Genomic DNA, 48,796 nt, shown 5'->3' with positions numbered 1-48,796 from the left:
TGCAGTGCGCCGGACTGCAACAGGCCGCGGGACAGGTTGTCCAGCCAGATGCGTTGGCCCAGGGGTTTGATGGCGGCAAGCTTGCTCATTGCAGGGTCTCCAGGGTGAATGCCTCGGCGCGTCGCACGGGTCGCCGGCGACGAAGCGAATCTAGGGGGTGCCATCAATGGTTTCGCGGCAGCGTTCGGTGCGGTTCGGGATGCCCCCGCAAGGAGTTGGTCGCGCCGAGGTATGAATGCCGCAAGCGGTCAGCGACATCGCGGGGCGCCCGAAATGCACCGAACCCGCTCGCACTCCTTGTCAATAACCGGCTATTGGTTACATCACGCGCCTTGTGGTTGGCGCTTTTTCGGCCCAGCGCTGTCGCGAAACCATTGATGACACACCCTGAACAGCGTAGGCCAGGGCGGATCGACCTTCAAACGTGGGGGTGAAGGACGGAGGCCGGGCCGCTCGCCGGGTTGGCGCGTGGCCCGGCCTGCGGGTATGTTCCTTCATCGCCCACCTACGCCCTCCGGCCCGCCCATGCATCCGATCGCCGCACCCTATTTCGCCCGCCTCGACGCCCTGCTGACCAGTGGCCGCCGCCGCATTCTCGGGCTGGCGGGAGCACCGGGCGCTGGCAAGTCCACCCTGGCCGCCGCCTTGCTGGCCCACCTCGGCACGCGGGCCGTGGTGGTGCCGATGGATGGCTATCACCTGGCCCAGGTCGAACTGGAGCGGCTGGGCCGCGCGGCGCGCAAGGGCGCCGAGGATACCTTCGACGCGGCCGGCTTCGTTGCTTTGCTGGCGCGGCTGCGCCAGCCGCGCGTGGGCGAGACGGTATACGCGCCGGCGTTCCGTCGCGAGATCGAAGAGCCGGTCGCCGGGGCCATCGCCGTACCGGCGGACGTGCCGCTGGTTATCGTCGAGGGCAACTACCTGCTGCTCGAACACGGCCACTGGGCCGGTGTGAAACCCCTGCTCGACGAAAGCTGGTACGTCGAGGTGGACGACGACCTGCGCCGGGAGCGGCTGGTCGAACGCCACATGCGATTCGGCCGGGACGCGGCGGCGGCGGCCGACTGGGTGGCGCACACCGACGAACCGAACGCGCGCCGCATCGCAGCCACACGCGGACGTGCCGACGTGGTGTTCCGCTGGTAGATACGGCAGGTCGCAGCGATTTGGGTCATAACGTGGAAAGGCTTCCCACGATATCTCCCGGATTTCACCCATGCACCTGATCTGCCTTGTCGGCTACGTGTCCACCGATCTGGTCTCGCCCCTGTTCGATCGCGGCTTCGGCTTCACCCGCGTCACGCTGCTGCATGACCCGGCCATCGGCGACGCCATGCGTGCGGTGGCCGACGTGTGCCGCAAGGCCGGGCTGGCGACCACGGTGCTGCCGCTGCGCCCGCGCTACGACCCGGCCACCATCCGCGAACGGCTGGAAGCCACCGTGGCCGCCAGTCGCCAGCCCTGCGTGCTCAATCTGTCCGGCGCCACGCCGGTGCAGGCGGCGATCGGCTTCGAGGTCGGCAGCCGCCATGCCCTGCCGATGTTCGCCGTCGAACCGGAGGCCGACACGCTGGTCTGGCTCAGCGATGCCGCCGCTGCGCCGCTCGCCAACGGCTACAACATCGCCGACCGCATGCGGCTGGAGGAATACTTCCGCCTGTACGGTGCGGAGATCGTCACCGTCGAATGCCGACTGTCGCAGCGCGACGCCGCACTGGAAGGTTGGGCCGCCGGCTTTGCCGAACTGGCGGCGTACCGGCCACGTGCCATCCTGGCGCTGAATGCGCTGGCGGCCGATGTCGATGCCGGCTGGATCAGCCGGGGCGCGCTGCATCATCCGCAACCGGAACTGGCTGAGCTGCTGCACGAATCGCGGCTGGCCCGCCTGCTGCCCGATGGCCGCATCGCCTTTGCCGACCGTCCCAGCCATCGCTTTCTGCATGGCGGCTGGCTGGAACGCTGGATTTTCAGCCAGGCTGGCGCGCTGGTGGGCGAATTACCGATCCAGGACCTGGCCTGCGGCATCCGTATCCGCGTGGATGGCAAGGTGGACAATGAATTCGACGTGGCCATCCTCTGCAACAACCAGCTCTATCTGGTGGAATGCAAGACCATCCTGGCCGAAGGCGTCGATCGTGCCACCCTGTTCAAACTGGACAGCGTGGCGCATGTGGGCGGGCTGGCGGCACAGGCGATGCTGGCCAGCCTGTCATTGCCCACCGACCACGAAGAGCGCCGCGCCGAGGTGCAGGACATCGCGCTGCTGTCGGGTCGGGCGCTGCTGGGCGCAGCGGCGCGGCTGCGGCAATGGCTGGGCGGCACGGCGGTGGCGGCGGTGGCGGCGTGAAAAAACCACGCCGTTTTTGACGCAGCGGCCTGCCGCGCGCTGGCGCTCGCCGCTTACAATCGAAACCCATCTGTCCGGGGCGCGCCCCGTGGAGTGCCGATGTCCGTCTTCGACCCGGTGATCGTCTCGCTGCTCGATACCGATCTGTACAAGTTCACGATGATGCAGGAAATCCTGCACCATCATCCCGAAACGCGCGCCGAATACGCCTTCAAGTGCCGCAACACGCCAGCGCTGCCGCTCTCGGGTCTGCGGGCCGAAATCGAGGCCCAGCTCGATTTCCTGTGCGGCCTGCGCTTTACCGAAGACGAACTGGCATATATCGGCGGCCTGCGCTTCATCAAATCCGATTTCGTGGATTTCCTGCGGCTGTTCCAGTTGCAGCGGCGCTTCATCGAGGTATCGGTGCCCGAAGACCGCCCCGACGATCTGGAAATCCGCGTGCGCGGGCCGATGCTGCACTGCATGCTGTTCGAAGTGTATGTGCTGGCCATCGTCAACGAGGTGTACTTCCGCCAGTTTCCGGCCGCGCCCGCGCTGGCCGAAGGGCGCCGCCGTCTGGCGGACAAGCTGGGCACGCTGCGCGACGTGCCGGCGCGGCGCTTTCCCTTCATCTTTTTCGACTTCGGCTCGCGGCGGCGCTTTTCGCGGGTGTGGCACGACGAAATGGTCGCCACGCTGGCGCGCGATGCCGCGCCGTACATGCGCGGCACCAGCAACCTGTCCCTGGCGCGCAAATACGGCCTGACGCCGATCGGCACCATGGCGCATGAGTACCTGCAGGCATTCCAGTCGTTCGGCTCGCGGCTGCGCGACTTCCAGAAGAATGCGCTGGAGCACTGGGTGCACGAATATCGCGGCGACCTGGGCATTGCGCTGACCGACGTGGTGGGCACCGATGCTTTCCTGCGCGATTTCGATCTCTATTTCTGCAAGCTGTTCGACGGATTGCGCCACGACTCGGGCGATCCGTACGAGTGGGGCGAAAAAGTGATTGCCCATTACGAAAGCCGCCGCATCGACCCCAGCACCAAACAACTGGTGTTCAGCGATGGCCTCACCCTGCCCGCTGCGCTGGCGCTGTATGGTCATTTCGCCGACCGGGCGCGTACCGGCTTCGGCATCGGCACCAATCTTTCCAACGATTGCGGGCACGAGCCGTTGCAGATCGTGATGAAGCTTACCCGCTGCAACGGGCAGGCGGTGGCCAAGGTGAGCGACAGCCCCGGCAAGGGCATGTGCGAAGACCCCAATTTCCTGGCCTACCTGTGCCATGTATTCGGCGTGGTGAGCAAATAGGCGGGCCGAACGCCTGCCGTGCGATGGTCGTGTGTCATTCGTCCTAGATTGAAGTATCCGGGACCAATGGGAGCCGACGATGCAAGTTCAAGCGTACCTGTTCTTCAATGGCCAGTGCGACGAAGCGCTGCGCTTCTATGTCACGCACCTGGGCGCCAGGGTGAATGTGCTGCTGCGCTATCGTGATTCCCCCGAGCCGGCGCAAGTGTCGGAGGGCTGGCTGGACAAGGTGATGCATGCCAGCCTGCACATCGGCGAGAGCGAACTGTTCGCCTCCGACGGTCTGCGCGCGGAGGCGGCGGTGATGCAGGGCGTATCGCTGCATCTCACTGCCGAATCGACCGAACACGGCCGGCAGATGTTCGACGCGCTGGCCGATGGGGGCCAGATCACCACGGCCTACGCGCCCACCTTCTGGGCGGCGGGCTTCGGCATGGTGACCGACCGCTTCGGCGCGCACTGGATGGTGAGCGCGCCGTCGGTCTGACCGGGCGGCGCCTTGGGTTCCCAACGCTACAGGATGCCCGCCTGCTGCAACGCTGCGCGCGCCAGCGGCACGCGCTTGGCCGCCGCCGCTTCGTCGGGCAGGTCGATGTTCAGTGCAAAGGCGTGGATGCGCCCGGCCTTCTCCACCCAGCCCACCCACCAGCCGATGTCGCCTCCCTGTGGCGGCGCATACCAGCCGGTCTTGCCGTACAGCACGTAGCCGTCGCCGTCCTCCTGCTTCAGGATGTCGCGTACCAACTGCTGGTTGCGCTGCGACGCAGGCAGCTCGCCGCGCGCCAGCCGTGCCACGAAACGGGCTTCTTCCACGGCGGAAATCTTCAGCGGCCCTTGCAGCCAGAACCGGTCGACCGGCCTACCGGCGCCGATGCCGATCTCCATGTTGCCGTAGCCCAGGCGCTTGACCCACGCGGCCATGCGCTCAGGGCCCACGCGCCGTGCGATGCCCTGGTAGATCGGCACGCTGGAGACGCGGATCGCATCGCGCAGGTTGAGATCCTGTTCCCACTGCTTCAATCGCTGCGGTTTGCCCCCATACGGCAGCACCTGTTCCAGATCGCGCACCACGCCGGTTTCCAGCGCGATCAGACTATTGGGGATCTTGAAAGTGGATGCCGGCACGATGCGTCGCGCCGCCCGTTCCGGGTTGTAGATGCGTAGCGTGTCGGCCTGCGCGTCGTACAGCACGAACGTGCCTGTCACGCCGAAGCGCTGGAACAGCGATGCCAGAGCCAATGGCTCGGCGGCGCGTGACAGCGGTGACAGCGCCAGCACGGCACAAGCGGCCAGGAACAGCCACAATCGGGGCCATCGCCCCAGGGAATGCGAACTCATGGAAAACCTCCACTGCAAGGGTTGGATGATCCGGCCGGTGCCCGTCATCGTAGGTGGCGTTGCCCGGTGCGCCCAGGTGCACGGCTGTCACAGCCGTCACACGCGATGAGCGTGCGAGTCGAACTGACCACGCCGCAGACGGTGGACGGCGCCCGGGCGCCGTTTCAATCCTTGTGGCTATTGGTGCGACTGGCCCAGGCGCGACAGCTCGGTCACCCTGCCGTGCACTCGCAGGCGCTGCATCGCGGCTTCAGCGACGCCAAGACCCTGCGGATGGCGATCAGCCGTGCCTTCCGCGATTTCGCACGCTGGGGGGTGACGGTGGGATGGGGCGACGACAGCGGGCGTGACGTGCGCTTTCTCAACACAGGCCAGCGCAGTCGGGGCCCTTTCTGGTTGCCGGCCGCCGAGGCCGCGCGCCTGCAATTCACTGTCGCCGGTGTGCCCGCCAGCCCGGACGACCTGATCGCGTTCCTGGGTGAAGACGCCACGCCGATGGAAGACAGCGAGCGCCTGACGCTGGATGAGCTGCCATTCTGGCGACAGATGACGCTGGCGCGGCTGGCGATACGCAGCGGCAGGCTGGTGTCCGCCCAGCGCGACGATGGTGCGCTGGGCGCGCTGCGCCTTGCCGGCGAACTCGCGACCGTCCCGGCCGAGCAGGCACACCTGTGGCTGACCGAAGCCTGGATCTGGCGTCGCCTGGGCGACGCGGCGCAGACCGCTCGCCTGTTGCAGCAACTGCGCCGGCTGCGGCGTCGGCACGTGCTGGTGGACGACGCCTATCTGGCCGCGATGGAGCGGTTGCTAGGGGCCTGGTGCGCCTACGACCGGCGAGACCTCGCGTGCGCCGAACGCTTGCTGGATAACCTGGCCGCCGATGCCGGCGTGCTGCTGCGCCACCATCCACACCTGCGCTTCGAATGGCATAACCTGTCGGCGCTGCTGTTGCGGTCACGCGCGCTGGCGCAACCGCGCCACCCGGATGCCGGTACCTGGGCACGTGTCGCGCTGGAGCGCTTCGGCACCGCGCTGGCGACGGCGTTGCGGTCGCAGACGCTGGATGCCGCGCAACAGGGCGCGGCCAACCTTGGCATGGCGCAATGGCTGTTCCGTCTGGCCGGCCTGGGCGGCGACGCCGACAGCGCGGCGCAGGCGGTGCAGTGGATCGCCTTCAGTGAATGGCTGTGCGTCCGGAATGGCCTGTCGCGGCAGAGCGCGTGGAACCCGCTGTACCTGATGCGTATCGCACGCGGCGAATTGGCCGGTGGCGCGCCCATCCCGCTCGACACCCTGCTGGGCTGGGCCGGCCCCTTCGCCGAAGCGCTGGCCGGCTTGCCATTGAATGAAGGCTGGCATGCCACGGCCATGGGCCTGCTGCACGAACACGACGCTGGCCGTTGTCGTTATCCCGCCACTCAGTTGTGCGCACTGCTGTACGAAGCGGCCTGGTTCGGCCGCCACGAAAAGGTCGCCGGCACCCCCGAATTGTTGGCGCGCCTGCGCACGCAACTGGCGGAGCTTTCCCCCGCCGACCGCGACTACTACCTCGCGCAACTGGCCGAGTGGCCAGTCGAAGCCTGGTGAACCAGAGCCCGCCTCTTCCGCCGAGTGCAAAACAACATCCTCGCCACGGCGCGGAACGCGCGAATGGAACCGGCACAAACCACCCAGGGCACCTGCACGACTTAGCCGGATACCTGATGCCCGTATAAGGGCCACTCAGGCTTGCCGGCCAACCAAGAACTCACATATCCCGAACCGCAAAGCAGCCAACATCCACGTATCGAGCACAGCGAGGCCCCCTCGCGGCGGCGAGGGCGGGGGGAGTGGAATCGATCAGGGAGAGCCGTTGCCAGCGGGAAAATGACGTTATGCGTCCGGCTTCGCCGGGGGCTAGATGTCGGTGGACTTGCCATAGCGCATGTGAGGCCTCAAGGCTCGCGCGGCGAGGGCGGGGGGAGTGGAATGGATTCGGGAGAGCCGTTGCCAGCAGGAAAATGACGTTATGCGCCCGGCTTCGCCGGGGGCTAGATGTCGGTGGGCTTGCCACAGCGCATGTGAAGGCCCAAGGCTCGTGCGGCGAGGGCGGGGGGAGTGGAACGGATCAGGGGAACGCCGTGCCGGCACTTGACCATGAGTCGCGCCCGGCTTTGCCGGGAGCCCGATGCTTGTGGATATTCAACTCACGCATCCATTCGCACTCAGGCGTTCCTGTAGAAATCACGCTAACCCAGCCCGGCCACGCTTCTATAGTGAGCCATCCCCCCCACGGAGTCCCCCGCATGCCCATCGAACTGCAAGCCCTGGCCTGGACCATTGTGCTCGGATTGGTCCAGGTGTTGCTCACCGCCTCGGTGCTGCGGCGGCAGCAGGGTCTCAAATGGGCTGCCGGTCCCCGCGATGTGGCGCCGCCGTCGCCCACGCCGCTGGGCGGCCGCCTGCAACGCGCCCAGGCCAACCTGATGGAGACCTTTCCCTTCTTCGCCGCGGCCGTGTTGGTGGTGATGATCCAGGGCCGGCAGGGTGACCTCAGCCATTGGGGCTGCCTGCTGTATTTCTGGGCGCGCGTGCTCTACGTGCCGCTCTACGCAGCCGGCATTCCCCGCGTGCGCTCGCTGGTCTGGATGGTGTCGCTGATCGGTCTGCTACTGGTGCTGGCCGCCGCGCTGGGCGCCTGAGCGCGACCGTATTCCCCACCCGTTTACCGGCGCCCTCCGGCGCCAAGGAGATTCGACATGGCGGTATTCGAAACCTTGCTCAAGTTCAGCGAAGTGCTGGATGCCACCCCACGCGGTGAGACGCGCACGCTGACCGCCGCCGATTTCGACGTCGAACTGCTGGTGTTCGATGAACTGGTACGCGCGTGGACGGACGAACTGCCACCTGGCTTCGAACTGGTGGGGCGCGAAACCGCCATCGCCGATGGGGCCCCCTATATCAGCGCCATCCAGGTACGCCGCGTGGATTGAACGTGCGGCGCGTTGCCAGATCCGACTGGTGAACGGAAAGGTGCCGTGCCCTGGCGCCGCGTTCCGGCGTGTGTATAAAGAAGCTTCCGGCACACCGCGAAAGGGCGCTCGACAATGCTGGCAATCGGCGTCGTGCCGCGGTTTGAGCCATAACAAGCCCCCCGCCGGCGCATTGGAGTAAAACCTGAACCTTTCGCGGTGGCGCGGTGTTGTCCCCCAGGCAGTGAGTCGGGATAATGCGGCGAGCCGCTTTGGCGCGCAGTCGGCGCCTCCCACCATGTTTATTTCTCTTAGAGGATTTCCTATGGCAACGCGTACAGACATGGCCAATGCCATCCGGGCGCTGGCGATGGACGCCGTGCAGAAAGCCAACTCCGGTCACCCCGGCATGCCGATGGGCATGGCCGAAATCGGCGTGGCACTGTGGGGTGAAGGCAACTACCGCCACAACCCCAAGAACCCGCACTGGTTCAACCGCGATCGCTTCATCCTCTCCAACGGTCACGGCTCCATGCTGCAATACGCGCTGCTGCACCTGACCGGCTACGATCTGTCGATCGACGATATCAAGAACTTCCGCCAACTGCATTCCAAGACCGCCGGCCACCCGGAATACGGCTATGCACCTGGCGTGGAAACCACCACCGGCCCGCTGGGTCAGGGCATCTCCAACGCTGTCGGCTTCGCGCTGGCCGAAAAGCTGCTGGCTCGCGAGTTCAACCAGCCCGGTTACGACATCGTCGATCACCACACCTGGGTGTTCCTGGGCGACGGTTGCCTGATGGAAGGCGTGAGCCATGAAGCCTGCGCACTGGCCGGCACCTGGGGCCTGGGCAAGCTGGTGGCGTTCTGGGACGACAACGGCATCTCCATCGACGGTCACGTCGAAGGCTGGTTCAACGAAGACGTGCCGGGCCGCTTCGAAGCCTATGGCTGGCACGTGGTGCGCGCTGTGGACGGCCACAATGTGGATTCCGTGCTCCAGGCCATCGAAGAAGCCAAGGCCGTTACCGACAAGCCGTCGCTGATCTGCTGCAAGACCATCATCGGCAAGGGCTCGCCCAACAAGGCCGATAGCCACGATTCGCATGGCGCACCGCTGGGCGAGGCCGAAATCGCCGCCACCCGCGAAGCCATCGGCTGGAAGTACCCGCCGTTCGAAATCCCGCAGGATATCTACGACGCCTGGAGCCGTGTGAAGGCCGGTGCCGAGCAGGAAGCCGAATGGCAAGCCCTGTTCGACAAGTACGCGCTGCAACACAAGGATCTGGCCGCCGAGTTCAAGCGCCGCATCGCCGCCGAACTGCCGGGTAACTGGAGCAACATCGTCGACGCCGCGCTGGCTGAAGCCCGTGAAAAGGCCGAAACCATCGCCACCCGCAAGGCCAGCCAGAACGCGCTGAACGCCTTCGTGCCCAAGCTGCCGGAAATGCTCGGCGGCTCGGCCGACCTGACCGGCTCCAACCTGACCAACTGGAAGGGTAGCACCCCGCTCAAGCGCGAAGGCAATACGCTGGTGGGTAACCACATCAGCTACGGTGTGCGCGAGTTCGGCATGAGCGCCATCATGAACGGCATTCAGCTGCACGGCGGCTGGCGTCCGTATGGCGCCACCTTCCTGATGTTCAGCGAATACGCCCGCAACGCGCTGCGCATGGCCGCGCTGATGAAGATCCCGACGCTGTTCGTGTTCACCCACGATTCCATCGGCCTGGGCGAAGATGGTCCGACTCACCAGCCGATCGAGCAAACCCCGACACTGCGTCTGATCCCGAACATGAACGTGTGGCGTCCGTGCGATACGGTGGAATCCATCGTCGCCTGGGCTCACGCCATCGAGCAGAAGACCACCCCGTCCACGCTGATCTTCAGCCGTCAGAACCTGGCGTTCCAGCAGCGCACCGACGAGCAGGTCGCCAACATCCGCAAGGGTGGCTACGTGCTGAAGGATGTGGCGGATGCCAAGGTCGTGCTGATCGGCACCGGCTCCGAGCTGGATGTCGCCGTGAAGGCCGCCGAGCAACTGGCTGCGCAAGGCGTTGCCGCCCGTGTGGTGTCGATGCCGTCGACCAACGTGTTCGACAAGCAGGATCAGGCGTACAAGGACAGCGTGCTGCTGCCGGGCGTGCCGCGCCTGGCGGTCGAGGCCGGCGTGACCGACGGCTGGCGCAAGTACGTGGGCCTGGAAGGCGATGTGGTCGGTATCGACCACTTCGGCGAATCGGCTCCGGCTGGCGTGCTGTTCAAGGAATTCGGCATCACCCCGGAAAACGTCGCGGCCCGCGCCAAGGCGCTGGTGAAGTAAGCGATACGTTCCAGACGAAAAAGGCACCCTGCGGGGTGCCTTTTTCATGGGTGGTGAAACCCAAGGGTTATCTTCTTCTGATCTTCGTCAACTCCGGGAGAGTCACGTCCGGCCAACCCGCGCGCGCTCATTATCATTGATTCCATCGGCAAGGAGTCCAGATGATGAAGCGCATTGCCTCGGCAATTCCAGGACGGATTCGCATCAGGGATGCGTCGTTACGCAACGACGACGCGCAGGAACGGGTCACGCGGGCGCTGGCCGCCATCGCCGGTGTGCTGGATACGCGGATCAACGCGCGCGCCGCCAGCATCGTCGTGCAATACGACCCGCACAACACCAGTGGCCGGGCCATCGAACATGCCGTGCTCGCCGCCATGGGCATGCGCCCCTCGCGTGGCCGACCATTGCGACTGCGGGCCAACCGCTATGCCAAGTACGCCGCGTTGACCAGCCTGGGCGCCTCGATGGCCTTTGCCGCAGCCGGTAAGAAAAGCCTGCATATCGGAACCGGCCTCGTCTTTCTTGCCTGCCTGGGCGTCCACTTGGGCGTTCATCGTCGTTCCCTCTTGCGCTGATTCGCGCCACACCGGCCCCGCCCATGAACGCTACCGAGCTTTTCACCCGTTTCGCTGCCAGCGTACAGATCGCCCACCATATCCCGGGGCGCATCCGCCTCAAGCTTGCCCCGGTGACGCTGGACGACGCGGAGCGCTCCACGTTGGCCCAGGCCAAGGGCTTCCAGCGTGTGCTGGACGATATCCCCGGCATCCGGGGCATCCGGCTCAATCCGCTGGCGCGCTCCTGCACCGTCGATTACGACGCCAGCGTCATCCCGCCCTCGGCCTGGGGAGACCTGCTGGAAGGCGTGAACAGCCCGGCGGCGGGGGTGCTGATGACCATCATCGTCGATCGATATGCGGAGGCCACCCGTGCCCAACCATGACGAAGCCGCGTTGCGTGCCCGGCGCCTTCTGCCTGGTTCACGCATTCCACCGCTGCATCAGGCGCTGCGCCTGGCGCTGTACGATCAGTACGCCACACGGGCCTTTCATGCCCGAGTGATCGAATCGTTTGGCGCCAAGGCGCCGTTCCCCGCTGCCCTGCGCGCCTGCGAACAGCACATCGCGCAATGCGTCAGCCTGTGCAGGGGGCTGGGGATTCCGCTGCCGCTCGATCCGTTCCCCGCCGAAACGCGCGTTGGATTGTCCTGGCGCATCAATTGCGAACGCGCAGCGCGCGGCGAAGCATCCAAGGCCGAATGCCACGCCATGTTGTTGTCCAGCATCGCCCAGCCCGATGCCCGGGCGCTGCTGCGTCGTTTGCAGCGTGACGCGCTGAACAGGCGACTGCCCGAATTTGCCCGTGCCACCGCCACGGCGATGGAGCAGGAGCGCATGCATGCTGCGCAGGGCGTTGCGCCGGCGGATGCCTACGTGCAACACGGCCCGATGGCTAATTTCCTGGAACAAGCGTTTTCGGTTCTCGGCAGCCAGCACTCTGCCTTCGGCGTGGTCGGCCCGCTGCTGCGGGGCGTTCAGCCGGCATTGCTGGCCGGCCTGATCGCCGGTGGCGCCGGTACCTACTTCGTCAAACACCAAGCCCGTCGTCACGGGAAGGAAGGAAGACCATGAGCATGATGCCTTTCGTCGCCGGCCTGCTGGCCGGCGTGGCCGCCGTCAGGCTGGTCAGGAACAAGCAGACCAAGGCCGGTCTGGATCAGGCACAGACCCGGTTGCGGCAGGCCACGGTCACGGGCCTTGGCGCGATTGAAGCCTCTTCTGCGCGCCTGCGCGAAAAGCTCGCCGTCGTCGAGGTGCCGGAAGCGCCCGAGGCAGTCGAGCCGGTTGCGATTCCGGCCGTCGAGGCGGTGCCCCGCAAGCGCGCGCCGCGCAAGAGCGGTACTGCCACGCCGCGCGCCAAGGCCAGGCCGAAACCGGACACGGCATCGTGAAGCGGCCGCAATCCATACGCGGTGCCGGTCCCGGGGACCAGCTCACCAACCAGTTCGTCCGTGGCGCCACCGCTGCCGGCCTGCTGCTGGCGATGCAGCCGCCCCGCGCCTCGGGCAAGGCAGTCCTGCGTCATGCCTTGCGCGGCGGCACCGCGCTGGCGGCCGGCGTGGCCACCGCCAATGCCGTGCAACGGCGCGCCTACGGCGAAGCGCTGCTGTCCGTTGCCCTCGGCGCGGCCGGGCTGGCCGCGATTGATTACGTCCTGAACCAGCAATGTCTCATCAGCGAAAAGGATAGGAAAAATGGGTAAGAAGAAAGAGTTGAAGAAACTGCAAAAGGCCTATCGCAAAGCCATGGAAGACAACCTGGCGCAGCGTGGCTGGCAAGGTGCCGCCGAGCGGGACGATGTCGGTGGCGCGGGCGGCTATGGCAATACGCCGCTCGATGCCGGCCTGTTGCGCGGGCTGGGCCTGCCGAGTGGCTTCGGTTCACCGCAGACCCAGCAGTTCATCATTGGCGCGCTGATCGGCGCCGCCGCGACCTATGTGCTCAGCGACGAGGCCTTGCGGGGCAAGCTGATCAAGCTGGCGATGAACCTGTATGGCGGCGTGGCTGGGGGCTTCGAGGAGTTCAAGGAGCAGATGGCCGACCTGAAGGCGGAAATGGAAGCGGGGCGCGGCGACCAGGCATGAGCCTCACGGCACGCTGGTTCGCATCGCTGGAACCGCTCCATCGCATCCCCGGCCGGGAACGCTGGCGCTACCGTTGTGCTTCCGGCATGCCCCGCAGTGCGCGGGCACTGGAGTTGGCCATCGCCAATCTGCCCGGCGTGATCGATGTGCGCGTCAATTTGAAGGTCCAGTCGCTGGCGATACGCTTCGACACGACGGTTACCGACGGCGACACATTGATCCAGGCCGCGCTGACGTTATCGCCGCCGCGCGCGGTGGCGGCCAGCGGTGGGCGGCAGGCCGAACCGCACGCCGCGCCATCCGGTGTGGTGCTCAGCCTGGTCACGCTGCTTGGTACGCAATACCTGCCGCCCGGGGCGAAGCTGCCGGTGGCGCTGGCGGCGGCCGGTCCGTTGCTGGGCCATGCGTTCAGGGATTTTGCCGACAACGGTTTGTCGTCGCACGTGCTCGAAGCGCTGGCGGTTTCGATCTCCATCGCCCGCAAGGATTTTCTCGCAGCCAATACCACCACCTTCATGCTGTCGTTGGGCGAATACATGGAGGAATCCATCGCGCGGCGTTCCGACGAACTGCTCAAGCGCCTGCTGCAACCGGTCAGCGACGAGGTCTGGGTCGAGCGCGATGGTGAAGAGAGGCTGGTACCGGTTGCCGAGGTCGTCGTCGGAGACATCGTGATCGTCGCGACCGGGACCATCGTGCCAGTCGATGGTACGGTGCTGGGCGGCAGCGGCTCGGTCAACGAGGCGGCCATGACTGGCGAGAGCCTGCCGGTCGCCAAGGTGCGCGGCGACACCATGCTGTCCGGTACGCTGGTCGAGGAGGGTCGCCTGCGCCTCTATGCCGAACAGGTGGGGCCTCGCACCGCCGCAGCGCGCATCGCCGACTATGTCGAACAGTCGCTTACCGCCAAGAGTGCCGCACAACTGGATGCATCGCGCCTGGCGGATCGGCTGGTGCCGGCCGTGCTGGGGCTGGCGGGCGGCGCGTTCCTGCTTACCGGCGATTGGCAACGCGCGGCGGCGGTGTTGCAGGCTGACTACTCTTGCGCGCTCAAGCTGGCCACGCCGGTGGCGTTCAAGTCGGCGATGTTCCGCGCCGGCCGCGATGGCGTTCTGGTCAAGGGCGCGGCGGCGCTGGAAAAGCTGGCGGCGGCCGATACCTTCGTCTTCGACAAGACCGGCACCCTGACGGCGGGCATGCTGGAAGTGACCGATTCGGTGCCCTTCGACGCGGAATTCAGTACCGACGATCTGATCTGGCTGGCGGCGTCGGTCGAGGAACACTACTTCCATCCGCTGGCCATGGCGGTGGTCGAGGCTGCCAAGCACACCAGCGGCGAGCATTTTGCGCACAAGGAAGTCGAGTTCATCGTCGCGCATGGCGTGGCGAGCGTCATCAAGGGCAAGCGCATCGTTGTCGGCTCCCGACATTTCATCGAAGAAGACGAACACATCGACGTCTCGCCGTACGAAGACGCCCTCGCCGCGTTGTACCTGGCCGGCAAGATGCTGCTTTACATCGGTTATGGCGGCAGGCTGATCGGCGTGCTGGCGCTCAAGGACAAGGTGCGCGAAAACGGCGCCGCCACCATTGCCCGCCTGCGCACGCTGGGCGCCCGGCGCATCGTGATGCTGACCGGCGATCATGCCGACCGGGCCACCGAACTGGCTGCCGAGCTGGGCCTGGATGCCTGCCACGCGGAGCTGCTGCCCGAGGACAAGGTGGATATCGTGAAGGCGCTGGCCGCCGACGGTGCGCGTATCGCCTTCATCGGCGACGGCATCAACGACGCCCCGGCACTGGCCGGCGCACACGTGGGCATCGCGATGCAGAAAGGCGCCGACATCGCGCGGTTGTCCGCCGATATCGCCCTGCTGGAAGACGACATTGCCCGTGTCGCCGATATCAAGGCCCTGGCCAACGCCACGATGCGCCGCATCGATGCCAACTACCGGCTGGCGGTGGGGCTGAACTCGACCATTCTCGGCGCCGCCGCTTTCGGCCTGCTGCGGCCCATCGCCACGGCGGCGCTGCACAACGGCAGCACCATCGCCATCCTGCTCAATGCACTGCGCGGTACGCAGCAGGACAGGCCCGGCCGGGACCGGCGCAAATCCACGTCCTCGAGCCCGGCGTCGGATCGCCCTGACTGACGTATCCGCAATGCCGGGGCGCGCGATCAGACGAACAGCCGGTCCAGCGCCACGCCCGATTCCAGCAATCCGCCGCCCCGATTGACCACCGTGGTGCCGCTGTCACCGCCCAGTACCCAGTCCGCCATGGCGCCGAACACGTGCTCGATGCCGGTCAGCCCCTGGATGTCGTCGTTCAGATTGCGGGCGAACAACGCTGTTTCGCGCGCGGGGAACGGGTCGCCGTACAGCCCGCCGCGCACGTCTTCGCCGATCACCAGCACCGCGTTGCCGCGCCCATGGTCGGTACCGCCATCCCCATTGGACGCCAGTTGCCGGCCGAAGTCGCCGTAGATCACCAGCACCAGGTTGCGCCGGCTGGTGGCATCCAGGTTGGGCCATAGCGTATCGAAGCCGCGCCCCTTGGCGAACAGGTCCTCCAGATTGCCTTCGATGCCGCTCTGTTGCTGCTTGTGGGTATCCCAGCCGCCGTATTCCATCGACAGCACCGGCGCATCGACGATGCCGTTCAGTGCCAGCACATCGTGCAGGTTGCGGATCTGCCCGCCCCAGTAGCGGCTGTTGTAGGGGGCGCTGGCCGCGTACAGCGCACGGATCGCATCCGGCACCGGCAATACCGCGCCGGTGGCGGCCGTATCGCCGCTGCCCAGGCGGGCTTTCACCCCGCCGCTCAGGGCGCGCAGCACTTTTTCGTGATTCGCGATGCGGGCCAGTACCGGGTCGGCGGCAAAGTCACGGCCGGCGTAGTACGCCTTCAGGCTGCGCGCCAGCACTTGGTCCGAGGCCACTTTCTTCCAGGTTGGGTCGGTGGGCAGAAAGCTGCGCTCGGCCAGCGCCAGCGCGCGGGAATTGGCGATGCTGATCACGCGATCCGCCGTGGGCAAATGCCCGGCGGCACCCGGCCCCAGGCAGAACGGGCGCGGCGCGCGGGTCAGCGCGCCGACGCGGGCATTGCCACCCAGTGCCGTGACCAGTCGGCCACCCCAGCCGGGTTTGCGTTCCATCGGTGCGCTGGTGCGGTCGCCCTGATCCATGACCTGAAGCGAATGCGAGTGATCGCGCGAGGTGGCGCCGACCACGTTGTGGATCACCGCCACATGGCCGGCGTCCCATTGTTCCTTCAGCCAGCCGCAACGGTTCAGCATGCCGATGCCTGCCGGCTGCGCGGTACCCGGCAGGGTGAGCGCCTGATAGGCGCTGTTGAAGCGCTGGTAGTAGCCATCGCGGTTGCGCTGGTCGGCGGCGATGCCCTGGCTGCTGGCGCGCGCGGTCCACCAGCGCATGGCGTAGCTGTCGGCCGGTTCGTTGGCGGCGATGGTGGGCGGGAACAGGTGGCGGAAATCCGGTCCCCCACCCAGGGTGACCGATACCAGCGTGCGCCGTGCCACGGCCACGGCGCCGAAGGCGGACGGGATCAGGCCGGGAAACGCGGCCAGGCCGCCCGCCAGCAGGCTCAGCTTGAGGAAGTCACGTCGATTCATGGGGCACTCCGTTTCCTTGCCATGGGCTATTCACCGCGCACCACCTGCGCCTGTGGCAACGCGGCCAGGAAGGCGACGGCGTAGGCGATGCGGCGGTTGGCGTCCTTGCGCAACGCAACGTCGGGGTTGGCGAGATCCACCGGCTGCGTGGCCAGCGTGTCCAGGCAGCGCGTGCCGAGCGCGCCGGGGGTGAAGTCGGCGTCGGTGAACACGTGGTCGGGATCGGTTCCGGCCGCGCCGTTGCCGGTGCAGTAGTAGCCGGCGTCGCGCCCGGTGCCGAGTAGTGCATATACGTAGAGCCGCTCGTAGATGCCGAAGCCGGCGTTGCCGCCGATGAAGCGTCGCCACAGCCATTCGGCGACGCGCTGGGTGCGCCAGCTGCCGTCGGCGTCGCGCGGCGCGATGCTGTCCCAGCGTTTTTCCCAGCCAGGCGCCTGCGCGGTGATCTCGGCATTGCCTTCGCCATCCACGCGCGCCAGCCGCCACAAGCCGTCCACGCCGCGGTTGTACACCGTGCGAAACTGGTCGGCGGCGAGTGAGGTTTCCTCGCCGGTGGTGTGGCCGAAAACGTTGTGCGTCGGTGAGAACGGGTTGAAGCCGTCCTCCCAGGTGACGAGGCCGATGCCGGAGTACCAGTTCACCAGTTCGCTTTCCCGGCGATCGAGCGCGAAGCGGTTGAGCAGCACCATATTGCGTTCCAGCGGCGTCAGGTACTTCACCCGCGCGGGATCGTGGAACTGCCGCGAAATGGCGTAGGCGCGCAGAAAGTCAAGCAGGCTCTTGTGCTGCCCCATCCCGCGCCAGTAGGCGCGCAGCTCGGCGATGTCGGCGGCACCCAGGCGATCGTTGGCCAGGCCGGCCACGATCTTCACCGGCAGGTTGGCCTCCGACTCGGGATGGCGGATCGCCACTTCGGCCAGCGCCAGCAGCTTGTCGCGCGCGGTGGCGCCGGCGATCTGCGCGTGCAGGATTTCCAGCGGCGCCTGGTGATGCAGGGCGGTACCGAAAACCAGCTCGGTGGCATGGTCGCTGGGCTCGCTCATGTCAGTGAGCAGGCGCGCGGTATTCTTGACCGTGACTACCTCGTGATAACTGTCCTCGCCCGCCGCGCGGGGCGTGGCGTCCTCCGGCTGGGTGGTGCCGAGGATGCCGAAGAACAACTGGTGGAACTCGCGGGCGAAGTCCTCGTTGCCGCGAAACACGCCGCGCGCATTGTCGTAGGTATTGCGAAAGTGCCCGTACTGGCGGCCGATGGCGGCAGACATCGCGGCGCGTGCCAGCGAGCGCGAGTAGCTGTCACCCACGGCGAACGATTGCAGCAGCGTGTCGTAGTAGGCCGCGATCTGCGCGGCCGAGACATCCACTTCCTGGTTCACCGCCAGGTGGTAGTTGGTTTCCCAGAACAGTACACGGTGCAGGAAGGGATTCAGCCCTGGCGTCATGCCCGCTTGCAGGCCGGTACGGGTCAGGCCGCTCCAGGTACCGGTCAGGTCGAACGCGCCGCGGGTGGCGGGAACGAGGGGGCTGCTGGCGCCGCTCCAGTAGCGCGCCAGCCCGGTGAGCGTGCCGCCGGTGGCGCGCAGCGGGTCGATGCCGCTCACGCCGGTGGCCGGTGACAGGCGCGGGTTGAACGGCGCGAAGTCCAGCATCTGCACGATGGCCGCCTGTGGCGACATCGACGCCCAGGTCTGGATCTGCGCGTCGCTGGCCTGGCTGCCGTAGGCGAAGGTATGCAGGATGTTGCGTACCGCTGTTTCGTTCCATTGCGCCGTCGCCATGGCGGGCAGCGCGCTGGAGGCGGGGAGCGGTGTCGGCTGCGGCGCGACGGCGCCGTCACCGCCGTTGTTGCCGCCATTGCCATTTCCGCCGCTGTCACCGCCGCCGCCACCACCGCAGGCGGCCAGGCCCAGCGCGCACGTCAGCGCGACGAGCGCGAACCGCACCCGTACGCCGCCTTTGCAGGCTTCGCTCATGTCGTGTATCCCCGGAAAACCCCTGTTCCCCATCCGCCCGACGCGGATAGGCGCCAAGCGCTCGCCATCTGCGCGGCAAGGCCTGGCTGATGCTGCGTCAAACCGGCACGGCAGGTATCCGGTCGCGCAAAAAACGGGCAAAGGATCGCACGCCCGAACGGGTGGGAAGGGGGCCGTCGGGCTGCCTGGAACGACTGCCCGTCATGCAAAAATCATGGTGCGACGGCTGTGCCCGACGGGCGGTCGGTGTTGTCAGCAAACGGCCGCCAGGGCGCGCCGCTGCTGGGTTTTCGGACGAGTCGGTTTGTTTTTGGGCATGCCTACTGGCGCAGGAAAGCGGCGAACACCGCGACGGTGCGCGCCACGGCATCGGCATCGACTTGCCAGTGGGTGACCAGCCGCATCAGATCGTCCTCGGGCGGGTTGGCCAGGATGCCCGCCGCGTTCAGGCGTGCCATCAGCGAGGCATTGTCGATGGGCCGGGTGAAGCGGAACCACACCATGTTGATCTGCACGCTGTCCAGATCCACGTCCAGCCCCGGCAGGGCGGCCAGTTGTTCGGCCAGCAGCCGCGCGTGGGCGTGATCCTCGTGCAGCCGCTGCGTCATCCGCTCCAGTGCGATCAGCCCCGGCGCCGCCAGCACGCCGGCCTGGCGCAGCCCGCCGCCCAGCAGCTTGCGGCGACGCCGCGCCATATCGATGAAGGCGGCGCTGCCGGCCAGCAGCGAGCCCACGGGGGCTGCCAGCCCTTTGGAAAGACAGCACATCACCGTGTCCGCGTAGCGTGTGATCTCGCGTACGTCCACGCCCAGCGTGGTGGCGGCATTGAACACCCTGGCGCCGTCCAGGTGCACCGGTACGGCGTGCCGCTGCGCGACGTCCCACATCGCCGCCATGGCGTCCAGCGGGATCACCCGGCCATTGGAATGGGCGTTTTCCAGGCAGATCAGGCCGGTGCGCGGTGCGTGGATATCGTCGCCGACGCGGATGCGGCGGCGGATGGCCTCGGCATCCAGCACGCCGCGGTCGCTGTCCAGCGTGCGCAGTTGCACGCCGGCGATGGCGCCGGCCGCGCCGGCTTCATGCCAGACGATATGGCTGTCGTCGCCGACGATCACCTCGTCGCCGGGACGGCAGTGGGTGAACAATGCCAACTGGTTGCCGAAGGTGCCGCTGGGGACGAACAACGCAGCTTCCTTGCCCAGGCGCTGCGCGGCGTGGGTTTCCAGCCGGTTGACCGTGGGATCGTCGCCATAGCAATCGTCACCGACCTCGGCGTCGAACATTGCCTGGCGCATTGCCGGGGTGGGTTGGGTAACGGTATCGCTGCGCAGGTCGATCATGGCAAGGCTCCGGATAGGGATGGGACGATGCTGCCAGAGGTGCGCGGAGACGGCCATCGGGTGCATCCGCAGCAGTGCGGGCCCGCCGCATGCTCATGGAAAAACTTTCGGGTATTTGCCATGACGCTGACCGGGTCGACGCAAAAAAAGCCGCGCGTCGTGCCGCTTTTTTGCACGTGATAGGAAGGAGTTGCCTGCCGTCATAGCGCACGGTTATTGAAGTGGGCACAATTGATGCCGGTCCTCGATTCCGTCAGCCAACCATGAACAACGCCGATTTGCTCGACCGCAGCCGCAAGGCCGTCTGGCACCCGTGCACGCAGATGAAACGCCACGAGCGCTTGCCGCTGGTGCCGCTGTCGCATGGCGAGGGCGTGTGGCTGGTCGATTGCGACGGCAAGCGGTATCTGGACGCGGTATCGAGCTGGTGGGTCAACCTGTTCGGCCACGGCGAGCCGCGCATCAAGGCCGCGATCAAGGTACAGCTCGATACGCTGGAGCACGCGATGCTGGCCGGCTTCACTCACCGTCCAGTGGTCGAGCTGTCGGAGCGGCTGGCGGCGCGCACCGGTCTGGGCCATGCCTTCTATGGCTCCGATGGTGCCTCGGCGGTGGAGATCGCGCTCAAGATGAGCGCCCACTACTGGCGCAACCACGGCCACCCCGAAAAGAACCGCTTCATCCACCTGTCCGGCAGCTATCACGGCGAGACCCTGGGGGCGCTCGGTGTTACCGACGTGCCGGTGTTCCGCGAGGCCTACGCGCCGCTGCTGCGTGGCGCCATCCAGGTGCCCAGCCCCGACTGGCGTCAGGCCGCACCGGGCGAAACGCCGCAACAGGTGGCAGCACGCAGCGCGCTGGCGCTGGAAGCCGCGCTGGAACGTCATCCGGGCGAAATCGCCGCGCTGATCCTGGAGCCGCTGGTGCAGGGCGCTGCCGGCATGGCAATGTACCACCCCGACTATCTCGTGCGCGCCCGCGCCCTGTGCGACCGCTACCGCGTGCACCTGATCGCCGACGAAATCGCCGTCGGCTTCGGACGCACCGGCACTTTCCTGGCCTGCGAGCACGGGCCGGTGCAGCCGGATTTCGTCTGTCTGTCCAAAGGCATCACCGGCGGCTTCCTGCCACTGGCCGCCGTATTGACCCGCGACGCGATCTACGATGCGTTCTACGACGACGATATGGCGCGCGGCTTTCTGCATTCGCATTCCTACACCGGCAACCCGCTGGCCTGCGCCGCAGCACTGGCGGTGCTGGATATCTTCGACGCCGACGACGTGCTGGCGCGCAACCGCGAGCGTGCCGCAAGCTGGCAGCGCCGTTTCGCCGAACTGGCGCGCCATCCGCGCATAAGGCATTTCCGGCAGCAGGGCATGATCTGGGCTTTCGACGTGGCGGATGCGCCCGGCGGTTTCGCCAGCGCCTTTTTTGCCGCAGCGCTGGCGCGGGGCGTGCTGTTGCGGCCGATTGGCGGCACGGTTTACTTCATGCCGCCCTATACGATGAATGATGACGAGGCCGGTCGACTGGCCGATGCGGCATTGGGGGCGCTGGACGCAGCCCTGGCCGGCTCTGTAGAGGGAAACGATGCCGTTGTCGCTTAAGTTGCCGGAGAAGGACGCCAAGCTGGCCGATTTCGTCGAGCTGCGGCCCAAGGCCGTGCGTGACTGGCTGGCCGCGCTGCCCAACCATCATCCGCTGGATGCGGGACGACAGATCCTGGATGCGCTGGCCAGTTGCAACCGGGTGGAGGTCGATCCGGAGGAACGCATCAAGCTGCTGGACGAATACCAGAGCGCGCTGGCGCTGCTGGCCGGTGGCTTCGAGGAAATCTACCTGTCGCAGGGGCTGCCGCTGCGCGACAAGGCGCGGCAGGCCGCGTTGCTGGCGCGTAGCCTGTGGCAGGAACTGGCGGATGGCTACAAGGTAGCCTTGATCGAGCGTCTGGAAAAGCGCTTCGTATTCGGTGGCAACAAGCTGGCGCCGCAACTGGTCCACCAGATCATCGCCATCTACTATCGGCTGTACCAGATCTGCTGCCGGGTTTCGATGGCGATGCCGGAAGGCGTCTGGCTGGAAGTGCACAGCCTGTTCCGCTTCGGCGTGGAACACCGCTACCTGGACGAGACACGCGGCGAGCCCGACGGCCCCACCACCAGCATCTATTACAAACGCCTGCTGCTGCTGTCGCTGGCCGATCCGCTACGCTTCGCCCCGGCGGAACAGGCGCGGGTGATCGATGTGGTGGATAACTACGGCCATTACGCGCATTTCCAGCCGGTGGTACAGCAACAGGCGATGGCGGCCGGGTTCTTCCTGGTGCGGCTGGATGCCGACGAAGCGCCGCACTACATCGGCAACCGCGCAGTGGACGATTACCAGGGCACGGCGATGCTGGTCGATACCATCGACCTGGGCAAGAAGCTGCACCGCGTGCTGGCGGGACTGGAGGCCAAGGCGCCCACTGCGGGGGATCGCGTCAAGTTGCTGTTGTGGATGGATACCGTGCGGCGCCTGATCAAGCAGTGGAGCATTGCGCCCAAGCGCGTGTTCCAGCGCATCCGCAACGATGCCACCGTCGAACTGTGCCACGGCCTGCGCGCGGCCGCGCAAAGCCAGCGCCACGGCTTGCCACCGTTCGGCAACGGCCATTTCGCCAATGCCGGCCTGGAGGGCATGCCGCAGGGCGCCAGTTGGCGCGTGATCAACGAAAGCCCCGGCGGCTATGCCGTCACCACGCGCGAAGCCACACCGGGCCGCCTGCACGCCGGCGACATGGTGGGATTGCGGCCGGAGGGCGACGGTGCCTGGATGGTGGCGTCGATCCGCTGGTTGCAGCAATGCGAGGATGGCGCGATCGAAATGGGCTTGCAGATCCTGGCCGCGCGCGCCGAGGTGGTGCTGCTGCGCCCGGCGGTCGGCCTCGTCGATGCGCAATACGAGCCGGCGCTACTGTTGCCCGAGATCACCACGCTGCGGCAGCCGCCGATGATTGCCACCATCAAGGGCCACTACGCGCCACTGCGCGAGCTGTCGCTGCTGGCCGAATCCGGCCCGCGCACGGTGCGCGCCGCCAAGCTGGTCGAGCAGCAGATGGGCTACGACCTGTTCGAATACACCGAAGACTGAACATCGCCACACCGGCCCGGGGTAGCCGCCTGCCCTGGTGCCTGCCTTGCCGCGATCTTGCGTTGGGACAAACCGATGCCGCGTCATCCATCTGATTTGTCGATCAGGCTCGCATCCGGCGCGCGGCGCATTATGCTGAAACGTCACAACGACAACCAGTAGTTATATCGCTGCGCGCGTTGCGACGTCCACGTCCTGTTCAGGTGCCCAGCTTGGTCGAATCCACGCCATCTCCCGCATCGCTGCCGCGGCCGCTCGGCTGGACGCGTGAAATGCTGTGGGGGCTGACCGGCCTGGCACTGTTGCTCTATACCGTTGCACTGGCGGTGATGCTGTCGGTGCTGGCCAACCAGGCGGTGTGGCGGCTGGCGGTGAACAGCGTGACGCATTTCAACTCGATCATGGAGCAGCGCGAACGGGTGGAGTACTTCCTGACGCAGAGTGCGGCGCTGGTGGAGCGTGCAGACGATCGCTATCAGGTCGGCCCCCACCGCCATCAGAACCTGGTGGCGCAACTGCAACAGCCGGGACCGCAGCGGGTCGAGGTCTTGGACTTCCGTTGGGCCACACCTTTCCTGCTGCTCACGCCCGGCACCTCGCGCCAGGTGAACGAGTCGCAACTGGACGACGCGCTGATGCTGGCGTTGTTTCAGGGGGAGTACTGGGGACACATGCCGGACGGTGTCACGACCTACTTCGTTGCTGCCGACGGTGGCCTGGCCGTCGCGATGTCGCCGGAAGATACCTTGCTGGCCTTGCCCACCACGTCGGTCATCACCACCTTGCTCGAGTCGGTGCAGGACGCATCGTTGCGTTCGGCGCGTCCGCGCTGGCGGCCGATGACCGGCAAGGTGCCCGACAGGCAACTGGGCATCGTCTGCTACATGCCATTGCCCCGCACGCAGGGCTATCTGATGGTGCGCGTGCGCACCGATCGCCCGGAGGATCTGCAACGGTTCAAACACCGGACCGGCGATTTGGCCATGTTCACTGCCAGTGGCGAATCCCTGCACAGTGATCCGAACATGGTCGGGCTGCTGCCGGAGTTCGGCCCCGGCGCCATCCATGACACGCTGCTCAAGGCTCTGATCGATTTCCGCGTGACGCATGGTCTGTTGCTGATCAGCCACCAGGACAATGTCTCGGGCTGGCGCGCGCTGCATGGCTACCGGCTGGGGCCGTTGTTTGCCGCCTACGCCTGGCAACTGGCGTTTTCCGTGGCGCTGTACCTGATGCTGGTCTGCCTGACCATCTGGACCTCCCTGCGCGTGTGGCGGCGGGCGCTGGTACCAGCGGCGCAGCAGGCCGAGCGCATTGCCGAAAGCGAGGCTTTCAATCGCTCGGTGCTGCATGCGGCACCGGTGGGATTGCTGGTGATGCGTGTCGCGGATGGTTCCCTGGTCATGCAGAACGAGTACGCGGTCGAGTTGCTGACCGAGCCCGGCGTGGCTGGCCCGCCGGCGACGCAAGTGCTGTGGAGGCTGGAACAGCGCATCGGCGCAGCGGAATCGACGGAGGCCTCGCACGAAGTGGCGGTGGCAGGGCACACGCTGCTGGTGCGCTTCGCGCGCGCCTTCTATCGTGGCGAGCCGGTACTGCTCTGCGGCATGGGCGATCTCGCCCAGCAGAAGGCGGTGGAGGCGGCGCTGGCCCAGGCCAAGCGCGCCGCTGATGAGGCCAACGAGGCCAAGAGCCGCTTCCTGGCCACCATGAGCCATGAGATCCGTACCCCGCTGCATGCCATGCTCGGCGGGCTGGAACTGATGGGGGCCGGCCAGCTCAGCGCCGGCCAGCGCGAGCGGCTGAACCAGATCAATGGTGCGTCGCAATCGCTATTGGCCGTGATCGATGACGTACTCGACTTCAGCAAGATCGAAGCTGGCGAGCTGGTGCTGCATCCCGAACCGGCCGATCCGGTGTCCTTGCTGGAAACCGTGGCTTGCCACTTCGCGTCGCAGGCGGCCGCGCGTGCGTTGCAGCTCTATTGCCTGGCTGTTCCCGAGTTACCGCGTACCCTGCCGCTGGACCGCATCCGGCTGACGCAGGTGTTGTCCAATCTGGTCGGCAATGCGATCAAGTTCACCGGGCAGGGCAAGGTGGTGCTCAGCGGCGAATGGCGCCGGGACGAACAGGGTACCTGGCTGGTGCTGCGGGTGATCGATACCGGCATGGGCATCGCCCGCGACGATCAGGTGCGCCTGTTCGAGCCCTTTGTCCAGGCCGACAGCAGCCGCACCCGTGCCCATGGCGGCACCGGGCTGGGCCTGTCGATCTGCCATCGGCTGGTGGCGCTGATGGGGGGCCGGATCGAACTGGTGAGCGAACCGGGCCTGGGCAGTTGTTTCCAGGTGCTACTGCCGTGCGATGCCCCGGCGGAGCCGGAGCCGGAACCCCGCCTGGCTGGCCGCGCCGTCGCCGTCGCCTGCGCACTGCGCGAGCAGGGCGACGATCTCGTCGCCTGGCTACGTCACACCGGCGCCGAAGCACGCTGGCTGGCACCCGGCGACGCGGTGGTCGATGGCGAAGCGCTGGTGCTCGATGAGCTGGTGCACGCCCACCCGCCCGCCAACGCGCCCGAGCGGCCGATCGTGCTGACGCAACTGGGCCCGCTGCGTCCCACCGGACATCGGCCGATTTCTTTGTCGCGCTACGCGCGCGATGCGCTGGTCGATGTGCTGGCGGGCGTTGAACTGCCTGCGATGGTTACCGCTACGCCCAACCCGTCGCGACGCCAGGTGCTGGTGGTGGACGACCATCCGGTCAATCGCCAGGTGCTTTGCGATCAGTTGCGCCTGCTGGGGCAGGCGGCGCATGGCGAAAGCGACGGCATGGCCGCGATGCGCTGGCTGGCCGACCATCCTTGCGACCTGGTACTCACCGACCTGGCAATGCCGGGCATGGATGGCTATACCTTGGCGCGGAACCTGCGCGCCCAGGGCTTCGATCGCACCATCGTGGCGATAACCGCCAGCGTCCAGCACGAAGTGCTGCAAAGCGCGCTGAGCGCCGGGATCGACCGCTGGCTGACCAAACCGCTGAAGTTGGCGACGCTGGCCGAACTGCTGCGCGAACTGGGCGAGCCCGTCGCGCTGTCGCCGGCACCGCCACCGTCGATCGGGATGAATGCCGCCGTAGCGAATGCCTATCGTCGCGATCTGGCCACACTGGATGCCGCGTTGGCAGCGGGAAACACCCGGGCGTTTCTCGCCGCGCTGCATGGTTTCAAGGGCGCGCTGGCGGTGATGGGGCACGAGGCGGCGGTACAGGCCTGCGCCACGCTGGAAACGAAGGTGGCCGAACAGGGATTGATGGCGATAACGCCGGCCTACGACGCACTGCGCGCCCTGGTCCGGCCCTTGACTCAAACAGGAGACGACGATGCAAAGCAAGATTCAGGTGATTCTGGCCGATGACCATCCGGTCGTGCGGATGGGCCTGTCGCAAATGCTGGTGAATCGACTGGACATGGTCGTCGTGGGCGAGGCGGGCGGTGTGGGCGACCTGCTGCGGCTGGTGTCGGTCCTGCCGTTCGACGTGGTGATCACCGACTTCTACATGCCCGACCCCACGCTGACCGACGGGCTGTCGCTGATCCGGCGCTTGCGCCGTACCATGACCGAAGACCAGCACATCGTGGTGCTGACCATGCTGGACAACCTGGCCTTCGTCGACCAGATGATCGAAGCCGGAGCCTCGGCGGTGCTGAACAAGCACGATCCGCTGGAAGAGGTGATCGAGGCGATCCTGCAAGCCGCGCGCGGCGACACCTACCTGAGCAGCGGCATCCGCAGCGCCCGGCTCAGCCAGGGCAACCGCAATGTCCCCAGCCAGTGGAGCGCCCTGAGCCCGCGCGAATCCGAAGTGATCCGCCTCTACCTCACCGGCATGAGCGTGACCACCATCGCCCAGCAGGTACACCGCAGCGTGAAAACGATCAGCCAACAGAAGAAATCGGCCATGGAAAAGCTGGGTGCTCCGAACGATGTGGTGCTGTTCCAGCTTGCCAAGGAAGGCGGGATGATCGGGTGAATGCGTAGGAAACGTGAAAGTGAAACGAGGTTCTTTGAGGGCAAGCGCCTGGAGAGACAGCCTGATTGCCGGTCAGGGTAGAAGTACCGCCCACCTCGACGTCATTTCACATTTCCATATGCATTGGCACGGTCAGACCGTGAAATCCGCGTTCTCCAGGCCTTCGTAGTAGTTTCCGCGCTCCGCCGTGAACTGGACGACGACGAAGTCGGGGTCGAGCGGGCCTTGCGGGTAATACAGCGTCATGAAGTCCTGCCAGAGCGAGCGCCGCAGATCGTCGTCCCACGACAGCTCGGCCGTCCCCGCCAGCATCACACCACGGCACACCAGCGGCTCGGCGTCGGGGGCGTACTCGTAGGCATAGAGGCAGGAGCGGCCGTTGTGCTTCAGCACTTCGGCGCGGCGAGTCGAGGTGTTGCTACAGAACCAATAGCGGCGCAGACCATCGTTGCGCATCTTCACCATCGCCTTGATCTCCGGCGCGCCCTGCGCATCGACGGTGCCCAGCATCATGACGATCGAGGGCTTGTCCACCAGCACCAGCGCGCGTTGCCTTGCTTCGCTGCTATCCATGACCGATCTCCTTGTTCCAGTACCCGATGAAGCGATGCCAGCCTCGTCCGGCGACGCATCGACTTGTCCTGCCTGAAACATAGTGCGCACCTGCTGTGGTGGGGGCGATATTAGGGAGGGCAACAGCTAAAACCTCGAAACCCCACATCTTGAAACGCAGAGAACACGGAGTTCCACGGAGAAAACCAGCGAAGGAGAGAAGGCAGGCAGGTGCAAGTGGGAGCGGATCTATTCAACAGATGGCGCGCTTTGGTTGTTTCTTCCTACCGTTCCTTTTCCTTTGGTTTTCTCTGTGAGCCTCTGTGCCCTCTTGGTTCCAAGATGTGGGGTTTCAAGGGTTTACAACCCACGTTCCCGCTGGAACAGCCCCAGCAGCGTGGTCCAGGCGTCGCCGGCCAGGCTGTGGCGCTGCCGTTGCAGCAGCACCACGCCGGGTAGTTCGCTGGTCAGCAGGCGCTTGTCGCATTGCGATAGTCGTACCCGGTAGGTGGTCTCGACAGGAACCAGGTCATGGCGCGCGGTGCGCAGCACCGGCACCCGGCCGCCGTGCACACTGGCCAACGCCGGCTGCTGGTTGAGCGCGCCAATGTTCACTTCGTCGGCCAGGGCACGACGGCAACGCAATGCGCCGAATTCCGGCTGGTCGGCGATGAACACGCCGCCCCGCGCTGCTGCCAGTGCCGCATGGTCCTTCTCGCCGACGAAGGCTTCGGCCTTCAGCTCGCCGCCGTCGCCCAGTACCTGGTACAGCTTTTCGCCGCGTGCCAGCCAGGCGCCTTCGACCACGAACGGATTGGACTCGACCACGCGCCCGGCGAACGGTGCCCGTACCTGCAAGCGCTGGATCTGCGCCTGCAACCCCGCCACTTCCTCGCGCGCGGCGGCCCAGCGGCGGCGTAGCACGTCGCCTTCCTCCCGCAACTTGCTGGCGAAAGGCTGCTGCTCCACTTCCCAGCGCATCTGCTGTTCATGCGCCTGGGCGGCGTGCAGGCGGAAATCCAGTTCGGGCGAATCGAGCTGCGCCAGCAACTCACCTGCCTGCACCCGCTGGCCTTCCCGTGCGGCGCCACCGCGCACCTTGGCGGCCTCTACCGCGTATAGCGCCTGGCTCTGTGCCGCGCCCAGCATCGCCGGAGCGCGCACTTCGCCGCGCCAGGGCACCAGCAGCACGATCAGCAGCGCCAGCAGTAGCAAGGCGCTGCGCCGGGTGGCGCGGTTCCAGCCGATGACGTCGCGCTGGCGCCACCATGCCGTCAGTTCGCGCAGCACCGGCATCACGATGAACCAGCCGAGTTCGATCGCCATCAGCAGCAGGCCCAGCGCCTTGAAGAACAGGTGGTAGACGGTCAGCGCGATGCCGAAGAACAGCACCAGCCGGTACAGCCAGGTGGCGAAGGCAAAGGCGATCAGGAAGCGGCGGCGGCCGGGTGCGAATGGCTCCGGTGGCGGCTCGCCCAGGCCGAACAGTGCCTCGCGCAGCCACCAGCGTCCCTGGGCGAAGGCTCGGTCGTGCAGGTTGGGCAGGTTCAGCCAGTCGGATAGCAGGAAGTAGCCGTCGAAGCGCATGAATGGGCTGGCGTTGATCGCCAGCGTCAGCAGCCAGGCGCTGGTGGCCAGCAGGAACACGCCGCCGCGCAGCGGGCCGTCGGGCAGGAAGTTCCACGCCAGCGTGGCGGCCGCCGCCAATGCCAGCTCGGCCGCCATGCCGGCGGCGCCGATCTTCAGGCGCTGGTCACGCAGCATCAGTTTCCATGCCTCGTTGGTGTCGGTGTACAACACAGGCCACATCACCAGGAACGCCACGCCCATGGTCGGCACGCGGCAGCCGTAGCGATAGGCGGTGAGCGCGTGGCCGAACTCGTGCAGCACCTTGGCGCAACTGAGTGCGATACCCACTCCCAACAGCCCTTGCAGTCCGGCGTAGGCGGAGAAGGTATGGGTGAACTCATCCCATCGCCTCGACACCAGGTACAGCCCCAGCAGCGCCACGCCGGCCACGCTCCACCAGAACGCTGGGGTATACGCCCAGCGGGTGTAAGGCGCCAGGCGGCGCAGCAGCGGCATCGGCCGTAGCAGCGGCAGGCGGAAGAACAGGTAGTGCTTGAGCAGCCACATGGCCTTGGACATGCGCTGCGCCGCGGCCGCCTGGCCGAGCCGCGCGCTGTCGTCGGCGCGCCAGGCGATCAGCAGGTGGTGGCGGGTCAACAGCAGGTACAGCGCATCGAAGTCGTCGGCGGTGACCCGCAGGGTGGTTTCCTGCGCCACGGCATCGAGGATGGCGTCACGCTCGCCCAGCCGCCAGCGCGACAGCAGTTCGAACGCGGGCCAGGTGAGTTGGTAGAAGCGGTTGGCGGCCGGGTCGTGCAGGGTCCAGGTCGGCGCGCCGGTATGGTCGGCGGGGCCGGGGTGGAGGGTGAGGTCCTGACGGAGAGGGGGGAGCATTCAGGCTTGCTCCTGAAGCGGGAGTTGGGTTGCTGTGGCGTTTTCAACTGCAACTGCAACTGTAACTGCGTTGACCCCTGTCAGCGCCTGCGGCGCGGGTTGATTGACGCCCTCTGCCGCCGTGCGGGCGGGTTCATTTCTTTTGCGCGGCCAAAAGAAACGAACCAAAGAAAAGGCCGCCCCGCATACGCGCCCCTGCGGGGTTCCCTCGCGCCGGACAATCGAGGCGGCGGCTGCGGAACTCGGGCACACCATCCTCACCCCCGGCCCCTCCCCTTGAAGGGAAGGGGAGACGTGTGCGAAGTGCTGCGAAACTTTTACCCGAAGGTGAAAGTATGCCGGGTGAAAGTCGGCGCCTTCTTTTGTCCGATGCTTTTTTCCCAGCTTCGCTGTGCACTCAACGGCTTTTCCCCCCGTTACGCAGGCGCCGAAGGAGTGGAGCGAGACCTTAGGCTCGCGACCGACTGAGGGTACCCCGGAGGGGCGCAAAGCGCGGGTCGCCTTTTCTTTGGTTCGTTTCTTTTGGCGACGCAAAAGAAATGAACCCGCCCGCGCGGCGGTTGAGCGCTCAAACACCCGCGCCGCAGGCGCTCGGCGTTTGGGGGGTGGTATTCGAGCCTCTCCGACTACTGTTGGCGTCAAATTGCCCATGCCATCGGAGCGCGGCGTTTCGGCCAGCCCGATTACTGACGGCGTACAGCAACCCGCATCCAATGCAGCCAAGGTTTCGGGAGTCGCCCCGACAATTCCCCGCACCATCACCACCCCAACCACTGCCGCGCCAAGGTAAACGGCCGCCGCAGGGCGTAGTAAACGAACGGCACCCAGCCACCGGGCAGGCGGGCGGTACCGCGCAGGCCGAGGCGGGGATGTTCGCCATCGAGGAACTGGGCGCGCACGCGGTAGGCCAGCACGCCTTCGTCGGTCTCGGCGGCGGCGTAGGCCACGCTGACGATGCGTGCCGCGTAGGATTCGGTCGGGCTGGCGTTGGGGTAGAGCGTGATGGTGTCGCCCACCTTGAGGCGGATCTGCTCGGCCACGGGCATCTGCGCCAGCAGTTCCACCTTGGCGGGGTCGGCCAGCAGCATCACTTTTTCGCCGATGGCGACGGCCTTGCCCTGCCAGTCGGTCACGTCGCCAAACACGGCGACGCCAGCGCGCTCGGCTTTCACCTGCACCCGGTCGAGCTGTTCGGCGGTGTATTCCAGCTCCAGCGCGCGCTGATCCAGTTCGCCGCGACTTTGTGCCATCTTCAGCCGGCCATCGTCTTCGGTGACGGCCAACTGGGCGGACTGGCGGTATTCCTCCAGCGCGGTGTCGTAGGCGCGCTGCGCCACGGCGCGGCGGCTTTGCAGGGTGGTGGTGTCCAGGCTGAACAACGGCGCGCCGGCGGCGACGGGTTGGCTGGGCGCGACGAAGATGCGCTCGATCACGCCGTCGAGTGGGGCGCGCACCAGGAACGGTTCGCGCGGGGCCACTTCAGCCGGTGCCAGCACCGTCAGCCGCACCGGCACCAGACAGGCCACGGCCAGCCCGATCAGGATGCGTTTTTGCAGCTTGCCGGGCCGCAGCGCGCGCTTGAGTTTCTGTAGCGGCGACGCGCCGGGACGGAACGCAGCCAGTGCGTGGCCGTAGGCATGGGTCAGCTCCAGCAGCACCGCCTGTTCGTGCTCGCTGAATGGGGTGTCTCGGGCGAACAGCAGCCCGCCCTCGATCTGGCCGGCGCGATCGGTCAACGGTAGCCACAGTGCCTGCGCCGGCAGCCAGTCGGCCCAGTCTTCGCCCAGGTCGCCGGGTGCGCTGGTGGCATCCAGCGGCGCGGGGGTGCTGTGCTGCTTCTGCAAGGCGCGGCACAGCGGGGCCAGCCATTGCAGGTAGGGCGCGTTGGGATCGGTCTGCGGCAGGCCGGACACCGCTGCCACGTGGCCCAGCCCGGCATTCGACCAGTACACGGCCTGGCGGTACGGCACCAGCGACAGCGTCTCGTTGACCATGACGAAGCCCAGCGCCTCGGCATTGGCCGCCTCGCGCGCGCGGCGCTCCAATTGCACCAGGGTCAGCAGCGCGCCGACGGCGGGCGGGGCGGGTTGGGGCGGTTGCGGGTTCATGAAGGGATGGTGGACTCGAACAATGTTTCAGCGGACATCAGCCTCACCGTGCTTGCTTGCCGCGCCCAGGCCGCACGAGCGCAGCGAGGCCCCCTCGCGGCGGCGAGGGCGGGGGGAGCGGGATATAGCAGGAAGCGCCGTGACTGGCAGACAAACCGTGTGACGCCCCTGGCTTTGCCAGGGGCTTGCGGGCGGGGGCTTGGCGGGAGCGCTGGATGAATGCCAAGGCGCGGCGGCGAGGGCGGGGGCGTAGGAATGGAGCAGGGAGAGCCGGCGCTGGTACGCACCGGCGTCGAAGCGCCCGGCTTTGCCGGGGGCCTGATGCCACGTCGTTGACTGCGGAAGATCCCAGATTCATCAAGGCCCTAGAACGCTGCCCAGCCGCTCATCCCCGGCAGCAGATCGGGGTGGTTGCCGGTGATGCGGCCGGTGATGGAAATGGTCTGGCTCACCGGGTCGATGCGGGCACCGATGCGGATCACCTGGGCCGGATACGATTGGCCCAGTTCGTCCACCTGTACGGTGAACGGCGTGCCCACCTTGATCCGTGCCAGCCACTTGGATGGCACGATCATCTGCAATTCCAGCGCCCCGGTGTCGACGATCTCCAGCAATGGCTTGCCGGAGGTGACGAATTCGTACGACGACGCCACTCGCTTGGCGACACGGCCGGAGAACGGCGCCGGGATCACGCACTTGCCCACCGTGGTGCGCATGTAGGCGGTTTCGGCGGCGGCCTCCTTCACCTTGGCCTCGGCCTGCTCCACCTCCAGCTTGCCCACCGAGTTCAGCTCGGCCAGGCGGCGGTTGGTGTCCAGCAGCTTGCGTGCCGCCTCCTGCGTGGCCTCGGCTTTACGCAACTGCGCCTGGAACAGCGAGCAGTCGAACGTTACCAGCGCCTGCCCGGTGCGGAAACTGTCGCCTTCCTTCCACGGCAGCCGGGCGATCTTGGCGTTGATTTCGCTGGAGATCACCACCGATTCGCGCGCGACCAGTTGAGTGCGGATGCGGCCATCCTTGTCGGCGCCGGCGAAGTTGCCGGGCACGGCGGGCGAGGCGGCTGGTTTGCCCGCCGGCTTGGCAGGGGCGGCGGTGGGGGCGGCCACGGCCACCGTCGCCGACGCGGCCAGGAGGGCCAGCGTCGGCGCGAACTTCGACAACATCATTACTTCGTCCCCACCTTGGCCGGCGCTGTCAGTTGCTGTTCGCGTTGCGCAATGGCGCCGCGCAGTGTTGCCAGGTCGTGGGCGCGTACTTCCTCGGGCAACGGATCGACGCCCAGCGTGGCCAGCATCTGGCCGTAGGCGTTCTGCATCGCGCCGAAGCTCTGGTACAGCCGCAGCTCGGACATCACGGCGCTGGCTTGGGCGCGGATTTCGGACAGCTTGCCCTGGGCATCGGCACGCGCGGCGTTGCGGGTGTGGGTGAGGATGCGCTGGTCGACTTCGTTCATTTCGTCGGACAACTCGAACTGGCGCTTGCGGCCCTGGTAGTCGCGGTAGGCGACGTGCACCTGGGTCAGTACGGCCATGTTCAGCGCCAGGTGCTGCTGCCGCGCCACTTCGTACTGCGCCTGGGCGGTGCCGCGGATGTTCTTGTAGTTGAGCAGGTTCATCAGGTTCCAGCTCACGCGCAGGCCCAGGTCACGCCAGCTCTGGTTCACCAGGTAGCTGTCGCTGTCGTAGTTGCTGCCGAATTCGATGTTCAGGCCGGGCAACAACTTGGCCATCGCCTTTTTTGTTTCCAGCAGGCCGATGCGCTCGTTGTAGCCGGCTTCGACCAGTTCGGGGCGGTGCAGCAGGGCGGTTTCTTCCATCTGGCCCGGCTCGACCGGCAGCAAGGGGGTGGCAAAGTCGGACGGCACCGACAGTTGCAGCGGCGTGCCCGGTGCCACGTTCATGATCGACGCCAGGCGCGGTTTGGCCTGCGCCAGTTCGTCGCGCACTGCTTCGAGCTGGCGCAGGATATCCAGCAACTGGCGCTGGTAGTTGAGGGTATCGAGCGGTGGCTGGAGTTTTTCCTTCTCGATCTTGCGCGAATCGTCCAGCGCCTGCTGGGCCAGCTTGAGGATGGGCTCGACCTTGTTGTCGAGCTGTTGCGCGCCCAGTGCCTGCCAGTACGCCTGGCGCACCTGTTGCATCATCAGATGCACCACCTTGCGGCGGCGCTCGCCCATCACCAGCACGCGGTCGGCCTGCTGTTGGGCGGTGTAGTAGCTGACACCGAAGTCCAGCACGTTCCACGACAGGGTGAGGTCGGCGGTGTCGTGGATGCGATCGGACGAGGTGGACGGCACCAGCGATTGCTCGCCGGTGACGTAGTCCTTGGAGGACGACGCCAACTCGTTGTTGCGCCAGAAGTAGCCGGCATCGGCGGTCAGCTTGGGCAGCATGTCCCAGCGCGCCAGGTCGAGCTGGCGTTGCGCCAGGGCTTCTTCCATCAGCTTGAGCCGATGGTCGAGGTTGTACTTGAGCGCGCGCGCCATGGCGTCTTCCAGGGTGACTTCGCCCTGGATCGGTTCCTGGTCGGCGAACATGTCGCTGCGCTGGCGGGCGAGATCGGCCTGACGTTCTTCCAGCGGGATCGGGGTGGGGCTGACGGCACAGCCGGCAAGCAGGGCGGCGGAGACCAGGGCCGCGAGCGTGGCGCGGCGAAAGCGGGGCTGCTGCAAGGTGATGTCCTTTCTGAGTGGGGTGGCGGGGGCGGCGATGCCCTGTCGTGTTCTTGGTTTTTGTTGCGGTTCTGGTGTGCTTGGCCAGCCAGGGCTACGGGCTGTAGGGCGGAGGTCGGGCTGCGATGTTGCAGCCGACTTCCATTCCAATGCCCGAAACGCCAGGCGCCTTGCGGCGCGACCGATTGACGCCCTTAGCGGCCGGGCAGGCCGGTTCATTTCTTTTGCGCGGCCAAAAGAAACGAACCAAAGAAAAGGCCGCCCGCGTCTGCGCCCCTCCGGGGTTCCCTACGTCGGTCGGGAGCCTAAGGTCTCCCTCCACTCCTCGGCGCCACGTAACGGGGGCAAGGCCGTTGAGTGCCAAGCGGATCGGAAAAACGAAATCAAGGTTTGCGAGTTTTGCGAGCGCCCGAATTGTCAATGCGGCCGCTTTTACCCGCAGGCACTCGCACACGTCACCTCTTGCCTTCAAGGCGAGGGGTCGGGGGAGTGGATGGTCTGCCGGGTTCCCTTCAGCAGCGCCGAGAGGAAGACAAGCGGGCGGGGTTTCGGCGAGGACTGTCTGAGCGCGCTTGCGCGCGAGTTCCGCAGCCGCCGCTCGATTGTCTGGAGCGAGGGTGCCCCGAAGGGGCGCGGATGCAGGTGACCGCCAAAGCTTAGCGGCTTGCCGCTTAGCGACGCGCCATGCAGAGCGAAGCGTCGCTCGGCTTTTTCTTTGGTTCGTTTCTTTTGGCGAAGCAAAAGAAATGAACCGGCCCGCCCGGCCGTTGAGGGCGTCAAGCAGCCGCGCCGTCAGGCGCTTGGCGATTAAGGTCGTGGCAGTTGCAGCCGCCACCACTGCCATCACCCAGCCACCGCGCGGCTCAAGCGCAAACCAAGCGCCCGAGCCGCCCAAAGCTCGCCCCACCCCGTCAGGCATCCACCACCTCCCGGCTGTGTTGCAGGTGATGCAACAACGCATCGGCGGCGGCCTGGCGGGCCGGGCGGCCGAACTGGTCGAACTGCTGCGCCAGCGCCTGCTTGCCGACCGGGGTGTCACCGCCGGTCAGGGCGGCCCAATGCGCGGCGTCCACGCTGGCGACCTGCACTGGCGCATGGCCGGCGTCGGCGCCGCGCTGGGCGTCGCTCTTCACCGTCAGGTCGAGATGGCTGCTGGCGCGGTTGCCCTTGTTGTCGCGGGCGATCACTTCGATCACCAGTTTCTGGTTCAGGCCCTTGGGCGGCTGGCCGCTCAGGGTGCCGGTCACCGGGTCGAACTTCAGCCAGTTGGGCAGCGGGCGGCCATCGGCTAGACGCACTTCCACGCTGATCTCCACGCCCTTTTCGCTGTGGGTGAAGGTGGAGGTCGGCAGGGCGATGCTGACGCGCTCTCCTGCCTGCACTGCGTAGTCGCCGATGTCGGGCATGGCTTGCAGCCCGGTGCCGCTGCCGCTGCCGATATCGATGAAGCCGCTACGCGCTTCGCTCGGAGCGAAGGTGGTGTTGCTGCTGCCCAGCGGGTCCGGTGCGAACGGGTTGCCGGTCAGTGCCACCACGCTCAGCCCGGCAGCGCCGCCGGTGGGGTTGAGGGTCGGCGCGTCCACCAGCATGCCGCCGCCATCGATCGGGTTGAGCGTGACCGGTGGCGCGCTAGGCGCGAAGTAGGTGGGGGTATATGGCGCGGGAGCTGGTACCGGGGCGGGGACCGGGGCAGGCGTGGGCACCAGGCTCTGCGCCAGTTCGTAGGCGTCGCCCTGGGCATTGCCGGCGAGATTGTTGCCGGCGCGGTCGGAGATGCCGCTGCCGCTGGCGTTGAGGGTGAGCCCCAACTGACCGGTGCCGGTCAGGCCGCCGACGGTGACGGTCCAGGTGGTGGCGTCCACCTGGGTGACCGATTGCACCTGACCCTTGGCGCTGCCGGTGGTGGTGACGCTGAAGTCGCTGGCGTCCAGGCCGTAAACCATCTCGGAGAAGGTGACGGTGTAGCGCACGGTGGTGCCAGTCACTGGCGTGGCGTCCAGCCGGACGATGCCGGTGGCGCTGGGCGCGGTGGTGTCGATGACGATGCCGCTGGTGTTGCCCACGCCCGATACCGCAGTGTCGAGCGCGTTGCCGGCACTGTCGTGCAGGTTGCCGCCGTTGGCGTCCAGCGCGACCACGGTGGGGCCATCGGCGTCGTTCTGGCCGGCGCCGACCACGTAGCGGAACACCAGCGCGGTCCCGCCGCTGCCCGATACGTAGTCGGCGTAGGCGGTCTGGCCGCCGACATCCAGCACCAAGCGCGGCGTGCCGCCGGCGGTATCGACCACGGTGGCTTCGGAGACATTGACGGTGAAGGTGAGCACGTCGCCGGCGTTGTAGGCGCCGTTGTTGGGTACGGTTACGTCGAGAATGCCCGGGGCGGTGCCGTCCACGGCGTAGCGCTGGCCGGTCAGGCCGCCCGCCAGCGCGTTGCCGGCAATGTCGGCGATGCCGGTGCCGCTGGTCTTCAGGTTCAGGCCCAGGGTACCGTCGCCAGCGATGCCGTCCACCTGGACCACGTAAGTGTGCGCGTCGAGCTGGGTGACCGAGCCGATGGTGCCGCTGGCGTTGCCGGTGGCGGCCAGAGCGAAGTCGGCGGCATCCACACCACTGACATCCTCGGAGAAGGTGACGGTGAAGCGCACGCTGCCGCTGCCCACCGGCGACGGGTCGGCGCGCACGATGGCACTGGCGCTCGGTGCCACGGCATCGACGCGCACCGCGCTGGTGTTGGGCAGGCCGTTCAGCGCCGGCACGTGGGCGTTGCCCGCCAGATCGCGCACCACCCCGCCGTTGGCGGCGACGCTGTTGCCCAGCGCCACGCCGTTGGTGTCGAACTGGCCGGCACCGACCACCAGGCGGAAAGTGAGCGCGCTGCTGCCCGAGCCGGACAGGTAGTCGGCGTAGACGGTGCCGCTGTCCAGGGTGATGGCGATGCGCGGGGTGCCACCGCTGGTGTCGACCACCACGGCTTCGCTGTAGTGCACGGTGAAGTCCAGCGGCTGGCCGGCGATGTAAGTGCCGGGTGGCGGCGCGGTCACGCTGACCACGGTGGGCGCCACCCCGTCGATCACCAGGTCGCTGTGGCCGGCCAGGCTGGCCGGCGTACCCATGCCGGGCAGGGTGGTGAAGGCGGGGTTGCCCAGGCTGACGCTGTCGATGGTGGCGCCGTTGAGCCCCAGCGCGGCGCTGCCGACATAGTCGAGGTCGGCGGCTATGTCGCCGGCCTGCACCACGTAGGCGAAGGTCAGGGTGTTGCTGCCGCTGCCGCTCACGTAGACCGCGCTGCGGTCGATGGCGCCGGTTTCCAGCAGCAGCGTGGGCACGCCGCCGCTCACGTTGACGGCCTGGTCGAAGGTGACGGTGATGTTGACGGTGTCGCCCACCTTGTAGGTGCCGTCCAGGCTGGCGCCGGCCACGCCGGTGATCGACGGGTTGGGCTGGGCGATGTTGATCAGGATGGTGTCGCTGTCGGTCTGGGCGCCGCCGCTGCCGGTCAGGCCCAGGTCGTTGGTGGTGATCTGCAGCGACGCCGGGCCGTAGTAGCCGCCGGTGGGGCTGAACACCAGCCCGGCCAATGCGTTGTTGAGGTCGGCGATGGTGCCCTCGACGGTCATGGTGCCGTCGTTGCTGCCACTGCCGACGACGAAGCTCAGGCCGGTGGTGCCGCTCAGCGTGAGCAGGCCGTTGCTGGCGGTGAGGGTGACACGCACGATGCCGCCGCCGTTGTCCACGTCGGCGATCGAGATCGCATTGCCGTTGCCGTTGCTGAATACCAGGTCGATATCCTGCAACGCGGTCTGGCTGCCGGGCACGCTGTTCACCGGGGCGTCGTTTACCGCGCTGACGGTCAGGGTTAGCGTGGTGCTGTCGGTGTGGTTGCCGCCGCTGCCGGTGTTGCCGTTATCGTCGATGGCGATGCTCAGCACCACGTTGCCGGTGGCATTGGCGGCGGTGGTGTAGCTGACTGCGCCACCAGTGACGAAGGCGTTGATGTCGGTGAGGTTGCCGCTGAGGGTGATCTGGTTGCTGCCCGAACCGCTGACCGCCACCCCGGCGCCGGCGATGGCACTGAGCGTGCCGCTGCCGGGGGTCACGCTGAACGACACGCTGATCGTGCCGCTGCCGGCATCCACGTCGCTGAAGCTGATGCCGGTGAGCGCCTGGGCTACGTCCTCGGTGACGCCGATGCTGGCTGGCGCGCTGATGTGCGGGGCGTCGTTGACTGGCGTCACGGTGATGCTGACGCTGTCGCTATCGCTCTTGGGCGTGCCGCCGGACAGGCCGTTGTCGTTGATGCTGGCGGTGAGGGTGACGCTGGCGGTGCTGTTGGCCGGGCTCAGGAAGCTGACGTTGCCGCCTGCGATGAAGGCATTGATGTCGCTGATCGAGCCGGACAGCACCAGCGCGCTGGTGGTGCCGCCCACGGTGACGCCGGCGCCGCTGCTGGCGGACAGGGCGCCGCTGGGGATGGACAGGGTGACCGTGACGCTACCGCTGCCGGCATCGGCGTCCGAGAAGCTGATCCCGACCACCGGGAACGGCGTGTCCTCGGTGGCGGTGAGGCTGGCGGGTACGCTGACCAGCGGGGCGTCGTTGGTGGCGGTCACCGTCACCGAGCGCACGGCGGCGCTGCTGGTGGCCGCGCCGTCGTCCACGGTGAAGCTGATGGTGCGGGTGCCGGTGGTGGGGGTGTCCGAGGCGTTGCTGAAGGTGACGGCGCGCAGTGCGGCCTGCCACTGGGCGGCGCTGGCACCGCTGGCCGAGGTCAGCGTCATCAGGCCGGTGGCGCTGTCGTAGCTGGCGGTGATGTCGCCCATGGTGGCGGGGTTGTTGGTGAAGCCCAGTACGTCCTGGCCGCTTTGCAGGTTGGCGGTGATGGCCACGCTGGCGCTGTACAGCAGCGGCGAATCGGGGTCGGACACGCTGATGGCGCCATCGATCACTACCGGCGTCGAGGCGACGTTGTCGCCCTCGATGAAGGCGGCGCTGCCGCCGCTGGTGGTGACGATGGGCGCATCGTTGATGGCGGTGACGGTGACGCTGGCGGTGTCGCTGGCGGCCGAGAACGGTGTGCTGCCGCCCGTGCCGCTGGCATCGACCTTGCTGCCCTGCTGGCTGGCGGTGGCGCCGCTCTGATCCCAGGCGTGGTAGGTCAGGCTGGCGTTGGTGCTGTTGACGCCGTCCGGCAGGAAGCGGATCCGGTCGGTGCTGCGCAGCAGCAGCGCGGCGCTGTCCGATACCGCGCCGACGTCTTGCCAGCTGGCGCCGTTGTCCACGCTGTATTGCCAAGTGCCGTTGCCGCTGTTCAGGCCGGTGATGGCGATGCCCTTCACCGCGCCGGGGTCGACGTCGCTGATGTTGGCGCCGGCAAAGCTGGAAACGGCCTGACCGACATTATTGGTGTCACCATCGGTCAGGGCGTTGAGGGTGGGCGAGGTCGGCGCCAGTACCGGCGCGTCGTTGACGCTGGAGACACTGAGCGTGGCCTGCGCGGTGCCGGTGGAATATGCGCTGGTGCCGCCATTGGTACTGGTGTCTGCGGTACTGCGCGTGCCGTTGGTGGACGCGCTGCCGGCGCTTTGGTCCCAGGCGCGGAAGGTGAGGCCGGCGGTGCTGCCGTTCAGGCCGTCGGGCACGAAGCGCAGTTGCGTGGTGCTGGACAGCAGCAGCGCGGCGCCGTTCGAGACAGTGCCGATGTCGGTCCAGGTGGAGCCGTCGGTGGAATACTGCCAGGTGCCGCCGCCGGTGCTGCCGGTGATGGCGATGCCGCTGGCCGGGCCATCGACATCGGCGTGGGTGGTGCTGGCGAGCAGGCTGGAGACGGTGACCGCGTTCGAGGTGGTGTCTTCGTTGGTGCCGGTCCAGGTATACGGGCCGCCCGACAGCGTGGGTGCGTCGTTCACGGCGCTGATCGAGACGGTGGCGCTCTGGCCGGGCGTGCTGCTGTCCACGCCGCCGTTGGCGGTGCCGCCGTTGTCGCGAAGGCCGGTGAGCGTGACCACGCGGGCGGTGGTATCCGGCGCGTCGCTGGTGTTGCTGTAGGTGAGGCCGTTGACCAGCGTGGCGGCCGCACTGGTGGCGATGCCGCCGGTCTTGGCGATGACCATGGTGGCGGTGCCACCGGACACGCTGACCGTGACGGTCATGCCGTTGGTGGCGGTGGTGACCGAGTTACCGTTGGTCAGGGCCACGTCGCTGCCATCCACGCGCAGCACCTCGGCACTGCCGTTGGCGACATTGGTGACGGTGAGCGTGAGGCGGTCGATGGTCTGGCCGGCTTCGATGGTGTCGATGGTGGTGCCGCTGAACAGGCTGACTGCCGAGCCGTTCTCGGTAAAGGTGGGCGTGCCGCCGGTGGTGCTCAACGTGGGCGCATCATTCACGCCGGTGATGCCGACGCTGACCACGGCGGCGGTACTGGTGCCGCCATCGCCATCATTGACGGTGACGCTGACGGAACGGGTGCCGGTGCCGATGGCGCCGCCGTTGCTGTTGCTGTAGGTGAGGTTTTGAAGCAGCGCGGCCACGGCAGCCTGCGTGGCGTTGCCGTTGAGCGTGATCACCAGATTGTTGCTGCCGCTGCCGCCTGCGAGGGTGCCGATGGTGACGCCGCCATAGGTGACGTTGCTGCCGCTGACGCCGATCTGGCCGGCGCTGGTGCCCTGGTTGCGCACGCCGAGCAGATCCTCGGTGGTCACGCGGCCGGCGGTGATCGCCACGGTGACGTTGCCACCGCTGAAGTCGGTGGAGTCGGTATCGCTGACGCTGGCGTTGCTACCCACATCCAGTAGCACCGGGGTGGCGCCTTCGGTGTAGTTGACGCTGTCGCCATGCAGGTTGGCGATCACCGGCACGGCGTTGGAACTCCAACTGGAATCCGCCGTGCCCGCGCCGCTGTTGCGCAGGTTTTCGTTGCCGGTATTGGTGCCGTAGCCGGCTGCGCCAACGGCGTTGCCATTCTGGTTACCGCCGCCGCTGCCGCCGCGGCCGTAGTTGTTCTGGCCGCTGACCAGGTTGACGGTGCCGCTTTCGTATTTGAGCGTGCCCTGGTTGAGGATGCCGCCGACGCCATCGCCGCCATTCGCGCCGTTGACCCCACCGATCTGCGATGACCCCGCGCCGCCGCCGCCCGCGCCCACATTGCTGCTGATGGTGGTGGAGCCCAGGTAGACCGTGGCGCCAGCGCCGATGAACATGGCACCGGCCGCGTTGCCACCCTTGCCGACGGCAGGCGCCAGCGAAGCGGCGGCACCAGCGCCGCCACCACCGATGAGGCCGACCCCGACGGTGCCGGCACTGCCGCCGGCACCGCCGGACGAAAAGCCAGGTGCCGTGCTGCCACCGGCGCCGCCGACGGTGGTGCCGCCTTTGCCGGCCTGGGCGACGGCGGAATAGACGCCGCCATTACCGCCGCCGCCGGCGCCGCCAGTCTGACCGGCATAGCTTGCCGAATAGTTGCCGCCGCGCGCGCCGCCCTTGCCATTGAAGCCGCCGCCACCGCCGCCGCCGTAGCCATAGCCGCTGCCGCCGCCATTGCCGCCGCCGCCTGCCGCCACGTTGCCGGTGAGCGACGAATGCAGGATGGTGACGGTGCCGCCGGTGACGCTGATCCCGGCGCCGAGCGCATCCTTGCCGTCAAGGCTGTTGAAATCGCCGCCGGCACCGCTGACCAGGCCGCGGGTGATCACCAGCCCGTCCAGCTTGACCGTGCCGCCGGTGATGCTGAACACGCGGCTGTTGTAGTTGGCGTCCACCGTCACGTCGGCCACGCCGTCGTCGTTCAGGTCGCCGTCGATGGTCAGGTTCTTGTTGATCAGCAACTGGCCCGTGCTCAGGCCGACGGTCATGCCGCTGCTGAAGGTGATGGTGTCGCCGGCGGTGGCGCTGGCAATGGCATTGCGCAATGTGCCGGCGCCGCTGTCGGCGCTGCTGGTGACGGTGATGGTGGCCAGGTTGTACTGGTAGCCGCGCTCGGCCTGGGCCGACAGCACCGAGGTGGTTTCGATGCTGCCCCGCGTGACTTCCAGTACCCAGTCGCTACCGGCGCCGGTGCGGTTGCTGGACGCGGCGATATCGCGCCCGGTGCCGGCGGCCAGGGCATCGACGAATGCCAGCCCGCGTTCGCCGTCGGCGGTATTGCAGGCGTAGATCAGGATGTCGCCGCCCTGCGCCATGTTGTTGCCGAGGCGCGCCAGGCTATCGGAATAGGTGTTGAGGTTCTCGGCGGAGAGGTAGCTGCTGCCCAGCCACAGGTCGCCGCTGTAGCCGTGGGCCAGGATCTGTACCGACTGGGCGCCGGGATGGCCGGCGAGGTAGGTGTCCATCTGCGTCAGGCCGTCCTGGTCGGCGCGCAGGTAGACCACTTCGGTGTCCGGCTTGAGATCGGCCAGCAGCTTGTCGGCGTCCTTGACCCGGGCATCGACGAACAGCACGTTGCGCGTGGCTGGCTCGGCCTGCGGCGGCAGCACGGCGGCGGGGGCGACCGCGCTGTGGTCGGCGCCGTCGCTGGCGGACGTGGGGTCGGCGCGGCTGTCGCGGATCGGCGCTTCAGCATGCGGCCGGTCGATAGCGGTAGCGACCGCCGCGCCGTCGAACATGATGCGTGGCTCCAACGCCAGGATCAGGGACGATCCCTTCGTGGGACGGCGTTGCTGGCCGGTCGTGCTTTGCGTCGTGTTGCGCTTGTTCCACCACATGGCGTGCTCCTTGTGCGGTCGCCGGGGTGTGTGGGTTGGAAGGCATTTGCAAACCCTGAATCTTGAACCACGGAGAACACGAAGAACACGGAGGATCACAGAGAAAACCAACCCCGCGCCGATCTGACCAGATCCTGGTTGGGGTTTCGTTTTTCTCCGTGAATCTCTGTGCTGTCTGTGTTCTTCGTGGTTCAAGATCTGGGGTTTTCTTCCCCCAAACCACCACCCCGAAAACCGATCTCCAGTGTTGCCGCCGGATTCGACCCGGGCGGCATGACAGTTCTGTTGTTGTTATGTTGCGGTGTTGCGTTATTGCTACGGATTACGGCGTCGCTGCGGGCTCTGGCCGTAGCCGGATCACGTTGGCGGTGCTGGCGGCGCCGTCTTCCCAGAACGACAGGCGCGCGTACTGCTCGAACAGGTCGGGCGGCAGCACCGTGCGCCGGGTCTGCGGCGCCACGCGCGGCTTTACCCGGTGCAGGCCGCCGACGCCCAGTGCCTGGTCGAACTCGGGCGCGTCGTAGCGCACGTTGTCGAAATCGTGCTCGAACCACGGCTCGCCGAGAAAGTCGTAGACCAACCGCAGCACCTGCTCCGGCGCGCGGGTCAGCAGTTCGTAGTCCACCAGCAGCAGCGAATCGGCGTGCTCGCCGTAATACGCTTCCTTCAGCGCGGCCCAGGCAAAACCCACCAGCCGGTTGCGCTGCGCCAGGGTATCCACCCGGCTGTAGACGGTGTTGCGTTCGGTGTCGTCCACGAACAGCTTGGTGTTCTCGTACGGGTTGGCGCGGTACAGCCGTTCGATGCTGTCCATCACCCACGCCACGTTGCGCACGCAGGCGATCACCCTGGCCTGCGGGAACAGATCGCGCAGCGCTGGCAGGCGCGCGCACCACTGTCGGTTGGTATCGAACACCACCGGCCGTTCACAGTCGGCGTAGTAGTTGTCGAACAGCCCCTTCAGCAAGCGGCGCCGCTGTGCCAGTTCGATCATCGGGCCGAATTCGCTGCCGGCGCTGCACTGTGCCAGCACCGCGCCGAACAGCGTGCCGACAGGACTGGTCATGCCTGCCTGGAAACGCGGGTTCTGCAACAGCAAAGCTGACAACAGCGTCGAGCCGGAGCGTGGCAATCCGGAAATGAAGTGATAATGGGCTGTGGGCACGCTTACGTTTCACGAATCAATAAGTGAATACTATTCTATGTCACTTGCTGGGGACATAGGCACGGCGGATCAACTACGGATCAGTCACGAAAATGACGCTGTCTTTCGTCGGAAAATGCTTTATATCTCGCAAGACGCTGCGTTTACCACCGCCACAGGGGCGGCGGCACGGCAGCGCAACCCATCAGAAAAACAACTGGAGATGAAAGATGGAAGTTTTCATCGGTACCATTCAGCCGTTCGCATTCCCCTACGCACCCGCCGGCTGGGCGCTCTGTAATGGGCAATTGCTGGCGATCTCGCAATTCAGTGCGCTGTTCGCCCTGGTCGGCACCACCTATGGTGGCGACGGCGTATCCACCTTTGGCCTGCCCAACCTGCAAGGCCGCTCGCCGATTGGCCAGGGCACTGGCGCCGGCCTGAGCAACCGTCCGATCGGCCAGGTAGGTGGCGTCGAAAGCCTGACGCTGACTTCCAACAACATGCCGATGCATACCCACGCGATCACCAGCTCGCTGACCGTTGCCACCAACGTGCAACTGGCCGCAGCGGCCAGCAACCCGGTGAATGCGCCGACCGCGACCAACTCCTTTATCGGCGCCTCGGGCGGCGGCCAGGGCAGCGCCACCATCTATTCCGACGCGCTGGGCAATGCGCCGATCACGCTGCAAGGCGTGAGCAGCAACCTGGGTGGCACGGTGAGCGCTGCCGCAGCGGGTGGCAGCCAGCCGTTCGGGCTGATGAATCCGTTCCTGGCGGTGAATTTCAGTGTGGCGCTGAACGGCATCTTCCCGTCGCGCAACTGATCGTCTGTTCGAGCGCGGCCGGGCGGCTGCGTTCGAGGCGACCCGGCGCATGGCATCCGCTGTGCGTCGCTCCGCAGGCCGGGCTTCCCGGCCTGTGTTTTCCTGGAGTACCGATGCTGCACCAGATCGAAGCCAGCCATTTCCAGCCCCTGGTGGGCACCACCTGTTCGCTGGCGCTGCCCGACGGCCGCGCCTTGGCGGTGCTGGTGGAGCGGGTGGATCTCAAACCGCTGTCGCAGATGCCGGGCAGCCGCATGCCGTTCGCGGTGGCGATGACCGCGCTGGGCGGCAGCGATTTTGTCCACGGTTCGTGCGCGCTGGAATTGCCGACAGTGGGCCGCCTGGAAGGCATGTTCGTGTCGCGCGTGCCCGCCATGGGGCGCGACGAGCGCGCGGCGTATTTCCAGGTGGTGTTCAACTGACTGTGCCACCCCTTGCGCGGCACCGCGCAGCGGTCGACACTGCCGTGTTTCCGGGGATCGGTTTGCGGGCGCAAGGCCGCTTCACCCCGGAGCCGGCCCGAGTGGCGGGCCGGGCGACCACCCGGTGGAAGCATGGACCAAGACAACCCCTACGCGGCCTCCAGCGCCGATCTGACCCAGGTGGCCGTGCCGCGCCCCGGCTCGCCGGTGAAGGCGGTGCTGTACGCCTTCCTGCTGGACTTTGTCGGTTCCCATCTGCTGGGCGTGGTGCTCGGCATCGCCTACGGGACGTTGCTGACGCTGGGCGGCATGCCGCTGGATCGGCTCGAAGCGCACATGGCATCGCTGTCCTGGTACTCGCCGTACATGCTGACCGCAACGGTACTCGGCACAATGATCTCGTTGCTGGCAGGCTTCGTCTGCGCCCGCATCGCCAAGCGCCACGAGTATCGCTACGCGCTGATCGCGGCCACGTTGACCTGTGTTCTGACGGCATGGCTCACCTGGCGGCAGCTCAGCACCACGTGGCTGAGCCTGACCCTGCTAGCCTATGCCGCCTCTCTGCTTGGCGCCCATTGGGGCCGCAAGGTCAATCGCAAGGCGCAGGTAGCGGCCGGCTGATCGCTGTTCAGGAGGCCGTCGGGTACCACACCAGCCGTTCTGCCGTATCGCCGGCTTCTTCCACCTGGAACCCCAGCGCGATGTAGTGCTGCCGCGCGCGCGGGTTGCTGCGCCAGACTACCGCGGCCACCGGGCAGTGCACCTGCCGCGCCGCCTGCTGTACGCCTTGCAGTACGGTGCGCCCGAACCCCAGGCCGCGCGCGCTGGGGATGAACGCCAGGTAGATCACCCGTACCTCGTTGGGCCCGAAATCGACCACCAGTGCACCGATATTGGCCGCCGTTTTCTCGATCACGTAATGCATGGCATTGGGGTAGGCGGTGCCGGCGCCGGTCTGCAAGGTTTGATACTGCTGCGCGACCACGCTTTCGATCAGCTCCGGATCGGCGTCGATCAGTTGCAGATCGGGACGGGCGCTGCGATAGAGCGCGGCCAGGAACGGCTCGTCGCTGGGGCGGGCGGGGCGGATGGTCAGGCCATCGGCCAGGGCATTGGCACTATCGAGCATGGCGGTTCAGGACTCGTGGTCAATGAAGCGGTTGGTCGGATATGAGACTGCACACGTGTTGCTGCGCCCCAGTGGAATGGGCGCCGGCTGGCTAGAAGCCGAGGCGCTTCCGGCAATCCCGGCTTTGAAGAACACCCCTCGCCGCGGCGAGGGCGGGGGGAGTGGAATCGAGAAAGAGAGGGGCGTTACCGGCACCTCGCTCACGACGAGCGCCCGGCTTTGCCGGGGGCTTACGACAAATGGCCCGGCGTCGATCGGCGACACGCACTCCGACCCTCGCGGCGAGGGCGGGGGGGAGTGGAATCGAGAAAGAGAGGGGCATTACCGGCACCTCGCTCACGACAAGCGCCCGGCTTGGCCGGGGGCCTGATGCTCTGTCGTCATGGCAACTTGCCGGCAAGATCAATAGCGCGGAAAGGATCCATCAACCTCATCCGCCCAGCCCGCCACGCCGCCGCTCAGGTTGATCATCTGCTCGAAGCCGTTGCGTTCGAGGAACATCGCCACCTGATAGCTGCGCATGCCGTGATGGCAGATCACCACCGTCGGGCTATCCGGGTCGAGTTCCTGTTGCCGCGCGGGGATGTCGTTCATGGGGATGTGGACAATGCCGGGGAATGCGCAATGCGCCACTTCCCAGCCTTCGCGCACATCGAGCAGCACGGGGCGAGGGCGGGTGTCGTCGGCCAGCCAGGCGGCCAGTTCCTGCGGTTGCAGTTGTTGCATGGTGTCGTTCCAGTGGTGTCCGCCGGTCAGGCGGTGCCGCGCTCGTTCGGCCCGGTCGTAAAGCGGCGATGTTGCGGCGCGCCCGCGCGGGCGTCAATGCTGCGCTGTTGCGATGCCCCGTGGCGCCACAAATGGAAACGGGACGGCCCGAGGGCCGTCCCGTTTCACTGCCGGCTACAGCGGAATTACAGGCCGGCGTCGGCACGCAGCGCGGCGGCCTTGTCGGTGCGTTCCCAGGTGAAGTCCGGCTCTTCGCGGCCGAAGTGGCCGTAGGCTGCGCTGCGGGTGTACACCGGGCGCAGCAGGTCCAGCATCTGCACGATGCCCTTGGGGCGCAGGTCGAAGTGCTTTTCGATCAGCTTGACGATCTGTTCATTGGACAGCTTGGACGTACCCCAGGTATCGACCATGATCGATACCGGCTTGGAGATGCCGATGGCGTAGCTCACCTGCACCAGGCATTGCTTGGCAATCCCGGCGGCGACGATGTTCTTGGCAACGTAGCGGCCGGCATAGGCGGCCGAGCGGTCCACCTTGGAGGGGTCCTTGCCGGAGAATGCGCCACCGCCGTGCGGCGCGGCGCCGCCGTAGGTGTCGACGATGATCTTGCGGCCGGTCAGGCCGCAATCGCCCATCGGGCCGCCGATGACGAAACGGCCGGTGGGGTTGACCAGGTACTTGGGGTTCTTCAGCCATTCGGCCGGCAGCACCGGCTTGATGATCTCTTCGATCACTGCCTCGGACAACTGGGCGTGGCTGACGTCGGGATGGTGCTGGGTGGAGAGCACGATGGTGTCCACTTCCACCACGCTGCCCCGGTCGGCGTCGTAGCGCAGGGTGACCTGGCTCTTGGCATCCGGGCGCAGCCACGGCAGGCGGCCGTCCTTGCGCAGTTCGGACTGGCGCTGCATCAGACGGTGCGCGTAGTAGATGGCGGCGGGCATCAGTTGCGGGGTTTCGTCGCAGGCGTAGCCGAACATCAGGCCCTGATCGCCGGCGCCCTGGTCCAGGTCCAGCCCGGCGCCTTCGTCCACGC

The 48,796-nt window shown here is 66.8% G+C and carries 36 protein-coding genes (1 of these 36 only partly in view); 22 read left to right on the top strand and 14 right to left on the bottom strand.

Translation table 11 applies throughout. The annotated features are described in order from the left end of the window. Positions 1–525: 525 nt before the first annotated feature. The 4 genes from FAZ21_RS02595 (at position 526) to FAZ21_RS02580 (ending at position 4,133) form a co-directional block, all read left to right on the top strand. Positions 526–1,146 (top strand): nucleoside/nucleotide kinase family protein, encoded by a 621-nt coding sequence (locus tag FAZ21_RS02595; RefSeq protein ID WP_136771707.1) that lies wholly within the window; start codon positions 526–528, stop codon positions 1,144–1,146. A gap of 70 nt (positions 1,147–1,216) precedes the next feature. Then, positions 1,217–2,347 (top strand): Card1-like endonuclease domain-containing protein, encoded by a 1,131-nt coding sequence (locus FAZ21_RS02590; RefSeq protein WP_136771706.1) that lies wholly within the window; start codon positions 1,217–1,219, stop codon positions 2,345–2,347. 99 nt (positions 2,348–2,446) lie between these two features. Next, the gene (pncB, locus tag FAZ21_RS02585) at positions 2,447–3,646 is read left to right on the top strand and encodes a nicotinate phosphoribosyltransferase (protein ID WP_136771705.1); all 1,200 of its coding nucleotides are present in this window, start codon (positions 2,447–2,449) and stop codon (positions 3,644–3,646) included. A gap of 79 nt (positions 3,647–3,725) precedes the next feature. Further along, a complete protein-coding gene (locus tag FAZ21_RS02580; RefSeq protein WP_136771704.1) occupies positions 3,726–4,133 on the top strand; it encodes a VOC family protein in 408 nt (135 codons plus the stop codon). A gap of 26 nt (positions 4,134–4,159) precedes the next feature. Here FAZ21_RS02580 and blaOXA read toward each other — a convergent pair whose 3' ends face one another. Continuing rightward, positions 4,160–4,984, bottom strand: a complete 825-nt coding sequence (gene blaOXA, locus FAZ21_RS02575; protein WP_136771703.1) for a class D beta-lactamase — start codon at positions 4,982–4,984, stop codon at positions 4,160–4,162. A gap of 105 nt (positions 4,985–5,089) precedes the next feature. Between blaOXA and FAZ21_RS02570 the strand changes: the two genes are divergently transcribed. The 11 genes from FAZ21_RS02570 to FAZ21_RS02520 all read left to right on the top strand — a co-directional run bounded on the left by FAZ21_RS02570 (position 5,090) and on the right by FAZ21_RS02520 (position 15,061). Beyond that, positions 5,090–6,571: a hypothetical protein gene (locus FAZ21_RS02570; RefSeq protein ID WP_136771702.1), complete on the top strand. Its 1,482-nt coding sequence runs from the start codon at positions 5,090–5,092 to the stop codon at positions 6,569–6,571. 698 nt (positions 6,572–7,269) lie between these two features. Next, positions 7,270–7,665: an MAPEG family protein gene (locus tag FAZ21_RS02565; RefSeq protein WP_136771701.1), complete on the top strand. Its 396-nt coding sequence runs from the start codon at positions 7,270–7,272 to the stop codon at positions 7,663–7,665. 57 nt (positions 7,666–7,722) lie between these two features. Beyond that, a complete protein-coding gene (locus FAZ21_RS02560) occupies positions 7,723–7,956 on the top strand; it encodes a hypothetical protein (protein ID WP_136771700.1) in 234 nt (77 codons plus the stop codon). 304 nt (positions 7,957–8,260) lie between these two features. Continuing rightward, entirely contained in the window at positions 8,261–10,261 is a 2,001-nt protein-coding gene (tkt, locus tag FAZ21_RS02555) for a transketolase (protein ID WP_136771699.1), read from the top strand. Positions 10,262–10,422: 161 nt separating this feature from the next. Next, positions 10,423–10,839: an HMA2 domain-containing protein gene (locus FAZ21_RS02550; RefSeq protein ID WP_211243338.1), complete on the top strand. Its 417-nt coding sequence runs from the start codon at positions 10,423–10,425 to the stop codon at positions 10,837–10,839. 23 nt (positions 10,840–10,862) lie between these two features. Beyond that, positions 10,863–11,207 carry a cation transporter gene (locus FAZ21_RS02545; RefSeq protein WP_136771698.1) on the top strand — a complete coding sequence of 115 codons (345 nt, stop codon included), beginning with the start codon at positions 10,863–10,865 and terminating at the stop codon, positions 11,205–11,207. After that, a complete protein-coding gene (locus FAZ21_RS02540; protein WP_136771697.1) occupies positions 11,194–11,895 on the top strand; it encodes a ferritin family protein in 702 nt (233 codons plus the stop codon). Before FAZ21_RS02545 ends, FAZ21_RS02540 begins: the two co-directional genes overlap by 14 nt. Next, a complete protein-coding gene (locus FAZ21_RS02535) occupies positions 11,892–12,215 on the top strand; it encodes a hypothetical protein (protein WP_136771696.1) in 324 nt (107 codons plus the stop codon). The genes FAZ21_RS02540 and FAZ21_RS02535 overlap by 4 nt, the downstream gene beginning before the upstream one ends. After that, positions 12,212–12,526 (top strand): hypothetical protein, encoded by a 315-nt coding sequence (locus FAZ21_RS02530; protein WP_136771695.1) that lies wholly within the window; start codon positions 12,212–12,214, stop codon positions 12,524–12,526. The genes FAZ21_RS02535 and FAZ21_RS02530 overlap by 4 nt, the downstream gene beginning before the upstream one ends. After that, positions 12,519–12,908, top strand: a complete 390-nt coding sequence (locus FAZ21_RS02525) for a YtxH domain-containing protein (protein ID WP_136771694.1) — start codon at positions 12,519–12,521, stop codon at positions 12,906–12,908. Before FAZ21_RS02530 ends, FAZ21_RS02525 begins: the two co-directional genes overlap by 8 nt. Beyond that, positions 12,905–15,061: a heavy metal translocating P-type ATPase gene (locus tag FAZ21_RS02520; RefSeq protein WP_136771693.1), complete on the top strand. Its 2,157-nt coding sequence runs from the start codon at positions 12,905–12,907 to the stop codon at positions 15,059–15,061. Before FAZ21_RS02525 ends, FAZ21_RS02520 begins: the two co-directional genes overlap by 4 nt. Before the next feature lie 26 nt (positions 15,062–15,087). On the opposite strand, the gene FAZ21_RS02515 is transcribed toward FAZ21_RS02520, so the two are convergent. The 3 genes from FAZ21_RS02515 to ltaE form a co-directional block, all read right to left on the bottom strand. Then, positions 15,088–16,542, bottom strand: a complete 1,455-nt coding sequence (locus FAZ21_RS02515) for a DUF1501 domain-containing protein (protein WP_136771730.1) — start codon at positions 16,540–16,542, stop codon at positions 15,088–15,090. Between the two features lie 26 nt (positions 16,543–16,568). After that, complete coding sequence (locus tag FAZ21_RS02510) at positions 16,569–18,515, bottom strand: DUF1800 family protein (RefSeq protein ID WP_136771692.1); 1,947 nt, start codon at positions 18,513–18,515, stop codon at positions 16,569–16,571. A gap of 320 nt (positions 18,516–18,835) precedes the next feature. Next, entirely contained in the window at positions 18,836–19,858 is a 1,023-nt protein-coding gene (gene ltaE / locus FAZ21_RS02505; RefSeq protein ID WP_136771691.1) for a low-specificity L-threonine aldolase, read from the bottom strand. Between the two features lie 263 nt (positions 19,859–20,121). Here ltaE and bioA point away from each other — a divergent pair, with 263 nt between their 5' ends. From bioA to FAZ21_RS02485, 4 genes are all read left to right on the top strand, one after another. Then, the gene (gene bioA / locus FAZ21_RS02500) at positions 20,122–21,465 is read left to right on the top strand and encodes an adenosylmethionine--8-amino-7-oxononanoate transaminase (protein WP_136771690.1); all 1,344 of its coding nucleotides are present in this window, start codon (positions 20,122–20,124) and stop codon (positions 21,463–21,465) included. After that, positions 21,449–22,990 carry a cyclic-di-GMP receptor FimW-related protein gene (locus tag FAZ21_RS02495; protein WP_136771689.1) on the top strand — a complete coding sequence of 514 codons (1,542 nt, stop codon included), beginning with the start codon at positions 21,449–21,451 and terminating at the stop codon, positions 22,988–22,990. The genes bioA and FAZ21_RS02495 overlap by 17 nt, the downstream gene beginning before the upstream one ends. A 212-nt stretch (positions 22,991–23,202) precedes the next feature. Then, on the top strand, positions 23,203–26,403 hold the full coding sequence (locus tag FAZ21_RS02490) for an ATP-binding protein (RefSeq protein WP_136771688.1): 3,201 nt from the start codon (positions 23,203–23,205) through the stop codon (positions 26,401–26,403). Then, on the top strand, positions 26,369–27,019 hold the full coding sequence (locus tag FAZ21_RS02485) for a response regulator (RefSeq protein WP_136771687.1): 651 nt from the start codon (positions 26,369–26,371) through the stop codon (positions 27,017–27,019). Before FAZ21_RS02490 ends, FAZ21_RS02485 begins: the two co-directional genes overlap by 35 nt. A gap of 132 nt (positions 27,020–27,151) precedes the next feature. On the opposite strand, the gene FAZ21_RS02480 is transcribed toward FAZ21_RS02485, so the two are convergent. The 7 genes from FAZ21_RS02480 to FAZ21_RS02450 all read right to left on the bottom strand — a co-directional run bounded on the left by FAZ21_RS02480 (position 27,152) and on the right by FAZ21_RS02450 (position 44,677). Continuing rightward, positions 27,152–27,592 (bottom strand): pyridoxamine 5'-phosphate oxidase family protein, encoded by a 441-nt coding sequence (locus tag FAZ21_RS02480; RefSeq protein WP_169307215.1) that lies wholly within the window; start codon positions 27,590–27,592, stop codon positions 27,152–27,154. Between the two features lie 339 nt (positions 27,593–27,931). Further along, the gene (locus tag FAZ21_RS02475; RefSeq protein WP_136771685.1) at positions 27,932–30,034 is read right to left on the bottom strand and encodes an HlyD family efflux transporter periplasmic adaptor subunit; all 2,103 of its coding nucleotides are present in this window, start codon (positions 30,032–30,034) and stop codon (positions 27,932–27,934) included. A 758-nt stretch (positions 30,035–30,792) separates the two neighbouring features. Next, positions 30,793–32,142 (bottom strand): efflux RND transporter periplasmic adaptor subunit, encoded by a 1,350-nt coding sequence (locus FAZ21_RS02470; protein WP_136771684.1) that lies wholly within the window; start codon positions 32,140–32,142, stop codon positions 30,793–30,795. A gap of 365 nt (positions 32,143–32,507) precedes the next feature. Continuing rightward, a complete protein-coding gene (locus FAZ21_RS02465; protein ID WP_246038451.1) occupies positions 32,508–33,305 on the bottom strand; it encodes an efflux RND transporter periplasmic adaptor subunit in 798 nt (265 codons plus the stop codon). 2 nt (positions 33,306–33,307) lie between these two features. After that, on the bottom strand, positions 33,308–34,813 hold the full coding sequence (locus FAZ21_RS02460; RefSeq protein ID WP_136771682.1) for a TolC family protein: 1,506 nt from the start codon (positions 34,811–34,813) through the stop codon (positions 33,308–33,310). 911 nt (positions 34,814–35,724) lie between these two features. Further along, positions 35,725–43,512, bottom strand: coding sequence for a DUF4347 domain-containing protein (locus tag FAZ21_RS02455; RefSeq protein WP_136771681.1), 7,788 nt, complete (start codon positions 43,510–43,512; stop codon positions 35,725–35,727). Between the two features lie 322 nt (positions 43,513–43,834). Continuing rightward, complete coding sequence (locus FAZ21_RS02450) at positions 43,835–44,677, bottom strand: sulfotransferase family protein (protein WP_136771680.1); 843 nt, start codon at positions 44,675–44,677, stop codon at positions 43,835–43,837. A 209-nt stretch (positions 44,678–44,886) separates the two neighbouring features. Between FAZ21_RS02450 and FAZ21_RS02445 the strand changes: the two genes are divergently transcribed. The 3 genes from FAZ21_RS02445 (at position 44,887) to FAZ21_RS02435 (ending at position 46,526) form a co-directional block, all read left to right on the top strand. Further along, the gene (locus FAZ21_RS02445; RefSeq protein WP_136771679.1) at positions 44,887–45,483 is read left to right on the top strand and encodes a phage tail protein; all 597 of its coding nucleotides are present in this window, start codon (positions 44,887–44,889) and stop codon (positions 45,481–45,483) included. A gap of 113 nt (positions 45,484–45,596) precedes the next feature. Next, on the top strand, positions 45,597–45,905 hold the full coding sequence (locus FAZ21_RS02440; protein WP_136771678.1) for a DUF6916 family protein: 309 nt from the start codon (positions 45,597–45,599) through the stop codon (positions 45,903–45,905). A 132-nt stretch (positions 45,906–46,037) separates the two neighbouring features. Beyond that, entirely contained in the window at positions 46,038–46,526 is a 489-nt protein-coding gene (locus FAZ21_RS02435) for a hypothetical protein (protein ID WP_136771677.1), read from the top strand. Positions 46,527–46,533: 7 nt separating this feature from the next. Here FAZ21_RS02435 and FAZ21_RS02430 read toward each other — a convergent pair whose 3' ends face one another. The 3 genes from FAZ21_RS02430 to metK all read right to left on the bottom strand — a co-directional run. Continuing rightward, entirely contained in the window at positions 46,534–47,034 is a 501-nt protein-coding gene (locus tag FAZ21_RS02430; protein ID WP_136771676.1) for a GNAT family N-acetyltransferase, read from the bottom strand. A 402-nt stretch (positions 47,035–47,436) separates the two neighbouring features. Beyond that, positions 47,437–47,760, bottom strand: a complete 324-nt coding sequence (locus FAZ21_RS02425) for a rhodanese-like domain-containing protein (protein WP_136771675.1) — start codon at positions 47,758–47,760, stop codon at positions 47,437–47,439. Positions 47,761–47,945: 185 nt separating this feature from the next. Then, positions 47,946–48,796, bottom strand: the 3' portion of a protein-coding gene (gene metK, locus FAZ21_RS02420; RefSeq protein WP_136771674.1) for a methionine adenosyltransferase. Its footprint extends 316 nt past the window's final position; only the last 851 of its 1,167 coding nucleotides appear in the window; the start codon falls outside the window, past its right edge; its stop codon occupies positions 47,946–47,948.

This window comes from Chitiniphilus eburneus (assembly GCF_005048205.1).
GTDB classification, from domain to species: Bacteria; Pseudomonadota; Gammaproteobacteria; order Burkholderiales; family Chitinibacteraceae; genus Chitiniphilus; species Chitiniphilus eburneus.
The sequence above is the reverse complement of the archived record's forward strand: the minus strand, read 5'-3'. Positions and strand labels throughout refer to the sequence as shown.

What these genes read in the sequence shown, in the direction of transcription:
- FAZ21_RS02595 (WP_136771707.1), top strand. Translation starts at nt 526, where the DNA reads ATGCATCCGATCGCCGCACCCTATTTCGCCCGCCTCGACGCCCTGCTG.
- FAZ21_RS02590 (WP_136771706.1), top strand. Translation starts at nt 1,217, where the DNA reads ATGCACCTGATCTGCCTTGTCGGCTACGTGTCCACCGATCTGGTCTCG.
- pncB (WP_136771705.1), top strand. Translation starts at nt 2,447, where the DNA reads ATGTCCGTCTTCGACCCGGTGATCGTCTCGCTGCTCGATACCGATCTG.
- FAZ21_RS02580 (WP_136771704.1), top strand. Translation starts at nt 3,726, where the DNA reads ATGCAAGTTCAAGCGTACCTGTTCTTCAATGGCCAGTGCGACGAAGCG.
- blaOXA (WP_136771703.1), bottom strand. Translation starts at nt 4,984, where the DNA reads ATGAGTTCGCATTCCCTGGGGCGATGGCCCCGATTGTGGCTGTTCCTG.
- FAZ21_RS02570 (WP_136771702.1), top strand. Translation starts at nt 5,090, where the DNA reads ATGAGCGTGCGAGTCGAACTGACCACGCCGCAGACGGTGGACGGCGCC.
- FAZ21_RS02565 (WP_136771701.1), top strand. Translation starts at nt 7,270, where the DNA reads ATGCCCATCGAACTGCAAGCCCTGGCCTGGACCATTGTGCTCGGATTG.
- FAZ21_RS02560 (WP_136771700.1), top strand. Translation starts at nt 7,723, where the DNA reads ATGGCGGTATTCGAAACCTTGCTCAAGTTCAGCGAAGTGCTGGATGCC.
- tkt (WP_136771699.1), top strand. Translation starts at nt 8,261, where the DNA reads ATGGCAACGCGTACAGACATGGCCAATGCCATCCGGGCGCTGGCGATG.
- FAZ21_RS02550 (WP_211243338.1), top strand. Translation starts at nt 10,423, where the DNA reads ATGATGAAGCGCATTGCCTCGGCAATTCCAGGACGGATTCGCATCAGG.
- FAZ21_RS02545 (WP_136771698.1), top strand. Translation starts at nt 10,863, where the DNA reads ATGAACGCTACCGAGCTTTTCACCCGTTTCGCTGCCAGCGTACAGATC.
- FAZ21_RS02535 (WP_136771696.1), top strand. Translation starts at nt 11,892, where the DNA reads ATGAGCATGATGCCTTTCGTCGCCGGCCTGCTGGCCGGCGTGGCCGCC.
- FAZ21_RS02525 (WP_136771694.1), top strand. Translation starts at nt 12,519, where the DNA reads ATGGGTAAGAAGAAAGAGTTGAAGAAACTGCAAAAGGCCTATCGCAAA.
- FAZ21_RS02520 (WP_136771693.1), top strand. Translation starts at nt 12,905, where the DNA reads ATGAGCCTCACGGCACGCTGGTTCGCATCGCTGGAACCGCTCCATCGC.
- FAZ21_RS02515 (WP_136771730.1), bottom strand. Translation starts at nt 16,542, where the DNA reads ATGAATCGACGTGACTTCCTCAAGCTGAGCCTGCTGGCGGGCGGCCTG.
- FAZ21_RS02510 (WP_136771692.1), bottom strand. Translation starts at nt 18,515, where the DNA reads ATGAGCGAAGCCTGCAAAGGCGGCGTACGGGTGCGGTTCGCGCTCGTC.
- ltaE (WP_136771691.1), bottom strand. Translation starts at nt 19,858, where the DNA reads ATGATCGACCTGCGCAGCGATACCGTTACCCAACCCACCCCGGCAATG.
- bioA (WP_136771690.1), top strand. Translation starts at nt 20,122, where the DNA reads ATGAACAACGCCGATTTGCTCGACCGCAGCCGCAAGGCCGTCTGGCAC.
- FAZ21_RS02495 (WP_136771689.1), top strand. Translation starts at nt 21,449, where the DNA reads ATGCCGTTGTCGCTTAAGTTGCCGGAGAAGGACGCCAAGCTGGCCGAT.
- FAZ21_RS02485 (WP_136771687.1), top strand. Translation starts at nt 26,369, where the DNA reads ATGCAAAGCAAGATTCAGGTGATTCTGGCCGATGACCATCCGGTCGTG.
- FAZ21_RS02480 (WP_169307215.1), bottom strand. Translation starts at nt 27,592, where the DNA reads ATGGATAGCAGCGAAGCAAGGCAACGCGCGCTGGTGCTGGTGGACAAG.
- FAZ21_RS02475 (WP_136771685.1), bottom strand. Translation starts at nt 30,034, where the DNA reads ATGCTCCCCCCTCTCCGTCAGGACCTCACCCTCCACCCCGGCCCCGCC.
- FAZ21_RS02470 (WP_136771684.1), bottom strand. Translation starts at nt 32,142, where the DNA reads ATGAACCCGCAACCGCCCCAACCCGCCCCGCCCGCCGTCGGCGCGCTG.
- FAZ21_RS02465 (WP_246038451.1), bottom strand. Translation starts at nt 33,305, where the DNA reads ATGTTGTCGAAGTTCGCGCCGACGCTGGCCCTCCTGGCCGCGTCGGCG.
- FAZ21_RS02455 (WP_136771681.1), bottom strand. Translation starts at nt 43,512, where the DNA reads ATGTGGTGGAACAAGCGCAACACGACGCAAAGCACGACCGGCCAGCAA.
- FAZ21_RS02445 (WP_136771679.1), top strand. Translation starts at nt 44,887, where the DNA reads ATGGAAGTTTTCATCGGTACCATTCAGCCGTTCGCATTCCCCTACGCA.
- FAZ21_RS02440 (WP_136771678.1), top strand. Translation starts at nt 45,597, where the DNA reads ATGCTGCACCAGATCGAAGCCAGCCATTTCCAGCCCCTGGTGGGCACC.
- FAZ21_RS02435 (WP_136771677.1), top strand. Translation starts at nt 46,038, where the DNA reads ATGGACCAAGACAACCCCTACGCGGCCTCCAGCGCCGATCTGACCCAG.
- FAZ21_RS02430 (WP_136771676.1), bottom strand. Translation starts at nt 47,034, where the DNA reads ATGCTCGATAGTGCCAATGCCCTGGCCGATGGCCTGACCATCCGCCCC.
- FAZ21_RS02425 (WP_136771675.1), bottom strand. Translation starts at nt 47,760, where the DNA reads ATGCAACAACTGCAACCGCAGGAACTGGCCGCCTGGCTGGCCGACGAC.